Annotated in this window: 52 protein-coding genes (2 of these 52 cut by a window edge); 17 read left to right on the top strand and 35 right to left on the bottom strand. The window is 56.3% G+C overall.

The genetic code is table 11. The features are described from left to right. The 4 genes in view from CXQ82_RS15515 to CXQ82_RS15500 are tightly spaced (at most 59 nt apart) and all read right to left on the bottom strand, a layout consistent with a single transcriptional unit that may run on beyond the window. Positions 1 to 687, bottom strand: the 5' portion of a protein-coding gene (locus CXQ82_RS15515; protein ID WP_101270463.1) for an ABC transporter ATP-binding protein. It extends 411 nt beyond the left edge of the window; 687 of the gene's 1098 nt are visible here — the first part of the coding sequence; the start codon lies at positions 685 to 687; its stop codon lies beyond the left edge, outside the window. A 56-nt stretch (positions 688 to 743) separates the two neighbouring features. Continuing rightward, on the bottom strand, positions 744 to 1577 hold the full coding sequence (locus CXQ82_RS15510; RefSeq protein WP_044310640.1) for a carbohydrate ABC transporter permease: 834 nt from the start codon (positions 1575 to 1577) through the stop codon (positions 744 to 746). A 10-nt stretch (positions 1578 to 1587) separates the two neighbouring features. Beyond that, on the bottom strand, positions 1588 to 2514 hold the full coding sequence (locus CXQ82_RS15505) for a carbohydrate ABC transporter permease (RefSeq protein ID WP_101270461.1): 927 nt from the start codon (positions 2512 to 2514) through the stop codon (positions 1588 to 1590). Positions 2515 to 2573: 59 nt separating this feature from the next. Beyond that, positions 2574 to 3884 carry a sugar ABC transporter substrate-binding protein gene (locus CXQ82_RS15500; RefSeq protein WP_101270459.1) on the bottom strand — a complete coding sequence of 437 codons (1311 nt, stop codon included), beginning with the start codon at positions 3882 to 3884 and terminating at the stop codon, positions 2574 to 2576. Between the two features lie 290 nt (positions 3885 to 4174). Here CXQ82_RS15500 and CXQ82_RS15495 point away from each other — a divergent pair, with 290 nt between their 5' ends. The 3 genes from CXQ82_RS15495 (at position 4175) to CXQ82_RS15485 (ending at position 7187) form a co-directional block, all read left to right on the top strand. Next, the gene (locus CXQ82_RS15495) at positions 4175 to 5125 is read left to right on the top strand and encodes an AraC family transcriptional regulator (RefSeq protein WP_101270457.1); all 951 of its coding nucleotides are present in this window, start codon (positions 4175 to 4177) and stop codon (positions 5123 to 5125) included. 54 nt (positions 5126 to 5179) lie between these two features. Continuing rightward, the gene (locus CXQ82_RS15490; RefSeq protein WP_101270455.1) at positions 5180 to 6082 is read left to right on the top strand and encodes a carbohydrate kinase; all 903 of its coding nucleotides are present in this window, start codon (positions 5180 to 5182) and stop codon (positions 6080 to 6082) included. A 154-nt stretch (positions 6083 to 6236) separates the two neighbouring features. Further along, on the top strand, positions 6237 to 7187 hold the full coding sequence (locus tag CXQ82_RS15485; RefSeq protein ID WP_101270453.1) for a hypothetical protein: 951 nt from the start codon (positions 6237 to 6239) through the stop codon (positions 7185 to 7187). A gap of 73 nt (positions 7188 to 7260) precedes the next feature. Here CXQ82_RS15485 and CXQ82_RS15480 read toward each other — a convergent pair whose 3' ends face one another. From CXQ82_RS15480 to CXQ82_RS15465, 4 genes are all read right to left on the bottom strand, one after another. Further along, positions 7261 to 8331, bottom strand: a complete 1071-nt coding sequence (locus tag CXQ82_RS15480; protein WP_101270451.1) for a UvrD-helicase domain-containing protein — start codon at positions 8329 to 8331, stop codon at positions 7261 to 7263. Beyond that, positions 8324 to 9928 (bottom strand): ATP-dependent endonuclease, encoded by a 1605-nt coding sequence (locus tag CXQ82_RS15475; RefSeq protein ID WP_101270449.1) that lies wholly within the window; start codon positions 9926 to 9928, stop codon positions 8324 to 8326. The genes CXQ82_RS15480 and CXQ82_RS15475 overlap by 8 nt, the downstream gene beginning before the upstream one ends. Before the next feature lie 593 nt (positions 9929 to 10521). Beyond that, positions 10522 to 12417 carry a caspase family protein gene (locus CXQ82_RS15470; protein ID WP_101270447.1) on the bottom strand — a complete coding sequence of 632 codons (1896 nt, stop codon included), beginning with the start codon at positions 12415 to 12417 and terminating at the stop codon, positions 10522 to 10524. After that, positions 12417 to 13037 (bottom strand): hypothetical protein, encoded by a 621-nt coding sequence (locus tag CXQ82_RS15465; protein ID WP_101270445.1) that lies wholly within the window; start codon positions 13035 to 13037, stop codon positions 12417 to 12419. Before CXQ82_RS15465 ends, CXQ82_RS15470 begins: the two co-directional genes overlap by 1 nt. Before the next feature lie 449 nt (positions 13038 to 13486). On the opposite strand from CXQ82_RS15465, the gene CXQ82_RS15460 reads away from it, so the two are divergent. Both CXQ82_RS15460 and CXQ82_RS15455 read left to right on the top strand, forming a co-directional pair. Beyond that, positions 13487 to 14683, top strand: a complete 1197-nt coding sequence (locus CXQ82_RS15460; protein ID WP_256581808.1) for a hypothetical protein — start codon at positions 13487 to 13489, stop codon at positions 14681 to 14683. A gap of 279 nt (positions 14684 to 14962) precedes the next feature. Further along, entirely contained in the window at positions 14963 to 17251 is a 2289-nt protein-coding gene (locus CXQ82_RS15455) for a 3'-5' exonuclease (RefSeq protein ID WP_101270441.1), read from the top strand. A 169-nt stretch (positions 17252 to 17420) separates the two neighbouring features. Here CXQ82_RS15455 and CXQ82_RS15450 read toward each other — a convergent pair whose 3' ends face one another. From CXQ82_RS15450 to CXQ82_RS15435, 4 genes are all read right to left on the bottom strand, one after another. Next, the gene (locus tag CXQ82_RS15450) at positions 17421 to 17753 is read right to left on the bottom strand and encodes a hypothetical protein (protein ID WP_101270439.1); all 333 of its coding nucleotides are present in this window, start codon (positions 17751 to 17753) and stop codon (positions 17421 to 17423) included. A gap of 436 nt (positions 17754 to 18189) precedes the next feature. After that, positions 18190 to 18963, bottom strand: coding sequence for a hypothetical protein (locus CXQ82_RS15445; protein WP_101270437.1), 774 nt, complete (start codon positions 18961 to 18963; stop codon positions 18190 to 18192). Between the two features lie 232 nt (positions 18964 to 19195). Beyond that, the gene (locus tag CXQ82_RS15440; RefSeq protein WP_101273800.1) at positions 19196 to 20092 is read right to left on the bottom strand and encodes a DMT family transporter; all 897 of its coding nucleotides are present in this window, start codon (positions 20090 to 20092) and stop codon (positions 19196 to 19198) included. 567 nt (positions 20093 to 20659) lie between these two features. Further along, on the bottom strand, positions 20660 to 21805 hold the full coding sequence (locus tag CXQ82_RS15435) for an MFS transporter (protein ID WP_101270434.1): 1146 nt from the start codon (positions 21803 to 21805) through the stop codon (positions 20660 to 20662). A 564-nt stretch (positions 21806 to 22369) separates the two neighbouring features. Between CXQ82_RS15435 and CXQ82_RS15430 the strand changes: the two genes are divergently transcribed. After that, positions 22370 to 22921 (top strand): TetR/AcrR family transcriptional regulator, encoded by a 552-nt coding sequence (locus CXQ82_RS15430; RefSeq protein WP_101270432.1) that lies wholly within the window; start codon positions 22370 to 22372, stop codon positions 22919 to 22921. Between the two features lie 409 nt (positions 22922 to 23330). Here the strand turns inward: CXQ82_RS15430 and CXQ82_RS15425 are convergent, their stop codons facing one another. The 6 genes from CXQ82_RS15425 to CXQ82_RS15390 form a co-directional block, all read right to left on the bottom strand. Next, positions 23331 to 23633 (bottom strand): hypothetical protein, encoded by a 303-nt coding sequence (locus tag CXQ82_RS15425; RefSeq protein ID WP_101270430.1) that lies wholly within the window; start codon positions 23631 to 23633, stop codon positions 23331 to 23333. Between the two features lie 153 nt (positions 23634 to 23786). Further along, positions 23787 to 25124, bottom strand: a complete 1338-nt coding sequence (locus tag CXQ82_RS15420; protein WP_101270428.1) for a hypothetical protein — start codon at positions 25122 to 25124, stop codon at positions 23787 to 23789. 123 nt (positions 25125 to 25247) lie between these two features. Further along, positions 25248 to 25652 carry a hypothetical protein gene (locus CXQ82_RS15415; protein WP_101270426.1) on the bottom strand — a complete coding sequence of 135 codons (405 nt, stop codon included), beginning with the start codon at positions 25650 to 25652 and terminating at the stop codon, positions 25248 to 25250. Positions 25653 to 25958: 306 nt separating this feature from the next. Then, complete coding sequence (locus CXQ82_RS15405) at positions 25959 to 26300, bottom strand: hypothetical protein (protein ID WP_101270422.1); 342 nt, start codon at positions 26298 to 26300, stop codon at positions 25959 to 25961. Beyond that, on the bottom strand, positions 26300 to 27034 hold the full coding sequence (locus CXQ82_RS15400; protein ID WP_101270420.1) for a metallophosphoesterase: 735 nt from the start codon (positions 27032 to 27034) through the stop codon (positions 26300 to 26302). The genes CXQ82_RS15405 and CXQ82_RS15400 overlap by 1 nt, the downstream gene beginning before the upstream one ends. Before the next feature lie 583 nt (positions 27035 to 27617). Beyond that, complete coding sequence (locus CXQ82_RS15390) at positions 27618 to 27983, bottom strand: hypothetical protein (RefSeq protein WP_101270416.1); 366 nt, start codon at positions 27981 to 27983, stop codon at positions 27618 to 27620. Positions 27984 to 28387: 404 nt separating this feature from the next. Here CXQ82_RS15390 and CXQ82_RS15385 point away from each other — a divergent pair, with 404 nt between their 5' ends. Continuing rightward, positions 28388 to 28855 carry a helix-turn-helix domain-containing protein gene (locus CXQ82_RS15385; protein ID WP_101270413.1) on the top strand — a complete coding sequence of 156 codons (468 nt, stop codon included), beginning with the start codon at positions 28388 to 28390 and terminating at the stop codon, positions 28853 to 28855. Positions 28856 to 28978: 123 nt separating this feature from the next. Here the strand turns inward: CXQ82_RS15385 and CXQ82_RS15380 are convergent, their stop codons facing one another. The 6 genes from CXQ82_RS15380 to CXQ82_RS15350 form a co-directional block, all read right to left on the bottom strand. Further along, positions 28979 to 29455, bottom strand: coding sequence for a hypothetical protein (locus tag CXQ82_RS15380; protein WP_101270411.1), 477 nt, complete (start codon positions 29453 to 29455; stop codon positions 28979 to 28981). 21 nt (positions 29456 to 29476) lie between these two features. Continuing rightward, positions 29477 to 30451, bottom strand: coding sequence for a hypothetical protein (locus tag CXQ82_RS31260; protein WP_157832163.1), 975 nt, complete (start codon positions 30449 to 30451; stop codon positions 29477 to 29479). A 17-nt stretch (positions 30452 to 30468) separates the two neighbouring features. Then, on the bottom strand, positions 30469 to 30969 hold the full coding sequence (locus tag CXQ82_RS15365) for a hypothetical protein (RefSeq protein ID WP_101270403.1): 501 nt from the start codon (positions 30967 to 30969) through the stop codon (positions 30469 to 30471). Positions 30970 to 31141: 172 nt separating this feature from the next. Further along, positions 31142 to 32053 carry a TniB family NTP-binding protein gene (locus tag CXQ82_RS15360; protein ID WP_101270400.1) on the bottom strand — a complete coding sequence of 304 codons (912 nt, stop codon included), beginning with the start codon at positions 32051 to 32053 and terminating at the stop codon, positions 31142 to 31144. Further along, complete coding sequence (locus CXQ82_RS15355; RefSeq protein ID WP_101270398.1) at positions 32050 to 33699, bottom strand: Mu transposase C-terminal domain-containing protein; 1650 nt, start codon at positions 33697 to 33699, stop codon at positions 32050 to 32052. The genes CXQ82_RS15360 and CXQ82_RS15355 overlap by 4 nt, the downstream gene beginning before the upstream one ends. 1319 nt (positions 33700 to 35018) lie before the next feature. Beyond that, positions 35019 to 35636: a dTMP kinase gene (locus CXQ82_RS15350; RefSeq protein ID WP_101270396.1), complete on the bottom strand. Its 618-nt coding sequence runs from the start codon at positions 35634 to 35636 to the stop codon at positions 35019 to 35021. A gap of 251 nt (positions 35637 to 35887) precedes the next feature. Here CXQ82_RS15350 and CXQ82_RS15345 point away from each other — a divergent pair, with 251 nt between their 5' ends. After that, complete coding sequence (locus tag CXQ82_RS15345; RefSeq protein WP_101270394.1) at positions 35888 to 36757, top strand: oxaloacetate decarboxylase; 870 nt, start codon at positions 35888 to 35890, stop codon at positions 36755 to 36757. Positions 36758 to 37144: 387 nt separating this feature from the next. Further along, entirely contained in the window at positions 37145 to 38467 is a 1323-nt protein-coding gene (locus CXQ82_RS15340) for an OprD family porin (RefSeq protein ID WP_101270392.1), read from the top strand. Between the two features lie 125 nt (positions 38468 to 38592). Here the strand turns inward: CXQ82_RS15340 and CXQ82_RS31770 are convergent, their stop codons facing one another. Both CXQ82_RS31770 and CXQ82_RS15330 read right to left on the bottom strand, forming a co-directional pair. Continuing rightward, positions 38593 to 39948 (bottom strand): PAS domain-containing methyl-accepting chemotaxis protein, encoded by a 1356-nt coding sequence (locus CXQ82_RS31770; protein ID WP_101270390.1) that lies wholly within the window; start codon positions 39946 to 39948, stop codon positions 38593 to 38595. Between the two features lie 113 nt (positions 39949 to 40061). After that, a complete protein-coding gene (locus tag CXQ82_RS15330; RefSeq protein WP_101270388.1) occupies positions 40062 to 40550 on the bottom strand; it encodes a helix-turn-helix domain-containing protein in 489 nt (162 codons plus the stop codon). Between the two features lie 108 nt (positions 40551 to 40658). Here CXQ82_RS15330 and fabF point away from each other — a divergent pair, with 108 nt between their 5' ends. The 3 genes from fabF (at position 40659) to CXQ82_RS15315 (ending at position 44423) form a co-directional block, all read left to right on the top strand. Beyond that, positions 40659 to 41927, top strand: coding sequence for a beta-ketoacyl-ACP synthase II (gene fabF / locus CXQ82_RS15325; RefSeq protein ID WP_101270386.1), 1269 nt, complete (start codon positions 40659 to 40661; stop codon positions 41925 to 41927). A gap of 65 nt (positions 41928 to 41992) precedes the next feature. Continuing rightward, positions 41993 to 42373, top strand: coding sequence for a RidA family protein (locus CXQ82_RS15320; RefSeq protein WP_101270384.1), 381 nt, complete (start codon positions 41993 to 41995; stop codon positions 42371 to 42373). 70 nt (positions 42374 to 42443) lie between these two features. Further along, the gene (locus CXQ82_RS15315; protein ID WP_101270382.1) at positions 42444 to 44423 is read left to right on the top strand and encodes a U32 family peptidase; all 1980 of its coding nucleotides are present in this window, start codon (positions 42444 to 42446) and stop codon (positions 44421 to 44423) included. Here the strand turns inward: CXQ82_RS15315 and CXQ82_RS15310 are convergent. Beyond that, positions 44401 to 45306: a DMT family transporter gene (locus CXQ82_RS15310; RefSeq protein WP_101270380.1), complete on the bottom strand. Its 906-nt coding sequence runs from the start codon at positions 45304 to 45306 to the stop codon at positions 44401 to 44403. The genes CXQ82_RS15315 and CXQ82_RS15310 overlap by 23 nt on opposite strands. Positions 45307 to 45415: 109 nt before the next feature. Here CXQ82_RS15310 and CXQ82_RS15305 point away from each other — a divergent pair, with 109 nt between their 5' ends. Beyond that, positions 45416 to 45856 (top strand): Lrp/AsnC family transcriptional regulator, encoded by a 441-nt coding sequence (locus CXQ82_RS15305; RefSeq protein WP_101270378.1) that lies wholly within the window; start codon positions 45416 to 45418, stop codon positions 45854 to 45856. A 304-nt stretch (positions 45857 to 46160) separates the two neighbouring features. On the opposite strand, the gene xylB is transcribed toward CXQ82_RS15305, so the two are convergent. From xylB to CXQ82_RS15280, 5 genes are read right to left on the bottom strand one after another with little or no spacing between them, the layout of a single operon-like run. Next, positions 46161 to 47621, bottom strand: a complete 1461-nt coding sequence (gene xylB, locus CXQ82_RS15300; protein WP_101270376.1) for a xylulokinase — start codon at positions 47619 to 47621, stop codon at positions 46161 to 46163. Between the two features lie 16 nt (positions 47622 to 47637). Next, positions 47638 to 48630 (bottom strand): LacI family DNA-binding transcriptional regulator, encoded by a 993-nt coding sequence (locus tag CXQ82_RS15295; protein ID WP_101270374.1) that lies wholly within the window; start codon positions 48628 to 48630, stop codon positions 47638 to 47640. Positions 48631 to 48651: 21 nt separating this feature from the next. Then, positions 48652 to 49584, bottom strand: coding sequence for an ABC transporter substrate-binding protein (locus CXQ82_RS15290; protein WP_101270372.1), 933 nt, complete (start codon positions 49582 to 49584; stop codon positions 48652 to 48654). Between the two features lie 34 nt (positions 49585 to 49618). Then, positions 49619 to 50596 carry a hypothetical protein gene (locus CXQ82_RS15285; protein ID WP_101270370.1) on the bottom strand — a complete coding sequence of 326 codons (978 nt, stop codon included), beginning with the start codon at positions 50594 to 50596 and terminating at the stop codon, positions 49619 to 49621. Continuing rightward, the gene (locus CXQ82_RS15280; protein ID WP_101270367.1) at positions 50589 to 52121 is read right to left on the bottom strand and encodes a sugar ABC transporter ATP-binding protein; all 1533 of its coding nucleotides are present in this window, start codon (positions 52119 to 52121) and stop codon (positions 50589 to 50591) included. The genes CXQ82_RS15285 and CXQ82_RS15280 overlap by 8 nt, the downstream gene beginning before the upstream one ends. 315 nt (positions 52122 to 52436) lie before the next feature. On the opposite strand from CXQ82_RS15280, the gene CXQ82_RS15275 reads away from it, so the two are divergent. The 4 genes from CXQ82_RS15275 (at position 52437) to CXQ82_RS15260 (ending at position 56988) form a co-directional block, all read left to right on the top strand. Continuing rightward, positions 52437 to 53780 (top strand): HAMP domain-containing sensor histidine kinase, encoded by a 1344-nt coding sequence (locus CXQ82_RS15275; protein ID WP_101270365.1) that lies wholly within the window; start codon positions 52437 to 52439, stop codon positions 53778 to 53780. Continuing rightward, a complete protein-coding gene (locus CXQ82_RS15270) occupies positions 53765 to 54148 on the top strand; it encodes a response regulator (RefSeq protein ID WP_101270364.1) in 384 nt (127 codons plus the stop codon). The genes CXQ82_RS15275 and CXQ82_RS15270 overlap by 16 nt, the downstream gene beginning before the upstream one ends. Before the next feature lie 9 nt (positions 54149 to 54157). Further along, positions 54158 to 55417, top strand: a complete 1260-nt coding sequence (locus CXQ82_RS15265; RefSeq protein WP_101270362.1) for an EAL domain-containing response regulator — start codon at positions 54158 to 54160, stop codon at positions 55415 to 55417. A 218-nt stretch (positions 55418 to 55635) separates the two neighbouring features. Continuing rightward, entirely contained in the window at positions 55636 to 56988 is a 1353-nt protein-coding gene (locus CXQ82_RS15260) for a sodium:proton antiporter (protein WP_101270360.1), read from the top strand. Here CXQ82_RS15260 and CXQ82_RS31605 read toward each other — a convergent pair. The 3 genes from CXQ82_RS31605 to CXQ82_RS15250 form a co-directional block, all read right to left on the bottom strand. Beyond that, positions 56979 to 57113 (bottom strand): hypothetical protein, encoded by a 135-nt coding sequence (locus CXQ82_RS31605; RefSeq protein WP_256581807.1) that lies wholly within the window; start codon positions 57111 to 57113, stop codon positions 56979 to 56981. The two genes, CXQ82_RS15260 and CXQ82_RS31605, sit on opposite strands and share 10 nt — an antisense overlap. Before the next feature lie 11 nt (positions 57114 to 57124). Continuing rightward, positions 57125 to 57337 (bottom strand): hypothetical protein, encoded by a 213-nt coding sequence (locus CXQ82_RS15255; protein WP_101270358.1) that lies wholly within the window; start codon positions 57335 to 57337, stop codon positions 57125 to 57127. 71 nt (positions 57338 to 57408) lie between these two features. Beyond that, positions 57409 to 57671: the 3' portion of a hypothetical protein gene (locus tag CXQ82_RS15250; protein ID WP_101270357.1), read on the bottom strand. 283 nt of this gene lie beyond the right edge of the window; 263 of the gene's 546 nt are visible here — the last part of the coding sequence; its start codon lies off the right edge, out of view — the gene reads right to left on this strand; its stop codon occupies positions 57409 to 57411.

The raw sequence follows: 57671 nt of genomic DNA, 5'->3' as shown, positions 1-57671 counted from the left end.
GAACAAATTGGCCGGATGATGGTATAGCTCAAGCGGCGAACCGATTTGCTCGATCCGCCCGCCGTTCAACACCACAACCTTGGTCGCCAGTGTCATGGCCTCGACCTGGTCATGAGTCACGTAGATCATCGTCGCCTGGAGTTCCTTGTGCAGCCGCGACAGCTCCAGACGCGTTTGTACGCGCAGTGCCGCATCAAGGTTGGACAGAGGCTCATCAAACAGGAAGATTTTTGGATTGCGGACGATGGCGCGACCAATAGCTACCCGCTGACGCTGGCCACCCGAGAGCTGTTTAGGTTTACGATCCAGCAGCGCGCCGAGCTCAAGAATTCTGGCGGCCTCGGTGACTTTCCTATCCACATCTGGCTTCTTTTCACCGGCCAGATCCAAGGCAAATGACAGGTTCTTTCGTACCGTCATGTGCGGATACAGGGCATAGGTTTGGAACACCATCGCCAGGTCTCGTTTGGCAGGAGTGACCTCGGTGATATCCCGACCGTCGAGCTCGATGGTGCCGCTGGTCACGTCTTCCAGGCCAGCAATCAGGCGCAAAAGGGTTGATTTACCGCACCCGGACGGCCCAACGAACACCACAAATTCCTTGTCTCTGACCTCCAGATCAATGCCTTTGATGATGGACAGTCCCTCGAAACCTTTCTTCAGATTTTTTATTTTCAAAGTGGCCATGCGTAAAGTCCTGTGTGAAGTTTGAGCCTTCGCCGCTTAACGAGCTGTCGCGGTCATCATTTGACGGCCCCGAAGGACAGCCCACGCACCAGTTGCTTTTGGCTGATCCAGCCGAAGATCAAGATCGGGGCACAGGCCAACGTGGAGACGGCTGAAAGCTTGGCCCAGAACAAGCCTTCGGGGCTTGAGTAGGAAGCGATAAGCGCGGTGAGAGGTGCAGCGCTGGAGCTGGTCAAGTTGAGCGACCAAAAGGCCTCGTTCCAGCACAGGATCAGTGAAAGCAACATGGTCGATGCCAGCCCGCCCTTGCTGATAGGCAGCAACACCCGGAGCATTTCCTGTCCCAAGGTCGCCCCGTCCAACCTCGCCGCTTCGAGGATCTCCCTAGGGATGTCTTTGAAGTACGTGTAAACCATCCAGACCACGATCGGCAGGTTGATCAGCGTGTAGATCACGATCAGCGCCAGCCGCGAATCCAGCAGACCTGCCCCCTTGGCAAGCAAGTAGATCGGCATCAGTACGCCAACGGGCGGGAGCATCTTGGTCGACAGCATCCACAGCAGGGTCTGCTTGGTTCGCTTGGTTTCGTAGAACGCCATGGAATAGGCAGCAGGTACCGCGATCAGCATGCACAGCGCCGTGGCAGTGAACGAAATCAGTACCGAGTTCCAAGCGAAGTGGAAGTAATCACTGCGCTCCTGGATGTGCAGATAATTCTCCAAGGTCGGCATGAAGATGAATTGCGGCGGCGTCGCGAAGGCGTCGATCTCGGTTTTGAAGCTGGTCAACACCATCCAGAAAATAGGGAAGAACAGCAGCAAGGCAATGATCCAGGCCAAGCTTCCAAGTACTACGCTTTGCAGGCGCCGGGTTTGTTTGAGTGTCATCATGGCGTCGTCCTCAAGCTTTATCGGTCAGGTTTTTGCCGATCATGCGCACCAGCACGATCGCCGCGATGTTGGCGATCACGACCGCGATGAGCCCGCCGGCGGAGGCCATCCCCACGTCAAACTGCACCAACGCCTGGTTGTAGATCAGATACGCGAGATTGGTCGATGCGAACCCTGGGCCCCCGTTGGTCGTTGTGAAGATTTCGGCAAAAACCGAGAGCAGGAAGATCGTCTCGATCATGACCACCACCGCGATAGGCCTGGCGAGATGCGGCAAAGTCAGATGCCAGAAGATGGCCACGGCCCCTGCCCCATCTAACCTGGCCGCCTCTTTTTGCTCCTGATCCAGCGACTGCATGGCAGTCATCAGCAGCAGAATCGCGAAAGGCAGCCATTGCCAGGAAACGATGACAATGATCGAAAACAACGGATAGTGGGCAAGCCAGTCGATCGGCTGTGCGCCGAAGAGCTTCCACACCGCTGCAAGGATCCCGGAGACCGGATGAAAGATCAGATTCTTGAAAATCAATGACCCTACAGTCGGCATGATGAAAAACGGCGAAATGAGCAGCACCCTAACTATGCCGCGTCCAAAGAACTCGCTCGCCTCCAGTAAGGCGGCGATCAAGACGCCAAAAACTACGCTGATGAGCAGCACGCTGACCACCAACACCAACGTGTTGAGGGCCCCCGGCAGGAAACCGGAATCCGTGACGAAATAGGTAAAGTTTTCCAGCCCGACGAACTCGTTCTCGCCCGGGTTCAGCAAGTTGTACCGGATTACCGAAAAATAGAGGGTCATGGCCAGCGGCACGATCATCCACAGCAACAAGAGTGCAACGGATGGCGAAACCAGAAACCATCCTGGATTAAAAACTCGGCGCGAGCGTGATGAGGTCGAGCCCGTAAGCGGAGCCCGGACGACTGAAGTGTTCATGATTGTCTACCTGTGCGGCGTTGACCGCCGGCGTTAGGCCGGCGGGTGTCGTGGGCCTGCTACTTTTTGGGGTAGCCCGCCCGCTTCATCTCGCGTTCGGTGGTGGACTGCGCGGATGCCAAGGCCTGATCCACAGGCATCTGGCCGGTCAGGGCCGCCGAGAACAGCTTGCCTACAGAGGTGCCGATCGACTGGAACTCAGGGATCACGACGTACTGAATACCCACGTACGGAACTGGCTTGGCTGAAGGCTGGGAGGGATCGGCATGCTTCAGCATCTGCAAGGTAACCTGAGCGAACGGGGCCGCCTTCAGATAAGCATCGCTGTAGGTCGAGAGGCGCGTACCCGGTGGTACGTTAGTAATGCCATCTTTCTCAGTGACCAGCTGGATGTACTCTTTCGAGGTTGCCCAGGTGACGAATGATTTAGCAGCATCCTTGTGCTTGGATGTCGCCGGGATCGCCAATGACCACGCGTACAACCAGGACGAGCCCTTGTCAGTGACTTCGGTCGGCGCGGGCGCAAAGCCGACGCTGTCGACCACCCTGCTCTGCTCCTTGTCCGTGGTGAATGATCCAGCTACGCTGGCATCTACCCAGATCGCGCATTTCCCGCTATTGAACAGCGCAAGCGTTTCATTGAAACCATTGCTTGAGACGCCCGGTGGGCCGTACTTTTTCAGGGTATCTACATAGAACGTGGCGGCCGCCTGCCATTCAGGGCTATTGAGTTCCGGCTGCCATTTCTCATCGAACCAGCGCGCACCGAAAGCGTTGGCCATGGTGCTCAGCAAAGCCATGTTTTCACCCCACCCGGCCTTACCGCGCAGGCACATGCCGTACTGATCCTTGGATGGGTCATTGAGCTTTGCGGCGAACTCACCCAACTGCGACCAAGTGGGCTTTTCAGGCATCGTCAGGCCGGCGGCCTTGAACAGATCTTTGCGGTAGTAGGTGACGGTGCTTTCACCGTAGAAAGGCAATGCGTAGAGGGTATTGTTGACAGAGAGACCTTGGCGAACTGCAGGGAAGATGTCATCGACGTCGTAGCCTGCCGGGAGATCCTTCATCGGCTCCAGCCAGTTCTTGGCGCCCCACAATGGGGTCTCGTAGGTACCGATGGTCAATACGTCGAACTGGCCGCCCTGGGTGGCGATGTCGGTTGTCAGGCGTTGGCGCAGTACGTTCTCTTCGAGTACGACCCAATTGAGTTTGATGTCGGGATACTGCTGCTCGAAGATTTTGGACAGCCGCTGCATGCGGATCATGTCGCCGTTGTTGACCGTCGCGATCGTCAGCGTCTCGGCGGCTTGGCTGGCAAGGGCAAATGACAGACCAGCAGAAAGAATTAGCGCATTCGTAATCTTCATGGGGCTCTCCGCTCCAAGCCGTTTCGACTGGAGCTGTTATTTTTGTTGGTGACCACTGCTGCTCAGATCGTGCCCTGGCACCAGCGGTGTACGAGCCGATTAGATCACCTCCAAAATTGAGTCTCAAACGAATGGCGGACGCTGCATTGATACTTTTTTGACCTTGCAGCCGCCGCGGGCCGGCGATCAAAAAAGTATCGATATGCGGCAATAGCTGGGCTAACGGCTTGCAGAGAAATCGGCGTATGGTTAGGGCATTCGACCCATAAAACAAATAAAAGGGGCACTCGATGCCTGATAACCGCGCAGCTCTGTTTGAGCACCGACCCGCCGATCTTGAGGTCATCCTCCCAGGCCCTGATCAGAGCTTTCGGTGGTACGAGCACGACTATCCCTATGACCTTGCTCGCTGGAATCACCATCCCGAGTACGAGATCCACCTGATCCGACAAGGTAGCGGCAAGCTGTTGGCTGGCGACTACATCGGCCCCTTCACGGCTGGACATGTCGCATTGATCGGCCCTGGCCTGCCGCACGACTGGATGGGAGACGTGGCCCCAGGCGAGCTGATTGCAGGTCGTGATGTGGTTTTGCAGTTTGATGGCGCTGCCCTGCTCAACCTCCGTGGCTCTTTGCCTGAGCTATCAGAACTGAAAACGCTGTTCGAACTGGCCCAGCGTGGGATTGAGTTCGCCGGTGCAACGGCCAGAGACGCCGCTTTGCTGCTTGAAAGCATTGGTGAGGCTCAGGGGCTACACCGCCTGATCCAGTTCCTGGATCTTCTACGCACGCTCGCCAGAGCCCCCAAGCGTGACATCCGGGTATTGGCCAGCGCCTACTACTCGCCGTCACTGGACGCGCGCAGTTCCGAGCGGATCAATCAGGCTTTCGACTATCTGATCAACGAGCTCACGTCTGACCTTCGACTATCGGTTATCGCCGAGCGCGTTGGGATGAGTGAGGCTGGATTCTCACGCTTCTTCAAGCGAATTACGGGCCACGGATTCATCGATCTGATGCGCAAGCTACGTATTCAGCGCGCCTGCCGGCTTCTTGTCCAAACGCAGCTCTCGGTGGCGGAGATCTGCTTTGAGGTCGGCTACGAGAACGTCTCCAACTTCAACCGGCACTTCCGGCACGAAATGGATCAGACCCCCAGCGACTACCGGCGCACGACAGCCATGACACTCTTCAATCGCGATGGTGTTCACCAATCACTACCCGTCGCCCGGGTGCGGTGAGCAAGCGCTTCGATTTCTGCCACGCGTCAACGAATCCAATTAGAGAGAACGAATATGCAATTGCCGACCGTTGTGGTGTTTGGTGAGGCCCTGACCGATGTAGTTCAACACTCGCCCGGGCACTGGCAGGGTTATCCAGGTGGCGCACCTTGGAACGTGGCTCGGGCCATGAGCCGTCTGGGCGTACCTACGGCGTTCGCCGGTTCGATCAGTACAGATTCACTGGGCGACGAGCTTGCCGAGCAATCAAAGGCGGCGGGCTTGGACATGAGATTTCTTCAGCGTGTTGACGCCGATCCCTTGGTGGCGATCGTGCCCTCCAGCCACCCTCCCCGTTATTTCTTCGCGGGCGAAGCCGACCTGCATTTCGATGTGCAGCAACTCCCCGAGGGCTGGCTGGACAGCGTTGAGCTTTGCCATTTCAGCTGTATCAGCCTTGCCCGTCAGCCATTGGGTGATCGACTGGTTAAGGTGGCCAGGATGGTCAAGAAGAACGGAAAGATCGTCAGCTATGACCCCAATTGGCGGAACCTGATGGACAGCCGCTACCGCGAGGTGACGTTCCCCGCCATGGTGGGGCTTGCCGACATCATCAAGCTTTCCGATGAAGATCTGCGCCAGATCTATCCTGGGGTGGGTGAGGAAGAAGCGCTTGAGGAGCTGCGGGACATGAACGCCGCTGCGCAGATCCTGTTTACCCGCGGAGCTCAAGGCATGGTCTTTTATGCAGACAATGCCAAGGTTGAACAGGCTGCGATTGCCGTCCAGGTCGCAGACACGGTGGGTGCCGGCGACGCGAGCATGGCCGGATGGTTGGCCTCATCGTTCTTGGGTATTCAGGAATCCCGAGGTCGTCTGCAGTTTTCGGCAGCCTGCGCGTCGGTATCTTGCATGCATTCCGGGGCTTACGCGCCTAGTCGTGAAGAGGTGACAGCATTGTTGTCCGCTGGTGTGTGAGGAACTAGCCGTCCTTCGCTGAGGGGCAACTACCCGGCCGCGCCCTGCCGAGTTCATTAGACCATGGTCACGTATCAAGACTCTGGCTCGCTCACGAGGCAATGGCCGATACTATCGACCTCTTTTCAGACAGCTCAAAAGGACTTGGTGAACTATGTCATTGGATGTGGCCTACAGCATTGAGGCTGACGATTTTGTCGACCCTGATCGCGCCTACGATCTGTACTGGTCAGGTGTGATTACTAACAAGCGCGCATTCGTATGTCCGGCTGCTGACTGCTCCGCCCAAGTTACCTGCGCGAATCTGGACAAAGACGTCCAGAACATGAGGGTCGTCCCGCACTTCAAGGTCTACGGAGCTCATAGTGAAGCGTGTGGTATTGCAAACGGCGCCCCCGTAGAATTGGATCTCGAGCCCGCTGAGCTGGATGGGCAGGAACGGAGAACAGTTGACCAATCCATTGTCGACGTCTTCAAGCTCGAGCGACCTGCTTCCTACTATGACGAACACGCGGTTGAGCCTGGCGCGGACGTCCATATAGCGAAAAAGCGTGCGAGAAGCACCCGCCCCTACACCCCGAAGCTAGGGGAATCAGGCATAGTCGGGCCCATTTACTCGGTTCGATCTGTAGTCAGCAGATACATCCGATACCGATCCGATGAGACCCTTGAGTTCCGGCGGTTGAACATTGCCGGGCAGGACGTGCCTTACGCCAGCATCTTCAAATGCATCTGGGAGCAGGATCTGGACGACCTGCCTGACCACCCCATCATTTACTACGGCTGGGCGTATGTTGACCGCACGAAAGCCAATAATGGCTACCGAATCAAATTCAAAAAGAATTTCAAGCGAGGAGACGACAGCCTGATCACCTCATGCTTCGTCTCCGACGCGTTCATAGAAAACTACAAGCTCAAAAACCTGATGGCAGTGCGGCTTTCCAAGATCGCCGAGAAAGACAAGCCGACAGCGTTCGTGTTTCTCTACGGCCAGCCCGCAATCCGGACGTCGAATGAACGTGACTACGCAAACTTCGATCTGAAGAATCTCGACATGATCGATGTGAACTACGACTGCCCCCTACCACCTAGATACGATAAGTAGACAGTCTCACACTGCGGTAAGGGACGGCTCTGTAACGTTCTGCAAAGCCTGGCGAACCCCGGCTCGTTAGGTTTCAAGGCGATGGAGCCCATACGGGCAGCGTGGATGTACCAACCTTATCGATAACGATGGCCAGACTTTGTCGAGCTCGCGTCGACGCGACATAGAACGCCGCAGCAGCCGTGGCCTCTAAAGCTGTGCCCTTCTTGATAAAGCTTTCGATATTGGCAGTGGGTGCGAGCAATACTCGATCAAACGTCGCACCCTTCACCCCTTTGAAGTTCTGAAAGTCCAGATTGAGGTGCTTCGCAGAGCTGACCGAATGCCTTAGGCACTGCGGTCTAAATTGACCGACGTACTCATCGACATGCTGAGTATGGAGAAGGAACACGCCATCGTGCCCCGTCTCATCGAGGTTCTCCGAGGTGGTGCCAGGGAAGCCCCACGTGGCGTCGAAGATGGTATCGGAAAACGTCGCAATCTCGGCTCTGCATCTGTAGGTGATGGTCGCATAGGCAATGGTGAGTAACCCCTTAGCCTCTTTCTCTCTAAACCATTCAAGCGATGCGGCATATCCAAATTTCTTGTTCTTTTTGCCACGGGGGTTTGTAGACAAAACCGCCTGCCTGACATCTCCGACCATTCGCACGTCAATTTTAGAGCCGAGCAGTACCTCCAGAATTTCCCAGTCGAAGCTCGCAAGATCCTGGACTTCGTCGATCAAAATCTCGTCGTAAATACACTCAAGCCTGCGCAAAAGCGCAGGGGTCGCCTCCATGAGTTCAAAGGCAAGCTTGCCGAGTTCGCATGCGTACACCCGATTTCCGGAGTCCATAAACCTGCTTCGGCCCAGAGCGCGCTCGAATGGTCTGCCCTCGAAATCAAAGCCCTTGACCCTCTCCTTAGGGAATTTGAACCGTAGAAAGGGCTGGGCAAAATGACGAAGCAGAAAGGTGTACCAACCCATGACCTCCAATGTGCTGCTATCGCCCGCCTGGCTTGCTAAGCGCGAGCGGATTTCCTGCTGGTTCGTTTGTGTGAAAGTAAGCACCGCGATTTTACGATCAGTCGCTCTTCCGCAGTAATCGACAAGGCCCTGCGTCTTTCGTCCTCCAGCTACTGCGAGCGTCAAATGGTTAGGCATTCTGGATGAACTCCGCCGCTTCCTTCATGTAATTCGGGGCGGTTAGGGCTTTCGGGGACTCAGCGATGAGCAAAGCTCCCTCAGTCTTTTCTCGTGTCATCCAGGTCACAAGGTCGGCTTTTGGCGTGATCCCAAGCACATCCCGTAGATGAGGTTCACCGTTCGCTGTGATCAATTGCGGTTCGAGGGTGCGGCCATCAGTCACTTCGCCGATGAAGAGTTCTCGCTTCTTGCCGTCCAGCCACTTCGCGACTGGAACCCGAAGATCCGCCGGCTTAATGCCGTCGTTATCCCGCATCACAGCGACAGGCTTATCAACGGCAGCACAAAGCTCCAGACAGCGGGCCAGCGCAAGTCCCCGCATACTGATGACATCGACCCCGGCGGCCATGGGTGTTAACCGGTGAGCGTCGTTGAACACCCTTTCAAAAATGATTTCGTCAGACGGCCCTTCCACCAAGACAACCTTTTTAGCCAAAACGAGACGGAGCGTGTCGTAACCTGGCAGGCGCTGGAAGTACCGTACGGTGCCGGGATCAAGGGCAGTGATCTTCGAGGCATGATTCCGATTCAGCAGGTGCAGGGAATTGAGACCAAGCCGATTCAGCACGTATGTACTGTGCGTGGAAACAAACAACTGTTGGTCGTCAGATGCAAGCTTTTCTACACGGTCAAGAAGCGTCGACAGGCTGGTATGAGAGAGATGATTCTCTGGCTCTTCGATCATGACGATCTTCACTTTCGCTGAGTGACGCTTCATCGCGAGCGATATCTTGATCGCAGCTTGTTGACCCTGTCCTGCCATCGAGAAGGGAACGTTGTCTACGTGAGGCGTAATGACACTTTCCCAGGACGTGCGCGACGTCTGATCCATAGCCAATGCCATGGGCTCCGCCAACAAAGATGCACCCAATGTCGAGAACCTTGTATTCACTGTCGCCAGAGCACCCTCAGTCATCGACGCTTTCACCGTACGAAAGCCCAACGAGATCTCAGCTTTCTCGATGGTCTCCAAGTGATCGCTCAGAATCTGACGCAGGTGGTAGTCCACACCTGCTGAGGATTTGACTGTCCTAGAGTCGATTGTTGCGACGGACAGCACCCGCGGGCGCTTCGTTAGCTCCCGGTCAGCGAACGATCGCCATTCGCACGTGTAGTACTCAACGGGCAGCAGGGCATTGGGTGCCTTTAGCCAGTCATCCAGCATGTCCTGATACTCTTCGTTGGGGTAGATCCTCAAGAAGACGCCCGGGCATGCATGAGTTGGGACGGCTGTGTTCACGGCACCACATAGCACCTGCAATTCATCGTCATCGCGAAGGTATAGTTCGATCAGGATTTCGGGCAGTGCGGGTTTCTTGCCGGCGGTGCGTTGCGCTACAAACTCCTGAACGAGCTCAGTGTTGAACCAATGCGGGTTCAATTCTTCGAGAACGCTGCGGCCGCCGATCCGGCCGTTCAGGGCCAGCGAAACCGCCTCCATCAAGGTAGATTTACCCGCATCGTTTCCGCCCACCAAAATGTTCATTTTAGGGTTGGGGAGAAGGTTGAAGTCCTTGTAGATGCGGTACCCACGGATGTGAATTCTGGTGATCATGATCGTCATTCCCTTGGCGAAAAAGCAGTGGTGACTCGGTGTTGGATCTAATTTACCTCGATGCTATAGGCGAACTGCGAGGCATGGCGAAATAGGTTTAGCATGCGTAATGCTACAGACAGTTACGCGGGGCTCTTTCGCTAGGCATGGATTTCTGCGTCGACCCACTCGCCTGTCTGCAGCCTGCTGAAACCTTCACACGCTTCGGAATTGAGCTCCCCGCTCTTCATCAGGGGTGTCATGCGACGTAAGTAGCATGCTGGACTGGTACATGAACGCCTGAACTGATGGCGTTGCACCTTTCAGGATCACGGCGGTAGAGAACGCAACCACTGCGAAGACTGAAAACACCAATGATGCTCCAACAGCAATCTTTACTCCTATAGCAGTTTTCATGTTGATCTCGAAGGACATTGAGGAAGCACTGATTATCCCATGCACCGATCGTAAGAATGAGAGCTGTTGGAGTAATGGACTGTTTCTTCAGCACTATCAAACCATCTGTGGCTGGAGCGCTCGGATGAGACTCAAGATCTGACTGAGTCTGGCTAAGCTCCGAAATTGAATTGTCGCCACGGCCCCCGCTTACAGCCTCAATGGCTGAGGAGGAACCAGGGCACACGATCCGGAAAAATTAGCGAAGCGCAAAGCGCGCCGATTCTCGTTGTAGCATGGCGCAGCGATGTGTCGTTTTCCATTTGCGGGATGCACGCAGTCTTCCAACGCTCCACAACATCTGCCACCGCCCAAACCTTGTGGCCGATCTGGAAAACATGGTTTATCCCATTAGGAACGAATGGCTGGCTGAACTCTAGATAGCTTTGCGGGATGAAGATATTGAGGTGCACGTGATCGAGACTCAACAGGTTGTAATCCAATTCCTCTTCCAGCGAATGTCGCTCACTTATTAGAAAGACAAGCGCTAGTGTCTCAGAAGGCGAGTTACAAAAGGGTTTCAATGCAGCCGAGTCTTTATCAGCGCGTGCCTTGAGATACGCGCAGACGTTCTTCGCCGGCAGCAAGGGCCTGGCAAGCCGGCCTTCATGCTCCACGAGAGCGCTGATTAGCGTGCTCACGACCAGCTCGCCAAAGCCATTCAGGTCATCGGTATTGATGGCTGTAAGGAACGAGGCCCAGTACGGAGCTTCGTCTTCGCTCATGCCAGCACACACACTGGCGTAGTGCTCCATAAGAAAAACGCTGAGTTGCTCCAGTGCCTCCTTGAGTGGAGCGTCACTGATGCCGAGCTCCCGAGCCAGATGCACCGCTGCGCCGGCCCAACCCAATATCCGCGATATGCGCTGCGGAAGGTAGAACAGATCTGGAATGCCATGACGGCACAACGAGCTGGGGCTCTCTTGAAGTCTTTGGACGATGTCGCGGAGCAGATGCTCAACCTCCCCTACGATCTCGTGCGCGAGCCCCACTATGCAGTCGCGCGAGGTGTTGTCCTTGTCCGATGTACCAAGGAGCAGAGCTATGCAAGCAGCGCTTAGCTCCACCCGTGAGAAGCTATTAGCGTGACGCCCTGTGCTCTTCTCCAATGATTGCCAGATCCCGCCAATGAACGCCCCAACTGAGTTGGGTATGTCGGCCAATCGGTCTACAAACTTCGTGAGGACATGAAAAAGCTTCTCCGGAGTGAGCTCGTGCTCCGGGGCGAACATGAGCGCGTAGAGCTCGGCAGATTGACTGCTGATGGCCTGTCCAGCTTGGGATGCGGGTGATATCCCGGTGAGCCCTAGCAAAGAGGATGTTGGATTGTCAGTAGCATGCGGATTGCCAAACAGCGGCATATGACCGTAGAGGTTGACGCCCCATACGGACGGCATTTGCCCTCCTTGGGTCTGCTCTGCCACATATTGCGCTGCGGGTCGGCCGATATCCACCAGATCAAGCATTCTCGCCCGAGAACCCGTGTCGATCTCTCCAGCCAGCACTTTCAGCAATGCTAGAGTGCCATACCCACCACGACTGGTCTCACCCGCGTACTGATCAGCCGCAGACGATACAAAAAATGAAACTCCGAATGTCTTGGCTTTACCAATCACTTCGGGTTTTAGCAGGATGCCCAAATTGGAAACCATACCGCCTGCATTGCAGGCATCGATGATGACGTTACAGTGCGCTGCTTTGAGCTCGTTGAAAAACTCGAACAAACGACTGAGCGCAAACCCAGTGGTTGAAAGCCGATCGGCTCGAGTATCGCTCAGGCAAAGAAAGTAACTTTCATTGGCCTCTCCGCCGTGGCCTGCAAAAAAGAGCGTGAAACTCTCGATTTCATCGTACCTGTCTTGAATATCAAGCAGCGTAGCTTCCAGCTGATGCCGGGCCGGAGAGTCAAGCAAATAGGCGTCCGCCGGGTTGATATTGCTCAATGGCCCCGTGGAAAGCGCCGTACGGATAGCAAGCGCGTCGCGCTCGGCTCCAGACAGCTTATTGAGAGACTGATAATCGTCACAACCTATGCACAGCAAAACCTTGGACATCACTGCTCCCTGCTACGAAATTTGGATTTTCGCGTGGCTTCCTCTGATAACGCTTGGGCTGTTTTAAGCTTCGTGACCTCATCTACCCTCGCCAGCAGTTCAGGTTCGTGGAGCGAAGGATCAGAATGGAGACGATTGGCGAGGCTGGGGTGCATGCGAAACTCTGGAAGCGATATTTGCCCATCCCGATCCACCGAGTATTCGACTTGCTCAATGGCTTTGAGCATCTGCTCGCCCAAGCTCCCTACGGATCCTTCAATGACGTTGCCGCTCTCTTCGCACGTATCTGAAATCATCTGGTAAAACGCTTTGGAAAAGCTGTCCGCCATGCCGTTGGAAATCTCATTTACCGTGCGCTCAATGACGTCAAGCCGGCCTTCCATGATGTCCTCGAACCGCAACCTTGTTTCGTGCTCAATGGTCTGAATCTGGTCTACGCGATCTGGTGCGTAGCTGTGATGTGACTGCCACGATCCTCCGTGACTGAAGCGCTGGACTTCATCGCCACCACCCAGTTGTTTGCGCGTCTGATCCAGCCTTTCCCCTGTTGCTTTCATGAACGCTCTCATGACGAGCTCCGCCTGAGCATCAAACGGGAAAGGATGAGCTTTACCCTTCATGTCTCACTCCTAATTGATCAACCCAGGCCCGCTTTGCCAGATTATTTCGTACGGTCGCAAGAGATCCGCCGCGGCCTCTACCTCAGCCCAGTGCGACTGCTTGCTCGCCACTTCCACAAGCTCCTAAGATATTTTGGTACGGGATGGCCATAGTATGGCATCTATCGCCGAAGCGTCGTCCTTACTCCATAGGCCTGCACCGCCGGACTTTTGCAGGTGGATGACATGCGCCACACCGACAACCGATGGAATCCATGCCCAGGCTACTGACTGCAGTGGCAAAATGTTTAGGAGAAGCATTTGTGGAGACCCTCGCTGGTACGCCAGAAGAAACGCATCACGTCCGGCGATTGAACAGCCCTTAGCAACTTCACGAACTCTTTGTACCATTCAGCCGCTTTATGCAGACACCCATACATTCACTACCACTTCTCTGATCAGGATTTTCTGTGGCAACTCGTAATCGGTACGCTCGCTTTTTCAACAAAAAAACAAATGCGGCGGTACAAAGCCAGGCTTCCCTCCCAGCGCATTCCTCTTCGACGCTAACAAAAAGCGTGTCGTACTCAAGCCTGGCAGCCAACCTTTCCCAGGTGCTCATGTTGGCAGTCGTAGTGGTCGGCTACGTCTACACCGTTAGGCCAGTCTTCCAGAAAGAAGTCATTTCCGAAGATCTTGCCCGTCTACAAATTGATCAGCGCAAGCTTCAACAACAGATGGAGAAGCAAACAGATTCGCTGTTGGCCGGGGAAGCCAAAAACCGAGCGCTGGCTGACGAGAGGTCTTCCATTGAGGGCCAGATTCTTGCCCTAAACCAGAAAATTGCGGCGTCTGAAAAATCCGAGCGTGATGCCAAGACACGGGCTCAGAAAGCTGCTGCGGAGGCGATGACAGCGGAGTCCACTTTGGCCAGGCTTCAGAGTCAGCACTACAACCTGAAGCTTTCAAGCCTGTTAGGACAGCAGGAGTTGCCGAGCAGTCTGGGGCTCATGCTGCAACGAACCTGGCAGTCACTTTCGGTGGATATCTTCGATGAGAAGGCGCCAGACGCTGTCGCTCAAAAATTGAAATCTACCCAAGTACAGCCCCTTGACCTCGCCAATAGCACACTTAAGCAATTGGAGGCTTCAGCGGCTAAGCATTCTCGCGACCCTGGCGGCTCATCTGACGCACTTCTTGCACAAAATTATAAAAAGGGCATCACAGAACATGCCGCAGAATTGACCTGCCCTTCTCCACCATATGAGCAGTGGCAGGTCGCATTTCAATCAGCTTTAAGTCAGACGTCTCAACCCATAAAAACGTGCATCGATGAGGCCTTCAAACAACGGGCAATTCAAGAAGGTTGGAATCCCTCACAAGTCGAAAGCCTTCGAAAGTCGGACTTTTGGAAGCAACAGGAAGGCAGTTACCGAGTGTCCTGCGAGGTTTCACATGTCTACACCGTCAAGATTGCGTTTGATGATGCTTGGAAGGCCGCAGATGAACCCTGTGAGCAGCGGCGTATATCCGTCAACGATATCGTCATGGGCTCGCCTGTGGTGAAGAAGCTCAAAGCGTTGAGTATCCATTTACCCCCAACCCCTGACGAGCTCACCCGAAAGGTCAACGCACGGGCCGCTACAGCGACTGAAGGCGGCAGGTGATACGAGTGAGATCACGACTGGGCGTACTATTGCCCAGGCGCCCAAAGTGACTCTCGGGGAGCGACGGCCGAGTTGCGCTCAACCTTTCGCATATGCCCCTGCCCCCGCTTCCTCTGCTTTACCTCGACCATATCAGCGAAGGGTCACGCCCCAACGTCGCACCTGAGCTGCGCAGTTGAATACTCTCGATAAGAATCATTGCAATGTGCCATTATTGCGCCTTGCAGCTCTCCTGTAAGTCATCAGTGGGGCTACCCTAGCGCTTACTCAAGGAAGGATATGTTCGAAGTCATCATTCCTCGCTCATTTAGAAAAATGCTGCGAGACCTAAGCAAAGCTGATCGGAAAGGCAAGAATGCAGCAGAGCGCGCTGAGGCTGCCTGCACACAAGCAACTCTTCACGGCGAAATCCGGCATGAGCGAACCCATCACGGCGAATCGCGGCTTGACTGTGAAAAATACGATCTCGGTGATGGCTACCGTCTAGTCCTTCAGCGGAACACTGTAAACTCCAAAGATTACCTAATCATGCTTTTCGTTGGTTCTCATGCAGAATCAGATACTTGGCTGGCTATGCACCGGGGTTATAAATGGGTGCGTAAGGACTCTGACGGAAAAATCGATTTCATCCAGGTTTCGAGTGCCGAAGAGCCACGTATGCCTCCCGTCATCAACCTATCGATCGACACCCCCGAGCACGTCTTAGACGAGCCGCTGCTGGCAGAATTCGGGGTAGACGATTTCAAAGGTTCCAGATTAGGAGTTGAAACTATTCAGCTACTCCTAGGGATCACGAAAGCTGATTGGGGAGAGTCTTCAGATAGCATACTCACGAAAATCGAGGATCAGGCTGATGTAGAGTCTGCGTTACTTGCGCTCGATTTACTGACTATGGCCGACCACAATGACGTCGAAGGTGCACGGCAGAGGTTGCGTTTCGACGCCCGTCAGGCTCATGAAGCAACTGAGTCGGAGCTCCTAGAGGCAGTCAGTTCGCCAGTTAACGCTGAAACCTTTTACACGTGGAAAGAAGAAGAAGGGATGCCTGACCCTTCTAATCGTGAAGAGTGGATGCTTTACCTCCACCCTGAACAAAGGAAGATCGCTCACGCTGACTTTGCTGGCCCGTCGCGCTTACGGGGTGTTTCCGGCAGTGGAAAGACTTGCGTGCTGGTGCACCGTGCTCAGTTTTTGGCCAAGAAATATCAAGAGCCCGTGCTGGTCGTGACCCTAACTGAAAGCATGCGCAAACTCCTGACATCTCTCGTTGCTGCATTATGCGGCCCAGAGCGGGCGCTGATTCACATTACGACGATCCAGCGGTACGCCCGTGAGGTTGTGCAGGAGCTAAGCCCAGCGTCTACGCGTAGGCCGGTTGAATCCTATGCCGATGATGCAATGTTTGCAGCGGTCAAGGCAGTACCTGAATTCGCCGATGGAACCCACGGCCTCGGACGACTCCCTCATGATATTAAACACTTCCTCAGGGAGGAACTGAGCTACATCCGAACTCGCCTGCTACCGTCACAATATTCGACCTACACAACTTCATCGTTCCGGCGCGTTGGCCGAGGCAAAGCTTTGGGCGAAACAGCCCGTAAGCAGGTAATGCAAGGCCTTGAAGCTTACGAGCTTTACATTACTCAGTGCGGGTCTCCAGATTTCGAGGGAATTGTCCAAGAAGCAGTGGTTTTAATGGACGCGGTTGGGGACAAGAGCAAAACGCGGTGGAGGTCTGTGTTGGCTGACGAGGTTCAAGATCTGAGCCAGAACGAAATCCAAATGCTCTCGCTGATCAGAACTCCTGCTGGTGAACCGCTCAAGACGGCACCTGATGGCCTGTTCCTTGTGGGTGATGGCGCGCAAACCATCTACAAGAGAGGTTTTTCGCTGAAGACACTGGGCATTAATCTCTATCGCGCTAGCGTATTCAAGAAAAACTATCGGAACACCAAAGAGATCCTCCAGGCTGCCTATGCCTTAATCATCAACTACGAGTTTTCTGACATTGATGAAGACTCGCAGCAAAAGCCGCTCGCACCCGACTTTGCAATTCGTCGAGGAGAGAGGCCAGGCCTCGTTCGATGTAAATCAAAAGCCGATGAGCTCGAATATGTCATGTCAGCGATAGCAAAGATCAAAGAAATTCACGGCGAGACGTCACTGAACGATGTTTGCTTAATCTCTAGGTCCAAAGGATTCCGAAACGAAGCAATTCGAGCCATGCGGGCTGCTGGAATACCATGCATTGATGTTAAGGAAAACTTCTCTATCGACTCACCTGGAGTCCGGGTCTCTACCGTGGAAAGCGCGAAAGGTTTTGAATTTGGTATTGTATTCCTCGCCAATGTTGCTGAGCTCATATCAATTCGCCCCCAACAACCGACTGACTCTGGAGACGTCGCAAAACTGTATGTCGCAATGACCCGAGCAAGGGATCTACTGCATGTCAGTTATGTTTCCAACAATGAATGGTCGCCAGTCGAAGCCCTACATACCATCGCACCTTGGTGTGAAGTGCTCAAATTTGAAGATGGTACGGTGTCGACGTTGGCCGAACACGCTTGAAGCCACTGGAGTTAAGGCATCTGTAAAACAGGCCTTTTTAGGCCTGTTGGACTGCCTGGAGGCCGCGCAGTACATGCCGTGATGATTCGTATGGATGCTAAAAATCAGATTTTCAATGAGTTGTTATGGCCCGAAATTGAGTCCAATCCAACACTGTTGGCCCGTCCTCTCACATAGACTTGACCGACACCACTTCGATATATCGGTATTTCTTTCTGGCGACCTTCACTGCTTCTTGCTCTGCCAATAGCTTGCTGAGCGTGTCGGCTTCGTGGATCAGCTCAAATGTTTTGCCTTCAAACTCATTGCCGACACGGAGGGTTACCTGCAGCCGGGGTGTGAAAGCCTTCGCGGCATTCTTCTTTGCCGCAGGCGGTGATGGCTTCACGAATCCCACTTCGGGAACCGGCTCCTGCTCGGGTGGCACAGCCACATTTGGTAAAGGCTCAGTGTCGCCAAAAAGCGCTCTGCGCATCTCTGCTTCAGTTAGATCTGGATTCATGCGATATCTCGAGGGACGGTCTGGTCAGGTCGGTCGAGTTTACTAGGGTTGCTAACCGCTGTTATCCCCCGATTTTCCAAAGGGCTTTGGTGGATGCGTAATTGCATGGACTTGACCATCCATTTGCATTCGACCTGACCAGTTGTTTGCATCGGATCTAACCAGCGTACTGGGTGCGCCTTGACCGGCAGGAATCGACCCATAGCGGACACTCACGGATGACAGCCCTTGGCCGACTGCGGCCCTTCTTGCACAGGGTCATGCAAACCTCCATCGACGGAGATATCAGAAAGACCTGCCCTGGCAAAGCAATAAATGCGTAAAACTAGGTTATTGGTGGACTTGGCCGAATCCCAAAGGATGTAGCTCAAAATAGAGGCAACCAAAGCTGCGCTGAAGCAAGCGGCGATCTTTGCCCGAGTATGTGTTCAGCTTGTCAGCCAACATCACTGAAAGCCCAACCTACAATTACCCCGACAATCAGTACCGCGAGCAATTTAATGCGATCACGAAGCTTACGCCGCTGCTTGTTAACGCGTTCCTGAGGGAGCTCGACGTGGTTGTCGAAGCCGGTGTGCAAGACCGCGTCGTTTTCCAGAATCAACGCGTAACGGTTTTGCGCTGCATAAATGCCCGCCAGCTTCTTTTCGCCGCTGTGTGCGGCATAGGGAGCATGTTCTTTATAGTCAGCCAGGCGCCGCAGGCCAGGATTGAATGAAAAACCCTGCCACTCGGGCTTGTGCGAGCCCAGCTTGTAGAAGGCGATGCCCTGCAAAACCTCCCGGGCATTGAGGAATAAGTAGGGGCTGTGCACCCGAAGATCATGGTTGTAGCTGCGCAGCCAGACTTGCAATGCCTGACGGTCGTTTTCCAGCAGAGTCATGGATTCTTCGACAAAACTTGGGCGGTAAAAATCCCAGTCGTCCTCGCAGTGGAACACCCATGACGTTTCGATCAGTGCATAAGCGGCATCCACCGAGCGCATTTGTCCGAGTTTCGGGTTGTTGATGATGAAGCGGGTGAATGGGCGCCAGTGCTCGGGGATGCAAGCTTCAACCTGGGCCTCCCCGGAGTCTTCGGTGATCAGCACGGTGCGAATCGGTGCGGAGTTGAACTGGTCAAACGTTTCAAGCGTGCGCGTCAGCAGATCGAACCGTCCGCAACTGGTGACCACCAGCGTTATATCGCTACTTTCGCTAAACTGCATCATGTGTACTCAATAATTGAAATTTCAAAAGCGATTACAGCCCCAACCGAGACATCAAGCGAATCCGGTTCAGGGTATGGCAATACTCTTCTACGGCGGGCAAGCCAAAGGCGAGCGGTGCGCGTGTCATCGCGTCTGCCTCCGGTAAGCATGAGAGGCTGCTTTGCGACTCGCGGCTCTATGTGAACTCTAAGGTTCGTTTGGTCGGGTTGCTCGCCCTGCTTGCCTCCGATCGCTAGCCATCTGCGCGCCGTCCGGCAGGACGGTTTGTCCCTCCTTCCGTACGCGTGATTCTGAGCTCCGTGACTGCAATGCCCAGAATGATTAGCGCCGCCCCTGCGAGTCTTTCAGGGGGTAAACGATCTCCAGCGAGAAAATAACCAAAAGCCCCACTAAACACAGGTTCGCAAATAAGTATCAGGGCGACCTTTTCAGGGGAAAGCACAGCCTGAGCTCGATTTTGAATGGCGTAAGCCAAGGCAGTAGCGAACAGCGCTAGCGAAAGGATGGTAACTGTCGTAGGGAGCGCCCTGGGAATAGAAAACTGGTTACCAGCCAAGCTCCATATCAAAGAAAGCGAGCCAACCAGCCCTAGCTGGATTGAAGTTGATGCCATGGAATTGGCAGGTGTTGCGAACGTTGAGACAATAACGATGTGTAATGCGAAGCATGCAGCACACCCCAAAATCAATAGATCACCGTAGTGCAGCGCGAATCCGTCAAGGCTCAGTAAAGCGAGCCCAAATACGGCAATCACTGTTCCTGCTGCCTGTTTAGGACTTGGGCGTCCTCTTCCTATGAGATAAACAAACAATGGAGTGAAAACTGTGCACAAGCCGGTGATGAACCCGGCATTGGAGGGGGTTGTGAGGGCTGTCCCTGAGGTCTGCAATGAGAACGCAGCAAAGAGGACTATTCCAGCAAATACTGCACTCACCCAGTCACGCGGTTTCAGATGTCGAAATGAGCGGATTGAAAATGGAAGAAGCGCTAGAGCCGCTAAGGTGAACATCCATGCGTTCAGCGTGGATGGAGCCATGATTGCCAACGTTTCGTGCTTAGCTACAAAGCTCCAGCCCCAGACAGCGGTGACCAGTAAAAGCGCGATAGACCATAGGGTTCGGTATGGCATAGCTGTCCCCAAGGAAGACATTTATACCGAATGCCTTACCAAGAACGTTATGTCAGCGGTACCCAGAGAGACCTACGATAATTTAGTTAGAAAGCATTGGCAACCATGAACGCCATGACTGGCGAGCTAACTCGGAGCCTAAAATCTCTACGAAGGGGATCAACAAGCATCGCCTTGCCAATGAGCATTTGCAGATCCTTTTTGTAGACTTACCGTTCACACGTTACCGAGGCGTAGCGAGATCCCCCGCCTATCCTTTCAAGCGTATTTGCCTGAGCAGTGCGAGGTGATTTCGGCAGACGCTTACGGTGCGTAGACATCCATATAGCTTGTAGCGAAGTGGTATAGAACAAGTGAAGGCGCCGAGTACGCCGGTGAGGAAGATGCTCGCTGGATATTTCTTCTACAAGGATTGAGTGCTACTTCTACGCTGGGCGCTTATGGAGTGGGAAAGTCTCAATGCGAGAGAATCTCCGCCCCCTCCAGCGCGGCAGCAGGGTAATCTAGGGAGATGAAAGGTGATCGCCACCTGAGCCCCGAGATGACGACCACCTGCCAGGCCCAGCGCTATTTGTATGATGCGAACTTGGCGCTGCAGAGGACGAGGATCAGTAACGCAGAGGTGAACAGCAAAGAGAAGCTTAGGGACGTAGCATGAGCGATAAATCCAATTGCAGCCGGGCCCATCAGTATGCCTAGGTAGCCGATCGCATTGATGATTGCCAGAGCTTGAGCGACGGGCATAACAGTCTGATGCCCGGCCTTGGAGCAAAATATCGGAACGAGATTCGAGATCCCTAATCCGACGAGTACGAACCCCAAAACCGAAACTATCCAATGGTCGATGCCCACCGCCAACGCCATGCCTCCCATCGCCAATACACTTCCTGCCAGTAGCACTGCTCGCGATCCGAGCTTGCTTACGATCCAATCGCCTGACAGTCTCCCTACTGCCATGGTCACGGAAAACGCGGCGTAACCGATGCCCGCAATATTAGGCTCCATGTCCCGATTCGAAGTGAGATAGACGGCACTCCAATCGAGCATTGAACCTTCAACCAGAAAAGCGATGAAGCACAGCGCCCCCAGCAGCAACACCAGCTTGGTTGGCTTCTTTTTGGCCGGCGCTCCCTCCAGCTCCGCGAACGGGAGCATGTGACGACCAAAAGACAAGAGCGCCGCGCCCAATCCAAGAGCCAAAATAACGATTGACTGGACGGGATTGAGGCCAAGCCAAAGCAGCAAGCTTATCGTGCCCGCGCTGAAAATATTTCCGACGCTGAACAGCCCATGAAAGCCAGACATCATCTGCTTGCCGTGGTGGCGCTCAACAAGCGAGCCTTGAAGGTTCATGTTTACATCGGCTGTAGCGATGGCGGCCCCAAACAGAAGCAGAAAAGCCAAGAGCATCCAATATGAAGTGGCTGTTGCCAGGCCAACCAAGCCAATAGCGGTAAAAGCGCTTACAAGATAGACAGTACTTCTGCAGCCAACTCGGTTTGCTAAACGGGCCACAAACGGCATCATGCACATTGCTCCCGTCCCAAGGCCCAGAAGCAGCAGACCAAGTTCCGCCTCACCTATCTGCGCCCTTTCCTTAGCAAATGGAACCAAAGGTGCCCATGCGCCCATGCCACATCCGGCCAGGAAGAATGCATATCTGGAAGCAGGTAGCGTATTAGAGGTAAAAAAAGCTTGTTCCGTACTATTCATCTAATAAAGCCTGTTGTTAGCAAACGCACACCGTGCCTGTAACATATGTCGCAGACCGATAATAAGAATTTTGCTGACGCATCCGATCTTGAGAGCTATGCCCATTTCTCAGGGATGTAGCGCTCGACAGTGAAGACGCCCGGTGAGTAGCCGAATTTTTCTCCGGAATCTTAGCCGATACGAGTCAGCGCGCAGCCTCCCTGTGCCAAGAGAGATCACCTGTCCCCACGACCAGTAGCATTGATGGGTTCTGACCTAGCAAGGTCTTCATCTTGCGCTGTGGCGTTGAACTGAGCGCATAGTGCCTTCGTCTTCTACCTCAAACTAATAAGAGATTCGTCGAAATTTGCGTCATACAAAAAACCATCAACAACACCGGTCAATTTGTTCATCCGAAAATTTCCTATGCAGCAGCTATTAGGCTCGGTCTCATGCTGAGCACTAGAAACCGTACAGATGTACGGTTTCTATCCTACTGTGAGCGCTAATCAAGGTCAATGAAATCGTACAGTTGTACGATTTTACGTCCTATGCTAATGTCAGCTGGCTGAGATAGGAGCATGCATGACGAACGAGAAACGGAAGACTTGGCGGCAAGACCCTCATCGTAGGGAGCATATCCTCAACGCAACCCTAGACTGCATCGAGCTGCACGGGGTTGCATGCACAACGTACCGAAAAATTTCCGAACTGTCGGGCGTGCCTCTCGGTTCACTTACACACTATTTTCCGAGCATGCAGGAGCTGCTGCTAGAGGCATTTCAGCTGTTGGCTCAATGCGTATCTACTCGATTTGCAGCAGCAATTCGAAAAGCAAAGACTAAAGAAGACGCTTGCCATGCGATAGTGGATGTAATCTTTGAAAGATCCACATTCGGCACTAGAACGATCCAACTGACTTGCGAACTCTATATTTTTGCGGGCCGTAACCCTGTCATGAAGAATGTTATGAGAGACTGGATGCTCGAAATCAGAGTTTCACTCGAACTCTATTTCTCCCCTTTGTCAGCAGTCGCGCTAGACGCTTTGATTGAAGGAATCATCCTTCATCGATCAGTAATCCCCATTGCTCGTGAAGACGCTTATAAAATGATAGTTAGGCTATCCGAGTTGTAACATTTAGTGGTGGTGGACGGAAAAAGAAGGCGTTATCTAGCCCGGATATCTATGCCTATACGGAATAGGGTAGCTGTAGTCACATCGGTCTTCAATGATGAGACGAACATGATGGCCTCCGGGTGCCATGCCTATACATGGGCACCTGCTGAGACCGATGGTATTTCAATCAGAACGGAAACCAAGTCGAATGGCCGCTTTTGGCCGATTACTGCCGGTCAAGACGCGTCCAGTGAGCTGGGCAGATCCGAGGCAATTAACTGGGCAAGTCGAATGCAAATGGCTGGTCAGTTGCGATGCAAACGGGTGGGCAAGTGGAATGCAATTCTCCAGGTGGACTCATACTGTCCGTATAGCCGAGGTGGATAAGGTAAGCAGCCGCGGGAGGCCGGTGCGATCCATGCCTAGGTCAGTGCCAGCAGACGACGGGATCCATAGCACCGTTCTCGTGCGAACGATGCGCGACAACATAGACACCGTCAGCTGCGATGACGAGCTCGTAATCCTCTACCCAGGCACGGTCTTCGATGACGCCGGTCTGAATAGGAGATCCGTCGCGCAAGCCGCCGCTTAGATCGCAAAACAGCATACCCGTCACCCTTCCCCGTCGCTCCAAGGCACACAGCAGGTACCCTGCAATCCCTTCAGGATCGACAGCTGATCGTGCTTTTGCAATGGCGTCGGGTAGCTTGTTGAACCAGAATTCGCTCATTTGAATAGGCTTGTGTCTAGGTGTTCGGCTTAGAGCGCGAAGCGCTCACTCATAGCAGGAGTTGAGTGTCTGATCGTAGACTCCATACGTTTGACGCGAGGCCGGCAAGTTTGATTCTCATCCTGCGCAACCTCTCACCTTGCCGGGGCGAAGTCACCGGGAGCGCTTGGGCTGGTGCATACCGACGAGCCTCACCCCTTTTTCCAATAAATCGTCGAGAATTTCGTCGCGGGACTGCCTCGACTGACTCGCCAAATCAACCAAGGCTGCACAGGCTTTTGATGCAATCGTTCGTGCCTGAACGCGCTGCGCGGTGGGTATTTTGTTCATGCCCCCACGGCCATGAATGAACGCGCTCCTAACGTTGAAAAGCACGTCATAGACGTCAGCAGCACCGGCATCATTCAGGGCCGCGGCTAAACGCCTAGCGACCCTCTTGGTGGCACTTATTTTTGGGAAATTGCGACGGTTGTTGAAATCATGGTCATCTTGCAACCCCAGGGCCGCCTCGACGGTGGTCAAGTGGGCCATGAACTCGTCGATGCCATCCGACAGAAATCCTCGAACCAGAAAATGCATGACCGGAGTTTCGAACAGCTCAGAGTCCAAGGCAGACTGGAAGGCTTGCCAGTGGGCATCTCCTAGGCCCGCAAGGAATTCGGTGGCGGCATCAGTAAGCCTTAGCTCTACCGGTCTCTGAATCTCCTCAGGCTCTCCCCATTGATCCTGGTAAATATACGGTTCCCAAGACAGGCTGTCTGGGCTTCGCGGGATTGATGGCGCGACAAATAAGTCATCGTCTAGCTGATAAATCCAAGGGATCCGAAAACCTCGCCAATCGACCTCGGGCATCATCGCCCACTCCTCCCACCGCGCGAGCAGCAAGAAAAAAAGCGCTTTCTCTACAGCAGCTGGGAAACGGCTTTTATGAGGATCAATCTCACCGAAGTCTCTACTCATCATCATCGAGAAGGCAGGCACAGCTCGATCACCAGCATCCTTTCCCGTCGCTACAATCTCTTCAACTATGAGCCAGTGAAATTGAGAGAAACCCTCGAAATTGAGATCCTGATTGGGATAGTACCTGGCGAGTCGCGACCTATCGAAGAGCACCTCTAGCTCCGCAGCAGTGAGCACCGCGACCCTAGCATTTCCGAAAGTCATTGGTGGAATCTGCTCAGCCAAGTCGAGCGGGCACAGGTAACGACGTCGTATCGTCTTCTGGGTGAACGCAGCTTCAAGCATGCTCGAGGCGAGGGTTGGGTCAAACGAGCTGGACTGCCTTGACGATGGAGACAAGCACGCCAGGCCCAACGATTTCAGCGCATGATCCAAGGCGAATGTGAGCCCGAACGTTCCCTTACCTTGCTGATACTTGGCCGCACACGCCTTTCGCAACTCATCGAAGGCGGGTTCCTTCCATAGCCCGTCAGGCCCAAGCTGCTGGAGCTCCCATAGCCTCTTTAAAGCATCGAGAATATCCGTATTCATATTGACCTCACTGGGACGTCTTCCTTTGAGTATCGCTTTCTTATCCTTTAAAGCAGGAGCTCTATGGGGGCCACACGGGCATCTCGTCCTTCGATTCTTAAACGCCGCATGAAGGCAATTGAGTTAAGGTGCCCAAGATCTAGAGGGAACCTGATTCAGAAGCTCGATCGAGACAGACTTTCTGAAGCCCTGGCCCACGAGCACAAAAATCGTGTCACTGGTTTCAAAGATGCCCCGGCCATCGTAGCTGGTCGCGTAGCCGGTCTTGATGCGCTCGTTGTTCTCATAATCTCCGGAACTGTGAAGCAGCACACTATGGGTGAACAAGACAATGGGTAACCGTCCTATGGCAGCCAACTGGTCGGCATCCACATCGAGTACATCAATAATGACCCAAGCAACCGCAGCACAGTATGCTTTACCCGTTTCTGCGACACGTGTCTTGATAAGCTCGGCTTCCGCTTCGGACGCCCCAGACAGAGGCTCGCCGTCGAGCGCGATGGCCTCCGCAATATGTAGTCGATGCATCAATCCTCCAATCCCTGTGGTACCTCGTGCGTATAGAGGTGTCCAAAATACTGTTCCACGGCGCCGGCCGGCTGGACGAGCACATAGCAGCTGCCCGTGAACGTATGGGCAAGCAAATACCCATGCTCCCTAGTCAGTTGCATGATGGCTGAGGTCTGTATCAGACCACCCTCCAGAAAGCGCTCACTCGAATCCCCGTGAATCTCACCAGCCAGGCACGCCCCGTGAGGGAACGCGCGCCATAGAAATCCACTGATCCTAAATTTGAAGCTCAGCGATGCAGCTTGAACAAGTTCGGTAGGAACCTCAATGCTGGATGTCATTAGCATGTCCCTCGGCGCCCAGCTCACTCACGATCAGAAAGTGCTGATCCCCGCCTGGAGTACGCATCAGCTTATATCCCGACCGGGCTTTCACAAGTTCCAGCGGTGGGGTGGCAACGGTCATGCCGTCGAGACTAGCCCCGGCTTTATCCCCATACACGATCGCTGCATATCGCTGCCCTACCCTTGCCGCATCGTATAGATAAGCATCAACGGTCACACCCCAATCCATGGCTTGAGCTCGGATGACGGCACTAGGAATCTCCTGGCTCTGACGCTCGACGGCTTCCTTCTCCGCGACACGCTTATGGGAAAAATTGGTCATCAAATCGAAATCTCAAAAAACGGGTCAAAGCCAGTCTGCTCGTTGGGATAACCCCGGGGATTGGAGACCACTCTGCAGCCTGCCAGCTCGACGTCCACAGCTTGGTGCGTATGGCCAAAGACCCACAAATCCGCCTTCTCGATGAGTCTGGGCCAGTCGTTGGTGTAAGCCGCATTCAGATGCCCGTCATGCTTCGTTCCCACAACTACAGGTGATGGGGCGTGGTGAGTGACGACGATCGTTTTGCCTTCAAAAGGCTGGGCAAGCTGCTGGGCCAGCCAGGCCTTGGCGGCATGGTTGCGAGTGACGAGGTCATCGGGTCTCAGGCGTCGGTATCCCGCATCAGCCCGGATGTAGTTGAAGTCGTTCATCCACTCCCAAGCCATCCTGCTCGCAGCCACCTGGTCGCCCGTTGCGGAAAAGTCCGTCCACGCTGCGGTGCCCAAGATGCGAGTGCCGTTGATGATGATGCTTTGGTTCTCGAGCAGATGGACATGGGGCTCAGCGGCGTCTCGCATTTTTTGAAGAGTTCGATCGAAGTGGCCGTCATAAAATTCGTGGTTGCCGCTGATGTACACGGTTGGGCAACTGAACGTTTCATTTGCCCACTTCACGCCACGGGCCTTCTTGTCGATGTCACCCGCAAGAATGACCAAGTCGACGTCGGGATCGAGCGCCGGCGGATCAAAGCGGTGAAATTCGTTATGCAGGTCTGAGTAAATTCGTAGCTTCATCGCTCGGTCACTTATGAATTTGCTGTGTTTCAAGGTGGTTTAGAGATTGCTCGGTGTGAGTATTCGCACACCTGTTTGACCACCTCGCCGGCACCGTTATGAGCTTTGCTGTTTCCGAATACGTTTGATCGTTCATGTGGCCTGTAACGTCTTTACTTGCGGGATTCGTGTCCCAAATGCCTAGTGGCGTACGCCAGAAAATCGTGGGCTCATTCCGTCCGGCGCCCACTCGCAAACAACGTATGAGCTGCCATTGCTTGTTTCGAAGACGTGGTATCCGTGGCTCTCGAACCTTCGACGTAGCGAGGACGTCCGAACGGTCGCTCCATCTCGAAAACGCCCGCGTTGTTCCTGGTAAACCACACCTACCAAGCAGTTGATTTCGTGATCCACGCTCGCGCAGCACATGTAAGCGGTGGCCGAAAATTCAAACTGCACGGCTATAGCACGCTCGACACTCGCGGGAATCGAGGTCGGCTTGACCTCCGCGGCGGTCTGCAAGCTGTTCAAGGATTTATAGTCTGCAGGCATAGCAATTCACTCGATCTGTCCCAGCGTGATGTCCTGTGTTGATGACCTGTGTTCAATGCACTTCGAAAAAAGGCCTGATAGCACCGTTTTCGAAGTAATGGTGGGCCACCACAAACAATCCGCCCGTGTCCGCCTCCACCACCAGGTAACCGTTGCGGTGAAACCGCCTTACAACTGGCGGCGTATGAGCTGGCAGACCCGGAGGCAGGAGGCTTATGCGGTTACAGAAGATCAACCCGGTCATCCGCGGAGGTCGATACAGCGCGCATAAAAAAAAACCCACCACGTCGTCATCTGGTATCGCCGCTTTCGCCTTTTGAATCACCGTTGGTAGCCTGTTGAAGCTGAGGTCTCTTATCGTCGACCCGAAGGTTTTGACCATGAAAGCCGAAGGGTCTGGCAATGCTGTGTGGCTCACAGGTGGTTCCTCGCTTAAATCCAGGCCTCTCGGCACATCACGCTGTTCTGTTCGCTGCACACCGATTCCGGAGACCACCGCTATCGACTTCGCGCTTTGAGCCCTTCATCCGGTTCCGAGGCCGCCTCTGCAGCTGATTACCAACATCCGACGTCACCTCGGCTGACCTAGGCTCTGCAGCTCGCCCAGGGGTAGAGGATAAAAATCACAATCGACGGTTTAGGGCTAAATTGATATCTGGTAGAGAGATGTCGCCCTGAGCTGCTGCCCTCACACGCCTGCCTGTACCCATGTCGAGGCAGGTCGAGCCACGCGCCAACGCCGTAACTGTACGACTACTATATACGGTAGAGTGTTACGGCACAACATGGCTACATCCTCGGTTTTGAGGAATGCCTGTGTCGATGAAGGTACCTTTAGCCGCGATCCTTCGCGCGCTGCGAGCTCACAAAGGGTTGACCCAAGAGTCAATCCCCGAGGGGAGCAATCGTCAGTACCTGAGTCAGCTTGAGCACGGCAAGTCGAGCCCCACATTGGACAAGCTGCAGGACTTGTCGGAAGCCTACGGGGCGTCTCCCCTATTGCTAGTCGGCGCAGCCACGCTGATCCAGGAAGGCATAACTGTTGATGCGCTCGTGGAGAGATTCGCAGACCAGATGCGCGAACTGGATGCCGCCGGCACACTCGCGGCAGCGCGGGCAGAGTTGGATGACAATGGGCTACGCAGCAGGCCAGCCGGCCGAGTGATTGATCGAGATTTGAAGACCGCTATTCAGGAGTGCAAAGCCCAGGGCTTAACCCAGGCGCAGGCGTCTCAGAATCTGGATGTGAACAAGATGACGGTCAGTCGTTACTGGCGTGAGCCAGAATGATTATTTCGGGTTGACGGATCACTAGCCCTGCGCTAGGTGATCCCTCCAAGAAGGGATGTCGGTAATGGCACTATCTAAAAGTACAAGACTTCTGGCACGTGACAAATGCTATGAAAGACACAATCAACTGAATAGCCGTGGGGCCGAATCCAACTTGTCAAGGACGCCTGCACTATTGCTCCCAGCCGCTACCATAAAATATCGGTTGTAACGAGACACAGTATCGTTGATGAGCAAGTCAAAGACAGGCCTGGGGATATGCCGTACTAGTGCCTGGCTTCCATAGACGGAAACGGGGTAGTCAAAGAAGAGCTCCATAAATGCGTCGATCAAATCAGCGGTTCGGTGCGTTTCGGTGAGACCATGTGCATTGATCCACACAAGTTTGGTGACGAATGAGGGCACCGGGCCGGGAAGCATGAGCCGTAGTGCGCCCTCCTTGCTCCTGAGCCGCTCAGCCGCGTGAAACCACGCGAGTATTCGCCTCGAAGGGAATGAAACGAACATCCCTAGATTTGCTTGTGCACCAAAAACAGCACCATTTTCGCTGACCGCAAGCGGCAAAGAGAAGCGTACTTGAGTCACGAACTGGAACAGCATATTTCCTCCAAATGATAACTATCAGTGCCTGCCACCAAACCCAGCAACAAATTCTGCTAGATAAGGGCTGCGGATTTTGGTTGAAAGCTCAGCCAGTTGGGCAAAAAGTGATCTCCCATGCTCAGGAATAAAGACGTTAGCGGATCGACCTAGCCCGGCGGTGCTATTAAAAAAATAATAACGTTGGTCAAAAAACTTGAGGTACTGCTCAGCTTCTGAGCGTTGACTGTCCTCCAAAACATCCAAAACCAAGCCCGTCAGCAGTATCGCCAACTGCCTGCGGGTAACCGGGTTTGTTAAGGGGCCCAAATGCAGATTGTATCGAAAGAGTTGAACCTCAGCCCCAACGGACTTCTTGGGAAACAGAGAGGCAATTATGCCATGTCGAGGATAAAGAAATATTTGTATTATCGTCCGAATCAACCGCCACTCAGAGTCAAATCCACTATCTAAGGCTCTAGCCTCAACGCTGGAAATAAAGGACTGTATCGACAGTAATGCATCTATCACTTGCGGGGTCAGATTAGGATGGGGGAATGCCAAAAAACTTGACTGTGAATGGTAGTCAGAAAAAAGCCTCACCGCCATATTAAGTTTATAATTGTGTTTTCCTGGCGTGTCGACCAATGAAACAAGGTGCACAGGGCAAACAGTTTGTGTGACTGAGCACCACTCAGTAAGCATTGTAGGAAGCTTGAATGATCGAATATGATCACAAAAGCACTCATAGCAAAAGGCTCCACGATAATAGCGTGGTATCAGCCAAGTGCTTTTCGGGGCGAAGAACGAAACGTCAGAATCTACCAGGCCCAACTGCTTCAGAGCGCACCTGCTGAACTCGCTGGAAAAATTAAAGTCGGGATCAAAATCATCGTTTTGCATGCAGCGTTGATACATCCCCAAAAGCTGGTGGATGGATAAATCACTGTAGATGGAAACGGCTCCTTGGCGGTACAACCAAGATGAAAACAGCTCGTTCTGGACTGGTACACTCATATGAAATGCCTGCGTCCTTATTTCCATTGGCGCATGTAAAGAGGATGGCAGAGATGCAACATGGTGGAAGCCAGATTACCTCCTGTTCTTTTATAGAGCTCCCCTAATGCTGAGCTAGAAACATTGTTTAATCCAATTGAGGCGGCGAAGCTCTTAAAGTGAGCAATATACTGACCAAGGTCTGCGAAGCTACGCAAATGATATTCGTCACGCCCCTGAACCCCCTTAATATCACTATGCTGGATACTGCGATCGTGATCCCATCTAGACAATGTCTGAGAAATGATAAAGCTCATGCCCGGCAGTGCCGAGGCAATTTTACTAAGGTGCCCTATAGTCATTTTTCTCATTGGAATAGTCACAGCAAAATCATCGATATCCTCAACAAGCAGTCTCATAATCGACTGCAGTTCAATGAGAGGATATATAAAGGCTGGAATCGGTGCCCGGTGTGAGATACCCTCACCGCCCAGCCCCAAGTGATGGTAAAACGTCTCAAGCAAGTTGAGGTCACTCATCGCTGGTCTTGATACGAATTTAAGACATGCTGACCCCATATCTTCCCCAAGACATTCCATTAATGTCGAAAGGCCTGATCCTGGCTCAGCGTTAATTATAATTATGGTCGGCTGAGCCAAGGCCAGCTGAGCTGATATCGCATCATGGATATCTTGCTGGCATGGGGTCAAACTACTTCTTCGATTTATCTGCATTGCGATCTACCTTGGGAATATGCAAGTTAAATCCGAACCGCATCGCAATATCACGCAAACGAGGGAACTGCTCCGGCGCGATGCGCTCTGCTCCTGAGTCAATAGCATCCATGGCTAGACATTTCATGATCTTGACGACGTTATCCATGATCCCTAACGACTCGGTATGGATTAACGTTCTAAGCTCCGGGGATGCGAGGTCGGATTTGAGCTTAAGCGGGAGATGAGCCTCATAGGTTGCTATGAAATTAACAAAATCCTGCCCCATCTCCCAATCTTTGACAACAAACTGCACAAAACGACGGTCGATGATTCGATCCAGCATAACGATGTCGCGTGCCTCCGTATTGCCAAAGGCGATTACACACAATTTCAGAGTACCCGACAGATTACGCATCAGCGAAAGAAGCGTACGTTTTTGAGCATATGGCTGTAGAAGGGCATCATTCAGCTCATCAAGGACGATGGCACATACGTTGTTAACCCTTATGTAATTTAGTATTAAGTCTTCCTTCCTGGCTGTGTTGCGGCCACCGACCTCAATGCCAAAGGCCTCACAGATCCGATCAAGGAGTTTATGGCGACTCGTATTTTCGGACAGCTCAACAAAGACCATTTTTTTATCGGAGTTCGCGCTTAGAAACTTCAGGCGATGCCACGCGGCCGTTTTTCCGTCCCCCCCTTCTCCGTGTATAAATATGCAAGATGCTTGAATCTGGTTCCTTGTATACAACATATGGCCTATACATTCGAACATCAAAGCAAACTTTGGAGTATCGATCCAAAAGTCATGCCTGCAAATTTCGATACGTTGAGTTGCAGAGAGATCAAGCTTATAGCGATGCTCTAGCAAAACGTGATCGTAATCTGAAGATGCGTCCATAGTCATTTTTTGAACCTGTCAATTATTAGCGTAGGTTGCATAATCTCCGGAACGCCCCGACTGCTTTGGATGATACGCGGCGCGCCAATTACTGGCTGGATCGCCGGGGGGGTGGGTAGCCGCTCTGTCTGCGCCGTGATATCTTTAGGTGGTCTCGGCTTTTTGTTAGGCTGAGTCTCCACTTCAATTGCTAGTTCGCGCTGTCGCCTCTGGGCTTCCAGAGCATGCTCATCATCAATGAGCCCCGCTGGCGCGCGGTGGCCGACATGCCTGGCACTAGACAAAGCCTTATGGCTGCAATAAGACTCCCAGTTGTTGGAGAGGCGGTTTTTAGTGTAGGTGCACGGAACATGTAGAAATCTTCCAGGAACCAATACCCATATCGAGCTCAGGTCGCCGGACTGATACCGTATCTCAACATTTCTTGCGCCGATGTAAGGATCTAGTTCGGGACTGTGATATCTTCTGCCTGAAAAATTTATTCCATATATCTGAATTGTATGATTATAAGATGGAGCCAAAAACTCAATTTCGAAGCGTTCCCTCTGATCTTGCAGGATCACTCTTTCATGGTCTAGAGCCCCCTGCGAATCGTAAGAATTCCACGCCTGACGCGGAGTACTCCCCAGACCTTCATGATGCGTCCCGTGGTAAATAATCGCTTGATCAAACAGGTATTTAGCGCATTGCGCAATATCATACTTAGCATCAAGTTCTGGGGTTAACCCCGCCCGCTGAATCACATTGCTGCCTGTATTTCCTGGCAGAAAATGTATTTCGTTCATAAATGTGCCTATAACGCGTTCGATCAAGCCACCGTACCACTTCTTGCCGATTGGGCGATGATCCCAATCCATCCCCCATCTTTTGCACATTGCAATGAACCTAGGGCTAGTGAACTCAGCAGCATTGTCTGTGTAAATTAGGAAGGGTATCCCGTAATATGGGTAAACTCTGGAGTCAAGCCCCCAGGACTCTAAAAAAGTACATTTATCCAGAACTGCAAAAGCCAACGCACTTGCAACTGTTCTTAAACTAGGGGGGCGGAGGCTCAGATGCAGACCAAGTATCACCCTGGTAAGGGCGCACATTATTATCGTCAACCAAGGACGGCCTACCAATACATCACGATCAAATTCGTCGACCAACATGATGTCGACCATAGTGTGATCCATCTGCACTTGCTGAAGCACACGTTCCATGATCTTTTTCTTAGGTTTAGCTATATACTTATTATCACCAGCCTCCTTTCCATATTTTTTGTAGTATTTAACTTTTTCGGGCTTTGCAGCTACAAATTTCCTACACTGATACTTACTGGGCGGCAACTCATCTTCAGGAACTAGCCCTTGAGCGTACTTCCAGACTTTAGCTGATGATGCACTCGGCCCGTTGTATTTCTCCTGAAACGAAAGTTCAAGAGCACTTAGCTGCCCGGGCGTTAGCTTATGGCTGCCCGGCTTCGTTCCCCTCTTCTTTCTCGCCAAGTCAAGATAGCTATTAGATTCTGAGAAGGATTTATACAGATTGTAGAATTGACTTTTTTTTACTTCCAATAGCTCCATCGCTTTAGCTTGACCTATCATGCCATCCCTAACTTGCTTGAAAATGGCATCTCGCTTCCGGGCAAGACGCAACTCTGCATCACTCACATCTAGAGCTTCATACGGTACTGCGGATTGAGTAACGGTAACGTTTGCGGGTTTCCAGGGTGCTGGGATCCTCAGGGGTGACACCTTAACTCGAATCGGCTTGGAGGTATGGATTGATACGGCCGTGCGAATTTCTTTGCTCACCTTTCTCGCCACCTATTATGTCGAAGCAATAGCAAATACCACTGGGTATGGTATCGATCCCTACATGCGTACTGGTAACAGTAATAGTTAACTTCACCAAAATGGTGAGTCGGCTTTGTAGGATCTAGGCGCGGCTCTCCTTATCAGAAACACTCCACTGAAACAACAGCTGCGGAAAATTCTATTCATGATCATTTGGCATCATCGTGCATGGTTGGCGTTAATGGGTGAGCGAGTTCTGGAGGTGCTGTTAATATCTGGCGTCAGTTACTAATGACTGAAGGTAGCTCAGCGTCCCGATGGCCACAACAATTTTTTTCACACCCTAAACCGCCAACAAACTGACAGCATGATTAACTGATTAATTGATAGGAAAAGAGCGCAATTAATCTAACCTTTCTTGCGATTTATTTTGCAAGTCAAAACAGTCAGTTGCGAGACAGGAAATTGTTTAATCACAAATTGAATTCTACAATAAGTGCGTTAATCGAAGTTTAAAGCCTAGTGATTTTAGTTATAGCCACAAACGAAGTTCGATGTTTTTTGTTCTGTCACGTCGCGCCTCTGATGCGCCCGAGTAGAATTCGCAGTCCCTGCTGCGAGACCATATCCTCGATTCTAAGCTTATGACACCTGTCGATCGACGCGCTCATAAATACTGACAGCGCTTCCCCAACGCTCGCCTGTTAAGGCTTCTCGATGCAGGTAGGCGCCCAGAAACGCGATCGCGTTGAGTGCTATACGATAACGAAGGAAGGAGGTTGCCATAGCCGGGCCTAATAATGCGCACATGCTTCTTTACAGGTTCACGCCTCATGGGAGCAGATCCCATATGGTAGAAGCCGGGTAGTCGTGGTGATACGGTGTGATGCAGTTTGCTCCGGTTGCCCCAGCCTCTGGGCGATCGCTGTCATTAAGACGGTATGAGGCTTGTGCACTTGTGAGAAGCAGGCACCTTTGAACGCATTCGCCCTTCTGGAAAGCGCGAGTGGTAGATGAACGTTGCACGGTACACAGCCGGGTCGCGAGTTATCGTACAACTGCCTATGCTTGCGCCCGTTACGTGCAGTCTTTGAGTGGAAAACAGCTGTAATTGCAGCACTTAATTGGAATCGAGAAATCTGTTTTCCAGCCAAGGACTGCCGAGACTGATTTTAGTCAATAGAATCAATCTCCTACGGAAATCCTATTAACTGGTGACCGTCACAAACCACCTGCACTGTTGCGTCCTCAAGCGTTCCCTCATTGCGGCATAAAAACCAACCCTGATCGGCAGCCGCTCGCTCGAACGCTTCAGTACACGCCACATGCTGCTCCACTGCATGGATCACTGTACTGCTCAGCCCACGACGTCGTGCCGCGGCCCTCATCCACGAAATATCCGGCGCAGTCACCACGCCAACATGCAGGTCTGGCACTCGCACGTTTCGATCCAGGTTCATCTGCAGAATCTCTGCAAACGGGATTGCCCGCCGAAACGCTGCATCAGATGGGTACCAGCGATCGATCAAGATAATGCTGCCGGGTGGCTGTTCCGGCAGCACGTGTTGGGAGATCCAGGCGCGGCTATCAGCAAAGCGCTCACACACCCGCAACTCCAATTCGCGGATGGAATTTCTCACGAACTGATTAACCAGAGCCATTGTTTGCTCTCTATAGGGATCGCGTTTGCTCTCGCTCAGTCGGATGACCTTTTTATCGTCGGCCCTCAGTACTTTCGTAACGGCCTCCAACAGTGTGGTTTTGCCGACGCCTTTGGGCCCATCCAGAGAAACAAACAGCGTGCGAGTCATTGTTCGCATCATGAGCAGAGAGTGATGAGTACTCTAACCTGATTGTTGATTGACCCGCCTGAATTCCAGGCTTGCCGGTATGGCTCGACACGGCGGCTTAGAGCGGCTGCACAAATAAAGTGCACGAGTATGTGATAAACGCATACCCCATTCTCAAACGTCATAATCCCCGGCCCGCCTGCGTGGTAATCTCGCTCGACCACGAATAGACATAGATCGTCACATGACGATGACCAGAGCCAGGAAAGAACATGCCGAAAAAATCTCACTCAGCGCTGCGCCGTAATTTCCGTGAATTGCTTGCAACACCCGCATGCGTTGAAACCGCTTCCGTATTTGACCCGATGTCGGCGCGTATTGCCGCCGACCTGGGGTTTGAGGTTGGCATCCTGGGGGGCTCCGTTGCCTCGTTGCAGGTACTGGCTGCACCTGACTTTGCATTGATCACGCTGAGTGAGTTCGTTGAGCAGGCCACCCGCATTGGGCGTGTCGCCCAGTTGCCGTTTATTGCCGACGCCGACCACGGCTACGGCAATGCCCTCAACGTGATGCGCACTGTGGAAGAGCTTGAGCGCGCCGGTGTTGCGGCACTGACCATTGAAGACACCCTGCTGCCCGCGCAATTCGGGCGCAAATCCACTGATCTGATTTCTATCGGCGAAGGCATCGGCAAAGTGCGGGCGGCCCTAGAGGCCCGTGTCGACCCTGAGCTGTCGATCATCGCGCGCACCAACGCCGGCGTGCTGCCCACCGAAGCGGTGATCGAGCGCACCCTGGCCTATCAAAAAGCCGGTGCCGACGGGATTTGCATGGTCGGTGTCAGCGACTTCGAACACCTGGAAAAGATCGCCGAAAACCTCAGCGTACCGCTGATGCTGGTGACCTACGGCAACCCCAAACTCAATGATAGCCAGCGCCTGGCCAGCCTGGGCGTGCGTGTGGTCGTTGCTGGCCACGGCGCTTACTTTGCCGCGATCAAGGCCACCTACGATAGCCTGCGCGCCCAGCGCCAATTGACCCACAGCACGTCGAACCTCAGCGCCACCGAACTGACGCATACCTATACGTTGCCGGAAAGCTATGTCGCTTGGGCTGAAGAGTTCATGGACGTAAAAGAGTAATACCTTGGCAATACCCGAGGGCAATCAACCCGGCTGCCCTCCTCCTTGTTAGTTAAACTAACCCGCGAACTAAAAACCCCGCCAACGAAAAAATCCGCCGCAGAGTCTGCGGCGGCAACCAAAGGATTTTGTCGAAGCAGAGCGGCTAAGACAGACCCAACGTTACACCCCTCGCCGATTAAACAGTGTGAAGTTTAATTAATCGAGTTTCATCCTCTGCCTGGCTGCAGGCCGCGTGAACTGTGCTTAGAATCAGCCTCGGCAAACATGTCGAACACAATAAAAACGTGTAACGCCTCACCTGAAAAACCCTGCCATACAACTTTATGCAGCATCCAATATGTGCGGTATTTCTGTGCGCGTTAATTATTCCGGGGAAGTAACAACATGATCAAACAGTGCAGCCTGTTAGCGCTGGCGGTGTGCGCCAGTATCAGCCAAATCGCGTTTGCCGACGCCGTTACAGACCAAGCCGACTCCAAGGGTTTTATCGAGGGCAGCAGCGTCACCGGGTTGTTGCGCAACTACTACATGAACCGCAACCGCGAAGGTGGCCGGGCCGATAACATCGACTGGACCCAAGGCGCGATGCTCAACTACGCCTCGGGCTTCACCCAGGGCACCATCGGCTTCGGCGTGGATGCCTACGCCTACGGCGGGCTGAAACTCGACGCCACCCATGCGGATGCCGGCACCGGTAACCTGCCGACCGACCGGCACGGCGACCCGGAGGATGCCTACGGCTCCGTCGGCGCGGCGGTAAAAATCAAGGTCTCCAAGACTCAGCTGAAATTCGGTGACATGCAGCCCACCGCGCCCGTCTTCGCCACCGGCGGCACCCGCCTGTTGCCGCAGACTGCCACCGGCTTTGACCTGACCAGCAGCGAAATCGCCGGCCTGGACCTGGAAGCCGGGCACTTCACCAGCACCAACAGTGGCATGACCAGTAACCATGACCACGATATCTACGCCACCTACGCGAATATCCCAGCCAACAGCGCAAGTTTTGTCGGCGGCAAATACACCTTCACGCCGTCCCTGAGTGCGACGCTGTACGCCGGCGAACTGGAAGACATCTGGCGCCAGTACTACACCAACCTCAACTACGTGATCCCACTGGGGCATGACCAATCGCTGGCCCTGGACGGCAACCTGTACCGCACCCTCGACACCGGCAGCGCCAAGGCCGGTGCGATCAACAACACCACGTATTCGGTGGCGGCGGCGTACTCGTTCCTGCAGGCCCATACGCTGACGCTGTCGTTCCAGAAAGTGCACGGCGACACGCCCTTTGACTACATCGGCACCGGCAATAACGGCGCGGGCGAAGGCGGCGACTCGGTGTTACTGGCCAACTCGGTGCAGTGGGGCGACTTCAACGGCCCGGGCGAACAGTCCTGGGGCATTCGCTATGACCTCAACCTGGCCAGCTATGGCGTGCCGGGGCTGAGCTTTATGACCCGCTACATCAACGGGTCGGACATCAATGGCACGCACACCCCGGACCACAGCGCCTACAGCGGCGACTACGGTGCCGATGGCGCCCACCATGAAACCGATGTGGAGGCCAAGTACGTGATCCAGAGCGGCCCGGCAAAGAACCTCTCGCTGCGCGTGCGCGATGCCATCGTGGCGTCGAATGCCGACCAGCGTGACGGTGACTTGAACGAGCTGCGGCTGATCGTCGACTACCCGTTCACCCTGCTATAAACCGCCCCCCCCCTGTGGCGAGGGAGCTTGCTCCCGTTGGGTCGCGCAGCGGCCCCAAAAGAGGGGACTGCTACGCAGTCCTACGGGAGCAAGCTCCCTCGCCACAGGTGCAGTGTCTACAAGGGTTACCCAACCCAGCCTATGGCGGCTTTAGGGATCACTTCCGATTCATCCAGCTTCGACGCAAACATGCTCACCGCCTGCACTGCATCGCTGGTACTGGTGCGAATCTGCAGGATCACCGACCCGGCCTGGTCGGCCAGGTTCACGCCACGTTGCGCGCCTTCCTGGGTGGCATTCATGCTGGTCACCGCGTCGCGGGTTTCCGACAGGATCAAGCCGATCATCTCGGCGATTTCCGTGGTGGAACGGCTGGTACGCCCGGCCAATTGCCGCACTTCATCGGCCACCACCGCAAAACCACGGCCTTGATCGCCCGCCCGCGCGGCTTCGATAGCGGCGTTGAGTGCCAGCAGGTTGGTCTGGTCGGCGATCCCGCGAATGGTATTGACGATGGCAGTGATCTGCTCGGAACGGTCGCCCAGTTGCCCGACCAGCCGTGCGGAAGCGCCAATGTTGTCGGCAATGCGGCGCATCTCGCTGGCAGTCTCCTGGATAACCTGGGTGCCATGCTCGGCGAAGCGCTCGGTTTCGGATGATATGTGATAGGCCCGCGAAGCGCCGCGGGAGTCCTCTTCGAACTTCTCGACGCGCTCGGTGATATCGCTGGCAAACTTGACGATCTTGATCAACTTGCCGTCGCCGTCGTACACCGGGTTGTAGCTGGCTTCCAGCCACACCACACGGCCATGTTTGCCCAGGCGCTTGAATTGCCCGGTGAAGAATTCACCGTTATTCAGGCGGCGCCAGAAGTCGGCGTATTCGTTGCTGTTGACCAACACCGGTTCGCAGAACACCTGGTGATGTTTGCCTTTGATCTCCGCCAGTGAATAGCCCATCACGTTCAAGAAGTTCGGGTTGGCATCCAGCACCTGGCCACGCAAGTCGAATTCGATCACCGCCATTGCTCGGTCCAGTGCGACCAGCTTGCTGCGAGTGGCAGCCTCTTGTTCGACCTTCTCGGTGACGTCCAGCGCGTACTTGACCACTTTCAACACCTGGCCACGTTCATCGAGCACGGGGTTGTAGCTGGCTTCAAGCCAAATGGTCTTGCCGTTGGCGTCCACGCGCTTGAAGGTGCCCGAGACAAATTTGCCGGCTTTGAGCTCGCTCCAGAACTGGCTGTAGGCCGGGCTGTTGGTCAACGCGGGCAAGCAAAAGTCACGGTGGGTTTTACCCGCCAGCTGTTCGCTGCGGTATCCCAGGGTGTTCAGGAAGTTGTCGTTGGCACGCAGCACCTTGCCGTTCAGGTCGAATTCGACCACGGCCATCGAGCGCTCCAGTGCGGCTATCAGTCCTTTGTACTCGGTGACTTCGGCCGTCCTGGCCGTCAATTCTGTCTTGAGTGTCTTATTGAACATGGACGTACCCTCAGCCTTGCGGAGAACCCTGTATCTCTTATCGCTATCGGCTGTTGAATACGCGACTTTACGCGTTAAAAATGATTATTTTCTGGCGTCAATTAGTCGATCATTCAGGGCTTCAAATCGTGCGACGCGAAGCGTTCGCGCATGCCCTCGCTGGCCGCCGGGCCCGCCTGTATCAGGCACGCATCCCACGGCACGACTTGCCCTTCGGCGTTTGCCATCACCGGTTGCAGCGCGCGGCCGGTGTCACGCTCCACCACCTCGACACTGGCGCCCTCCTCGGCGTAATGCCGATTGCCCCACGCCACCAATGCCATCAGGACCATGCGGAAATCCTCGCCCTTGGCCGTGGGTACGTATTCATGGCGCGGCGGGCGTTCGCTGTAGGCCCTGCGCTCGAGCATCCCCGCCTCCACCAACGCCGTGAGGCGGCGTGTGAGCATGTTCGGCGCAATCCCCAGGCTGCGCGAGAACTCGTCGAAGCGGCGCAAACCGTGCAGCGCGTCGCGCATGATCAGGATGCTCCACCACTCCCCTACCCGCTCAAGGCTGCGGGCGATGGGGCATTCGTCGCTGATGAGGGACTTGCGTTGCATGAAGGTTCCTATACGCCGGTGCAAAGTTGTGGGGTGCCATGTTACTTTCATGATGATAGTGACGTCCACTGAGTCTGTATCCCTCAACGCAAGCGGAGTCGATTGATCATGAGTAAACGTATCGTGGTAACAGGCATGGGCGCGCTGACGCCCTTGGGCGCCAACGTGGCATCTACCTGGCAGCGCTTGTTGAACGGGCAGTCGGGCATCCGCCGCCTGCCGGAAGACCTGATCGGCGACTTGGCCGTGAGCGTCGGCGGCCAAGTGCAAAGCGCGCTGCAAGACCCACAGGCTGGCTTTGACCCGGACCTGCTGCTGGCCGCCAAGGAGCAGCGCAAAATGGACCGGTTTATCCTGTTCGCCCTGGCTGCAGCGGATGAAGCCTTGAAACAAGCCGGCTGGGCGCCAAAAACCCTCGAAGAGCAGGAGCGCACCGCCACCATCATCGCCTCCGGCGTCGGCGGTTTCCCGGCCATTGCCGACGCGGTGCGCACCACCGACAGCAAAGGCCCGCGACGCCTGTCGCCGTTCACCATCCCGTCATTCCTGAGCAACATGGCCGCCGGGCATGTGTCGATCAACTACGGTTTGAAAGGCCCGCTGGGCGCGCCGGTGACCGCGTGTGCGGCAGGCGTGCAGGCGATTGGCGATGCCGCGCGGATGATCCGTGCCGGCGAGGTCGATGTGGCGGTGTGCGGCGGTGCCGAAGCGGCGATTCACCGGGTCAGCCTGGCCGGGTTTGCGGCGGCGCGCGCCTTGTCCAGCGACTTCAACGACAGCCCCGAACGCGCCTCGCGGCCGTTCGACCAGGCCCGCGATGGTTTTGTCATGGGCGAAGGCGCCGGTATCCTGGTCATCGAAGAACTCGAACACGCCTTGGCTCGCGGTGCACAACCGATTGCCGAGCTGGTGGGCTATGGCACCAGTGCCGACGCCTACCACATGACGGCCGGCCCGGAAGACGGCGACGGTGCGCGCCGGGCGATGCAGCAAGCGTTACGTCAGGCTGGTATCGAGGCCTCACAGGTGCAGTACCTGAATGCCCATGCCACCTCGACTCCGGTGGGTGACAAAGGTGAATTGGCCGCCATCAAAACCGTGTTCGGCGCCAGTGGCAGCCCGGCGATCAGTTCGACCAAGTCCGCCACCGGCCACTTGCTCGGCGCAGCGGGTGGCATCGAGGCGATCTTCACCGTGCTTGCCCTGCGCGATCAGATCGCGCCGGTGACGCTCAACCTGGAACACCCGGACGCCCTCGCCGAGGGTCTCGACCTGCTGCGCGGCACGGCGCGGCCCATGGCGATTGAATACGCGCTGTCCAACGGCTTCGGCTTTGGCGGCGTGAATGCCAGCGTGCTCTTCCGCCGCTGGCAGTAGTTTGCCCCTGGGGTAATTTTCGGGGACCATGGGCGCCTTTCTGTTATTGCCAACCAGAGGCGCCCATGGCCAACCACGACCTGCACTACACCCCCGACCCGGATGCCGATTCGATTTCCTCCGACGTGATCGGTTTCAACGGCATCCTCGTCTCCACCCAGATCCCGACCCGCGCCGACGGCAGCCTGGAACTGGGCGATATCACCGCGCAAAGCGAATGTACCCTGCAAGCACTGAAAGTCGCCCTGGAAAAGGCCGGCAGCTCCATGGACCGGGTCATGCACCTGACCATTTATCTGACCGACATGGCCGACCGCGCCGCCTTCAACGAGGTCTACAAACGCTTCTTTGCCAAGCCCTGGCCCGTGCGCGCTGCACTTGGCGTGGCTGCGCTGGCGGTAGAAGGCATGCGCGTGGAAGTCACCGCAATGGCCGCCCAAGCCTGAAGTGATGCCGGTCAGGCATTTCACAGCTACAATGCGCGCCTCAACCGTGACAAGCCTGACTAAAAAAACTATGTCCTTGCCCAAGCACCACCTGGAATTGCTCAGCCCTGCCCGCGATGTGGCCATCGCGCGCGAGGCGATCCTGCATGGCGCCGATGCCATCTACATCGGCGGCCCAAGTTTCGGCGCGCGCCATAACGCGTGCAACGACGTGAGCGACATTGCTCAACTGGTCGAATTCGCGCGCCGTTACCACGCGCGGGTGTTCACCACCATCAACACCATCTTGCATGACAACGAACTGGAACCTGCGCGCAAGCTGATCCATCAGCTCTACGACGCAGGTGTCGACGCGTTGATCGTGCAAGACCTGGGCGTGATGGAGTTGGATATCCCGCCGATCGAGCTGCACGCCAGCACTCAGACCGATATCCGCACCCTGGCCCGCGCCAAGTTCCTCGACCAGGCCGGTTTCTCACAGCTGGTGCTGGCCCGTGAGCTGAACCTGCAAGAGATCCGCGCGATTGCCGACGAGACCGATGCTGCCATCGAGTTCTTCATCCACGGCGCCCTGTGCGTGGCGTTCTCCGGGCAGTGCAATATCTCCCACGCGCAGAACGGCCGCAGCGCCAACCGTGGCGATTGCTCCCAGGCCTGCCGTCTGCCGTACACCTTGAAGGATGACCAGGGCCGCGTCGTGGCCTTTGAAAAGCACCTGCTGTCGATGAAAGACAACAACCAGAGCGCCAACATCCGCGCCCTGGTCGAAGCCGGCGTGCGTTCGTTCAAGATCGAGGGCCGCTACAAGGACATGGGCTATGTGAAAAACATCACCGCCTATTACCGCCAGCGCCTCGACGACGTGCTCGAAGACCGCCCGGACCTGGCGCGCGCCTCGAGCGGGCGCACCGCGCATTTCTTCCTGCCCGACCCGGAAAAAACCTTTCACCGTGGCAGCACCGATTATTTCGTCACTGACCGTAAGATCGACATCGGCGCCTTCGACACGCCGACATTCACCGGCCTGCCGGTAGGTGTGGTGGAAAAAGCCGGCAAGCGCGACCTGCAAGTCATCACCCATGAGCCGCTGTCCAACGGCGATGGCCTGAATGTGCTGATCAAGCGCGAAGTGGTGGGTTTCCGCGCCAACATCGCCGAAGCCAAGGGCGAGTTCGAGGAAGACGGCCAGAAGCGTTACCGCTACCGCGTCGAGCCGAATGAAATGCCCGCCGGCCTGCACCAGCTGCGCCCGAACCATCCGCTGAACCGCAACCTCGACCATAACTGGCAACAGGCGCTGCTCAAAACGTCCTCCGAGCGCCGTATCGGGCTGACCTGGGTTGCCCGTCTGCGTGAAGAACAGTTGGAAGTCACTGCGACCAGCGAAGAAGGCATCAGCGCCAGCGTTACCCTGCCCGGCCCGTTCGGCGTGGCCAACAAGCCGGAACAGGCGCTGGACACCCTGCGCGACCTGCTCGGCCAATTGGGTACTACCGAATACCACGCGACAAACATCGAACTGGACGCGCCGCAGGCGTTTTTTATCCCCAACTCGCAGCTCAAGGCCTTGCGCCGCGAAGTGATCGAAGCCCTGACCGCCGCCCGCGTGGCCCAGCACCCACGTGGTGGGCGCAAGGCCGAAACCTCACCGCCGCCGGTGTACCCGGACGCGCACCTGTCGTTCCTGGCCAACGTGTACAACCAAAAGGCCCGCGACTTCTACCACCGCCACGGCGTCAAGCTGATCGACGCAGCCTTCGAAGCCCATGAAGAAACCGGCGAAGTGCCGGTGATGATCACCAAGCATTGCCTGCGCTTCTCGTTCAACCTGTGCCCAAAACAGGCCAAGGGTGTGACGGGGGTCAAAACCAAGGTGGCGCCGATGCAACTGATCCATGGCGATGAAGTGCTGACCTTGAAGTTCGACTGCAAGCCCTGCGAGATGCATGTGGTGGGCAAGATCAAGGGGCATATCCTTGGCCTGCCGCAGCCGGGCAGTACCGTGGAGCATTTCAACCCGGAAAACATCATCTTTCAGGGTACGCACTAGCCCTTGGGGAGCGGGGCCACCACCAGCCCCGCTGCAACCCCGCTGCCGCCAGCAGGATGGCCGCCACACCCAGCCATTGCAGCCAACCCAGGCGATGCCCGAACGCAATCCAGTCGACAAAAATCGCCGCAATCGGGTAGATAAACGACAGTGCCCCGGTAATCGCCGTTGGCAGTTTCTGTATTGCGCCATACAGCAAGACGTACATCAAACCGGTGTGTACCACCCCAAGCGTCACCAGTGCCGCCCAGGCATTGGCTGACACCGGCAGGCTGTTCCAGGGCACCAGTGGCGCGAGCAGCACTGCGCCGGTTGTCACCTGGATCAACGCCATCAAGTGCGGCGGCACGTCCTTCAAGCGCTTGATGATCAGCGCGGCAATCGCATACAAAAATGCCGCACCCAACGCCAACGCAATCCCTGCCAGGTAATCCCCACTGCTGGCCGACTGGTCGCCATGAGCGGTGACAATCGCCAGCATCCCCAGGAACGCCACGCTCAACCACGCGAGCTTCTGTAGGGTGATTTTCTCGCCGAGAAACAACGCGGCCAGCATCACCAGCATGAACGGCTGCACGTTGTACACCGCCGTACTGATGGCAATCGAAGCCCGCGAATAGGACTCAAACAGCAGCAGCCAGTTGCCCACGATGGCCACGCCGCTGAGCATCGCCAGCCCGAGCTTAGCCCAACTGAGCAGGTCCAGCCGCAGGTAACCGAGCAGCGCGCACACCAGCAGCAGCGTCAGCGCACCGATCACACAGCGCCAGAACACCACTTCGATCACCGATACGCCCGACACCAGCACAAACCAGCCGATGGTGCCCGAGATCAGCATCGCGGCAACCATTTCCCACGACCCGCGACGGATGGATGTGTCCATGTTTCATGCTCCTCAAGTGAGGCTCAAGTATGGCAATCTGATGGGCAGCGGCTCCAGCGCCTAAAATAGGCCAGCAGGCCAAATGACCTTTATTAATTAGGCAGCCAGCATGATTGACACTATCGACCAGCAACTGATTAGCGCCTTGATGGATGACTCGCGATTATCGCTCAAGGCCCTGGCGGCTATCACCGGGTTGTCTTCGCCGAGTGTGGGTGAGCGCCTGCGCCGCCTCGAAGAGCGTGGTGTACTCACCCACTACACCGTTGATATCGACCCCAGCCACTTCGGCTACCTGCTGCAGGCCATCGTGCGCATCCGCCCCTTGCCGGGCAAATTGCAGGAGGTGGAGCGCCAGATCCAGGCGATCCCCGAGTTCACCGAATGCGACAAGGTCACCGGCGAAGACTGCTTTATCGCCCGTCTGCACGTGCGCACCATGGATCAGCTGGATACCCTGCTCGACCGGATCAACGTCTATGCCGAAACCAACACCGCGATTGTCAAGAAAACCCCGGTAAAACGGCGCCTGCCGCCTCTGGCCGGCTAGAGCCTTATTGAAGGCCCAGCACGGCTTATGTGGCGAGCGGGCTTGCCCGCGTTGGGACGCGAAGCGGCCCCAGTCAAGGCGCTGCGGTGTGCCAGGTAGGTTGAGGCGCCTGGCTTGGGGCCGCTTCGCAGCCCAACGCGGGCAAGCCCGCTCGCCACGAAAGGTGCGTCGGGCGCACAGCAGTCCCTGGAACGCGCGATACCGCACTTCCAGCACCTGCTGAAGGCCCAGCACGGCTTATGTGGCGAGCGGGCTTGCCCGCGTTGGGACGCGAAGCGGCCCCAGTCAAGGCGTGTCGGCTATATTAGCCGTGCAGTGCTTTCGCGGCGCACAGCAGTCCCTGGAACTTGCCATACCGCGCTTCCAGCATCGGCTGTTGTAGCCCATCTGGCAGGTACCGCGCCTTCACTGGCAGGCCTGCCGCCGAATCCACGCTTATCGCCATGAACCCCAGCTTTGCCGCGCCTATACACGCGCTCAACTCGCTGCCCTGCAAGGTGAAGATTTCCCGTTGCAGGATATTCGCCAGCAACTGCGCCCAATATTCACTGCGCGCGCCGCCGCCCACCAGGGCACATGAACTGACATCCGCACCGGTGGATTGCACCGCGCGCAACGCGTCGAGCAGGCCGAAACCCACGCCTTCCATCACTGCGTAACCGAGCATGGCCGGGGTGCAATCATGGCCCAGGCCCATAAAGCCGCCGCGCAGCAACGGGTCGTTGTGCGGCGTGCGTTCGCCGGCGAGGTACGGCAGGAACAACGGCGCATCCAACGGTACTGGCTGACTGATCGGCCACTGCGCCTGGACGTGATCCAACAATGTTTGTTCGTCCGGCATGCCGGTCAGCCGGGTGACCCAACGCAGGCAACTGGCGCCGGCCAGCATGGCGCCCATGGTGTACCAGCGATTGGGCAGCGCGTGGCAGAAGCTGTGCACCGCGCTGGTCGGGTTGCCGGCTGCGTGGTCGGTGATCGCGACAATCGCCGCGCTGGTGCCCAGGGTAATAAAACCGTCTCCGGCGTTGATCGCGCCGATGCCCACCGCCGCCACCGGGTTATCGCCGCCGCCGCCGGCAATCACCACCCCAGGCGACAAGCCCAGGCGCGCCGCAATGCTTGCACTCAGCATCGCGCTTGCCGCGCCGCCCTCCACCAGGCGCGGCATTTGCCCGGGCGCAAGCCCGGTGGCGTGCAGCATAGGGCTGAACCATTCGCGCTGCGCCACATCCAGCCACAACGTGCCGGCCGCGTCGGACATCTCGCTGATGCGCTCACCACTCAGGCGTAAGCGCAGGTAGTCCTTGGGTGACAGTACACAGTCAATCGCCGCGAACACCTCGGGCTCGTGGCGTTGCAACCACAGCAGTTTCGGCGCGGTCAGCCCGGCCATCGGCAAGCTGCCGGTGACCTCGGCAAAGCCGACCCCGAGGGTTTGCGCCTCGGCCATGGCGCGCGAGTCGTCCCACAGGATCGCCGGGTACAACACCTGGTCGTCGTCACCCAGCACCACCGCGCCGTGCATCTGCCCCGACAGGCCGATACACGCCACACGGGCATAGGCCGCGTGGCCGCGCAACTGGTCGAGTGCCTGCAGGCAGGCTTGCCACCAGTCCTGCGGCGCCTGCTCCGACCAGCCGCTGTGGCGCCGGGATACGCTCAAGCGCACACCGGCATGGGCCAATATTTGGCCGTCTGCATCCATCAGGATGGCCTTGAGTTCCGAGGTGCCGAGGTCGATGCCGAGGGATACAGGATTGCTCATACGCGGGTCATTCCAATCAGAGACAGCCACATGAATTACGCAGTTGCAAGGTCGGCGCCAGGCGCACACTACGGGCGGGCGCGGTTGGCAACGCCATGCGTTGCAGCAACAGTTCCACCGCTTGCGCGCCCAGCGCCTGCACTGGCTGCGCGATCAACGTCAGGCGTGGGACAAAAAAATCCGCCCAGTCAAAATCGTCGAAGCCCACCAGGGCCATCTGCCCCGGTACGTCGAGTTGCGCGTCACGCAAGGCGTGCATCGCGCCAAGGGTCATCAGGTTATTACCGGCCATGATCGCCGTCGGCGGCGCAGCCAGGCCCAGCAATTGCACAGTGGCCTGCCGCGCCGGCTCGGTGTTGGAGCCGCCGTTGACCACCAGTTGCGGGTCAAACGCCAACCCCGCCGCTTGCAACGCCGCGCGGTAGCCGGCAACGCGCTCGTCGGTGGTACTGAACCCCGTGCGCCCGGCGATAAAGCCGATACGCCGATGCCCGTGGCCGATCAGGTGTTCAATCAGGGCCTGGGTGGCCTGGGCGTTTTCCACTCCGACCTGATCGAACTGCTCACTCATCATCCGATCAACCAGCACCGCAGGCATCTCGTTGGCCTGCAGATATTCCAGGGCCATCGAGCCATTCGACGGTGCCAGCACAATGCCGTCGACGCGCCGGTGGTGCAGCGCCGTGACCACCCGCAGCTCCTGCTCCGGGTCATCGTGGGTGTCGACAAACAACATCATGTAGCCGTGCTTGGCGCACGCGGTTTCAATCGCGTGCACCGTTTCGCTGAAGTAATGGTTGGACAACGCCGAGATCGCCACGCCAATCGTGTTGGTACTGGAGCGGGCCAGCGAGCGCGCCAGGGTGTTGGGGATATACCCCAACTCCTGGATCGCGCGCTGTACCGCCTGCACCGTGGCCGGGCTGACCTTGCGTGTGCCGTTCAACACATGTGACACGGTCGACGACGACACCCCCGCCCTGCTTGCCACGTCATCCATGGTGACCACGGCGCGTTTCCTCTCACTGAATCAATGTTTACTCGACCAGCCGCTGTAGGTACCGACGTTATCGCGGGTGATCAGTTTTGGCGTGAGCAGGGTAACCGCTTCGGCCGGGGCTTTGTCATTGAGGATGTCATTGCCGACGTTCACGGCAGTCTGGGCCATGGCCCACGGGTCCTGGCTGGACGAGGCCTGGATCTGCGTATCGGTTTTCAGGGCATTCTCGATATCCGGCGCGCCGTCCACCGAGGTAATGATGATGCCGCTGCGCTTGAGCTGCTTGGCCGCCAGGTCACTGCCGATGGCTTGCGGGTCGTTGATCGCAAACAGGCCGTCGATTTTCGGGAAGCGTGTGAGGTAACCCTGCATCACGTTCAAGCCGCCTTCGCGCGAGCCTTTGCCATCCTGGTCGTCGGACAGCACCTTGATCTCCGGTGCACCGGCCAAGGCGGCCTTGCAGCCTTTGACGCGATCGGTCACGGCGGTGACTTGCGGGCCGTTCTGGATAATCACATTGCCTTTGCCCGAGAGCTTGTCCACCAGGTATTGGCAGGCGAGTTTGCCGGCTTCGACGTTGTCGGTCTGCACGGTGGCATTCACGCCCTTGGCTTCCACGTCCACAGCGACCACGACAATCCCCGCATCCCGGGCTTTTTTGATCGCCGAGGCCATCGCCGATGGGTCGACGGCATTGATCAGGATCAGGTCGACCTTGGACGAAATAAAGTTATCGATCTGCGAAAACTGCTTGCTCAAGTCATAGTCGGCCGACACCGACGTGACCTTGACGTTGGGGTTCAACTCCTTGGCCCGGGCAGTTGCGCCATCGGCCAGGGTCACGAAATACGGGTTGCCCAGCGAGCCCATGCTGATGCCGAGGGCTTTGAGCTCACGGGCTTCGACGGCTTGGGACATCAGGGCAGCCAAGGCAATAACGGGAAAGATGCGTTTGAAGTTCATGCCGGTCTCTCTTGTGATTGTTGTTGGAGTGAAATCAGGTCCGTGCACCGGACTGGCGATAGCGATCCAGCGCGACCGCGCCAATGATCACAATGCCCTTGATGATGTATTGCCAGATATCCGACACCCCCAGCAGCACCAGGCCATTGGTGAGTACCGCAATAATCAGCGCGCCGATCAGCGTGCCGCCGATGGTGCCGACACCGCCGGTAAAGCTGGTGCCGCCGAGGATCACAGCGGCAATCGCGTCCAGCTCGTAGGATTGCCCGAGTTGCAGGCCATTGGCGGCGAACAGGCGCGAAGCACTCATCACCGCGCCCAGCCCGGCCAACGCGCCGGACATCGCGTAGACAAACAGCAGCACCTTCCACACCTTGATCCCCGACAGCCGCGCGGCCTCCGGGTTGCCGCCCACCGAGTAAATCTGCACGCCCATCACCGTGCGCCGCAGGATGAACCACGACAACCCCACCACCGCCACGGCGATCACCACCAGCCAGGGCACGCCGAGGATCGAGTCATTGCCGATAAAGGCAAACGGCAGGTCGGGGTTGAACACGGTTTTGTCGTCGGCCAACAGGCGTGCCAGACCGCGCATGGCGGTCAGCGCGCCGAGGGTGACGATAAACGGCGGCAGGCGCATAAAGGCGATCAAGCCGCCGTTGACCAGGCCCAGTAACAGGCCAAAGCCGATCCCGGCGGCGATCCCGAACATGCCGAATTGTGGCGACATCGAGGCCTGCAAGGCCACCACTGCCGACGCCGCCAGAATCGCGCCCACCGACAAGTCGATGCCGGCCGTGAGGATCACAAAGGTCATGCCCGCCGCCAATACCACATTCACCGAGGCTTGCTGGGTGATGATCGACAGGTTCTGTACGGTCAAAAAGTTTTCACTCGCCAGGGCAAAGCCCACCAGCAGCAATATCAGCACCGGCAGCATGCCGACTGTGCGCATCAGCTCTCGCGCGCGTTCAGCCTTGCCGGTTGTCGCAATCATCGAATCAGCCATGGTTAACCACCTGATCGCCACCGGTGGCGAGGTCAATAATACGTTCCTGGGAAATGACGTGGCCCGAGGCCCCGCCGACTTCGGCCACCAACTGGCCTTCGCGCATGATCAACACGCGGTCGCATGTACCAATGATTTCCGGCAGCTCGCTGGAGATCACTACAATGCCCACGCCGGCCTGGGCCAGTTGATTGATGATGCGGTAGATTTCGGACTTGGAGCCGATGTCCACGCCGCGTGTCGGTTCGTCGAGGATCAACACATGCGGCTTGACCTCCAGCAGCCGCGCCAGCAGCACCTTCTGTTGATTGCCACCGGATAGCGCACCGACATTGACCTTGCCCGACGCCACCCGAATCGACAGTGACTTGATTGCGTCATTCGCGCGTTGCGCGGCATGGCTGCGGTCCAGCACGCCACCGGCATGCGCGTCCGGTACGCAGGCGCAGACGTTGATGTTGTCCGCCACGCTCATGTCAAGGAACAGCCCCTGGGCCTTGCGGTCTTCGGTGAGGTACACCACGCCCGCCCGAATCGCATCCGCCGGGGTGCGCAGTTGGGTGACCGTCTTGCCCACCACTTCGAGGGTGCCGCTGGTGCGTGGGTCGGCGGCGAAGATCAGCCGTGCCAGCTCGGTGCGCCCTGCCCCCACCAGCCCGGCAATGCCCAACACTTCACCGGCGTGCAGGTCGAAACTGCAGTTGCGCACGCGTTTGCCGTCGGCCATGTCGCGCACGCGCATCACTACGTTGCCGGGGTTGTACGCGGCGTGTTCCTTCTTGTAGAAGCCGGACAGGTCGCGGCCCACCATCATTTTCACCAGCACTTCGGCCGACAGCGCGTCGCGGGTCAGTTCGCCGATGTATTGGCCGTCGCGCAGCACCGAGACGCGGTCCGACAGCTCGTAGATCTCCGCCATGCGATGGCTGATATAGATGATCGCCAGGCCCTGGCTGCGCAGTTGCTTGATCAGCGTGAACAGCCGGTCGGTCTCACGCGACGATAACGGCGTGGTCGGTTCGTCCATCACCAGGATCTTGGCGTGGGCATGCAATGCGCGGGCGATCTCCACCAGTTGGCGTTCGGCAATCGACAGGCTGCTGACCGTGGTCCCAGGCGTGAACTCGGCGCCCAGGCGTTGCAGCACCTCCACGCAACCGGCCTGCATGCCCTTGCGGTCGATGGTCCAGCCGCGGCGCAGTTCGCGGCCCAGGTAGATGTTTTCGGCCACGCTCAGGTTCGGGCACAGGCTCAGTTCCTGATAGATCACGGCGATGCCGAGGGCTTTGGCGGTGGCAGGGTTGTAGGTAGCGATGGGTTGGCCGCCGATGCGGATTTCACCGCCTGGATCGGCCTGGTAGGCGCCGGAGAGGATTTTCATCAAGGTGGATTTGCCGGCACCGTTCTCCCCCATCAAGGCGTGGATTTCGCCGGGGTAGACCTTCAGGCCGACAGATTTGAGCACGCGCAGACCGTTGAAGGTTTTGCTGATGCCCTGCATCTCAAGCAAGGGTTCAAGGCTCATGGATGAGCTCCTGGATTTATTATTTTTGTAATCGAGTGCCGCCGACTCTAATGCAGATATATTTGCTTACGCAAGCGCTTGCGCCTACCAATAATCGATTAGTGAAACGTTTCATCAACGAAGAATCGTGATTTGCACCTAAATGAGTGCCAACCCCTTCAAAAGAGTGTGTGGTGCCATCCAAACGCCATAATCTCTGCTATTGTCCAACTACCTCATCTCCTCCTCATCGCTTCCGAGCGATCTTCTGTGAGCATGCTCTGCGCCATCGCCTCAAGACGACGGCGGGCCTGAACGTCACGGAACGCCCAAGCGATGGACACACCCTTACCGCCCCCGACTCAATCGCGCGCTGAAAAAATCGTCGAGTTCAAGCGCCAGAAAACCCTGCTCAAGACCGGTGCACTGCAGGACGCGATTTTCAACAGCGCCTACTTCTCCAGCATCGCCACCGACGAAAAAGGCGTGATCCAGATATTCAACGTCGGCGCCGAACGAATGCTCGGCTATGCCGCCGCCGATGTGGTCAACCGCATCACGCCCGCCGACATCTCCGACCCCGTTGAGCTGATCACCCGCGCCGCCGCCCTCAGCCTGGAACTCGACACCCCCATCACCCCGGGCTTCGAAGCCCTGGTGTTCAAGGCCTCACGTGGCATCGAAGACATTTACGAGCTGACCTATATCCGCAAGGACGGCAGCCGGTTGTCGGCGATGGTCTCGGTGACGGCCTTGCGCAACCGCAACGACACCATCATCGGCTACCTGCTGATCGGCACCGACAACACTGCGCGCAAACAGGAAGAAGCCGAGCGCAAGGGCTTTGAACGCGCATTGGAAGAAAAGAACCTGGAGCTGGAACACGCCAACCATATGAAGTCGGAGTTCCTGGCCACCATGTCCCATGAACTGCGCACGCCGCTGAATGCGGTGATCGGGTTTTCCGAGGCGCTCAAGGACGGCCTGGTGGGCGATATGAGCGAGGTGCAGCGCGAATATATCGGCGACATCTTCACCAGCGGCCAGCACCTGCTGTCACTGATCAACGACATTCTCGACTTGTCCAAGGTCGAGGCCGGGATGATGGACCTGGAGCTGGAGGCCGTAGAGCTGGCAGGCCTGTTGGCCAACAGCCTGCTGATCGTGCGCGAAAAGGCCGCGCTGCAGCGTATCCAACTGAAGCTCGACAGCCAGGGCGACTTCGGCTGCCTGGAGCTGGACCTGCGCAAGACCAAGCAGATCGTCTACAACCTGCTGGCCAATGCGGTGAAGTTCAGCGAGCACGGCAGCTCGGTGACCCTGGCCGTGCGCGAGGTCAGCCGCGACCAGGTTGGCCTGGTTCCCGGCGACTGGCCGGTGCACAGCTTTGCCCTGCCGCCCAGCGCGCACCAGCAGTTCCTCGAATTGAGCGTCAGCGACACCGGCATCGGCATTGCCCCGGACGACATGGGCAAGCTGTTCAAGGCCTTCAGCCAGATCGACAGCAGCCTGGCGCGCAAATTCGAAGGCACCGGGCTGGGCCTGGCGATGGTCAAGCAACTCACCGACCTGCACGGTGGCAGTGTCGCGGTGGCCAGTCGTGAAGACCTTGGCGCACGGTTTTTGGTGTGGCTGCCGCTGCATCGGGCGACGGAGGTTGCCACATGGCCGAAATCCTGATTGTCGAAGACAACGAGGCGAATATGCGCCTGGCCCGCCTGCTGCTGATGAATGCCGGGCATAGCGTGCTGTGGGCTGCCGACGCTGAATGCGGGCTGACCCTGGCGCGCGAAAAACAACCGGCGCTGATCCTGATGGACATTCAATTGCCTGGCATGGACGGCCTGGCGGCAACCCGGCTGCTCAAACGAGACCCCCACACCGCGCATATCCCCGTGATCGCGCTGACCGCCATGGCCATGAAGGAAGACCGCGAAAAAACCCGCCTGGCCGGTTGTGATGCCTATGTGATCAAACCCCTGCGCTACAAGGAGCTGTACGAGGTTATCGACACCCTGCTGAACCCTTCCATTACACCGCCCACATGAGTCCTCTCCATGGCCAGCTCACCCGCAACGCTGTTGATCGTTGATGACGAACCCCAGGTTCGCAAGTTGTTGGAAACCCTGCTGCGCCATGAGGGCTACCAGACCCTGAGCGCAAGCAACGGTGAAGAAGCCTTGCGGTTGGTCGCGCAGCAGCCACCGGACCTGGTGCTGCTGGACATCATGATGCCCGGCATGGACGGCTATGAAGTCGCCAGCCAGCTCAAGGGCAACCCCGCCACGGCGAATATCCCGATCATCATGCTTTCGGCCTTGAGCGAACCCAGCGCGCGGGTCAGTGGCCTGGAAACCGGCGCCGAGGAATTTATCAGCAAGCCGATCGAACGCGTCGAACTCTGGCTGCGGGTACGTAACCTGCTGCGGCTCAAGGCCCATGGTGACCAGTTGCACAAGCACAGCCAGATGCTCGAACAGCAGTTGCAACAACGCAGCGACGAACACGCGCGACTGGACGTGCAGGACCTGACCCGCCTCGAGCTGGAAAAAGCCCTGCGCCTGGCGGTCGAGCGGGATGAATTCGCCCTGCATTACCAACCCAAGGTCGAGTTGGCCGGCGGCGCCGTGTGTGCCCTGGAAGCGCTGCTGCGCTGGGACCGCCCCGGTTATGGCGCGATATCGCCGGCAGTGTTTGTGCCGGTGCTGGAAAGCCTGGGGCTGATCGTGCCGGTGGGACGCTGGGTGATCGATCGCGTGTGTCAGCAGATCGCTGCATGGCAATGCAGTGCTATCGGTGCGATTGAAGTCTCGGTGAATGTCTCCGGCCATCAACTGATCGAGGGTGACCTGATCGCCGATATCGCGCAGAGCCTGGCACACCATGGCGTTGACCCGCATTGGTTGGAGGTGGAACTGACCGAAAGCTCACTGATGGAAAACACCGAGCACACCATCACCGGTCTGCAACGCTTGCGTGCCATGGGCGTGAAAATCTCCATCGACGATTTCGGCACCGGCTATTCCAGCCTGGCGTACTTGCGGCGCTTTCCCATCGACACGCTGAAGATCGATATCGCGTTTATCCGCGAAGTCACCAGCAACCCGCAGGACGCAGCGATCACCCGCACCATCATCGAACTGGCCCATAGCCTGGACCTGCGCGTGGTCGCCGAGGGCGTCGAAACCCAGGCGCAGCTGGCGTTCCTGAAAACGGCCGGCTGCGACCAGATCCAGGGCTACCTGTTCAGCCGGCCATTGCCGATGGCCGAGCTTGAGCGGTTGCTGCTGGAAAAAAGCGGTTTAGTCGGGCCGTGACAACTCGATGCCGGCAGATGAACTGTTGTGGCGAGCGGGCTAGTGTGGCGAGCGGGCTTGCCCGCGTTGGAGTGCGCAGCGCTCCCGCTTTTTTTGGGGCCGCTACGCAGCCCAACGCGGACAAGCCCGCTCGCCACCGGGAATGAGTAAGTTGTGATTGAACCTGTGCCCGGCCGTGGTCCTCCAACGTCGATAGACCACGGCCCGGGGCACGTTCGATGACATTTATCCTATGGTTGGCCGTACTGGGTGCAGTGTTGCTGACCCTCGCCCTCACCTCCTCCTACCTGCGCTGGATGCCGGTAACCACCTCGGCGGTGTGCCTGTTGCTGGGCATCGGCATAGGCCCGTTGGGCGTGGACCTGTTGCATCTGGATATCAAAGGCTCCGCGCGCTGGATGGAGCACCTCACCGAAGTGGCGGTGCTGTTTTCGCTGTTCGTCAGTGGGCTCAAGCTGCGTCTGCCCCTCAAGCACCGCACTTGGCGCATTGCGTTCGGCATGGCGGGACCAGTCATGCTGCTGACCATCCTCGGTATCTGCGGCGTGCTGCATTACCTGTTCGAGTTGTCCTGGGGCGTGTCGCTATTGGTCGGTGCCATTCTGGCGCCGACCGACCCGGTGCTGGCCGGGCTGGTTCAGGTCAACAACGCCCAGGACTATGACGCGCTGCGGTTCGGCCTGTCCGGTGAAGCGGGCCTGAACGACGGCACGGCGTTTCCCTTTGTGATTTTTGCGCTGTTGTTTATGCAGCACGGCGGGTTTGACGGTGACTGGTTCAGCGGCTGGGTGTTCAAGCATCTACTCTGGGCGGTGCCTGCCGGGTTGTTGACAGGTTACTGGATGGGCCGGGGCATCGGCCGCATGACCCTGTGGCTGCGCATCACCAACAGTGACAGCACCCTGTCACCGAACGACTACCTGACGCTTGCCCTGATCGCCCTCGCCTACGTGGCTGCCGAGGCTGTTGGCGGCTATGGCTTTCTGTCGGTGTTCGCCGCCGGGCTCGGCCTGCGCCAGGCGGAGTTCCGGTCCACCGGCAATTCACAGACCCCCGCAGAGCACCTGGCACTGCCGGTGGTGGGCCACCTGGAAGTCGAGCCGGAGCACGCCCTGCAGGGCGATGTGAGCGAACTTCAAGACACCCAGATCGCCGCGGGCGTGATGATGGGCGACATGCTCTCGTTCGGCAGCCTGGTGGAGCGCTCAATGGAAGTGTTTCTGGTAACGGTGCTGGGGGTGGTGCTGGCCAGCCACTGGGATTGGCGCGCGCTGCCGGTGGCGGCGTTGCTGTTCTGGGTGATCCGCCCACTCAGCGTGTTTGCCATGCCTTGGGGACGCCTGATCGATCGTCAGCAGCGCGGGCTGATCAGTTGGTTCGGGATTCGTGGGATCGGCAGCATCTACTACCTGTTCTACGCGCTCAACCATGGGCTGATTGGCACCAGCAGCGCAGTGGCGGTGAACCTGACGCTTTCGGTGATCGCCTTGAGCATCGTCGTTCATGGCCTCAGTACCCAGCCGATGCTGGTGTGGTATGAACGACGTGCCAAGGTGAATATTCAGTCCTGATCCTCGGTATTGCCTACATCCGCCGCCTCATCCAGATCATTGAGTGGCACTGTTGCATCGTCCATCAACGATCCTGGGTCTTCATTGCCGGGATCGTTGAGTTCTTCTTCCAGTTCTTTGGACATGACCGTCTCCTCTAACCGCCTTGGGTGTCGATATCGGCATCGGTTTCAGGCTTGGGCTCGCGCTCGGGCTTGAAGTCCGGACTGTAGTCGTTTTCGCGCGCCTTGGGGTCGGTGGCGGGCTTCGGGTCTTTCGGCGCATCGGCCGCCGTGCCGGGCGCCGGCTCGCCGCCATCGATGGCGGGGTCGTTACGGTCACTGACTTGGGGATCTTTATCTGTGCTCATGGGTCACCTCTTTCGAAAACGCAACCTGCGTTCAAGTAAGGTCGCGCGCTCGGGGGTGAAGTTCCAATTGCTTAAGAACCGGGGTTATCCACCTGAATGTAAAACGCATAGGCGCCCAGCAGCACCCAGAACACCATGAACAACCAGGGCGCGCGCATTGAGAACAGCAGCGACTTGCGATAGCCCTTGTGGGAGGACTCCATCTCGGCAAACAACGGCGATTCATCGTAGGCCATGCCCATCACCGGCTCGCTACGCAGCAGTTCGCTCTGCTTATAGTGCCAATGGTCGATGATTTCGTACGCGGCGCGAATACCCGGCCAGGCGTTCAACG

Source organism: Pseudomonas sp. S09G 359 (assembly GCF_002843605.1).
Lineage (GTDB): Bacteria > Pseudomonadota > Gammaproteobacteria > Pseudomonadales > Pseudomonadaceae > Aquipseudomonas.
This window is presented reverse-complemented; position numbering and strand designations above follow the sequence as displayed.

Bases quoted from the DNA above. Each gene is read 5' to 3' on its own strand.
- CXQ82_RS15405 (WP_101270422.1), bottom strand. From the start codon at position 26,300: ATGACCAATTTTTCCCATAAGCGTGTCGCGGAGAAGGAAGCCGTCGAG.
- CXQ82_RS15285 (WP_101270370.1), bottom strand. From the start codon at position 50,596: ATGGCTGATTCGATGATTGCGACAACCGGCAAGGCTGAACGCGCGCGA.
- CXQ82_RS15385 (WP_101270413.1), top strand. From the start codon at position 28,388: ATGAAGGTACCTTTAGCCGCGATCCTTCGCGCGCTGCGAGCTCACAAA.
- CXQ82_RS31770 (WP_101270390.1), bottom strand. From the start codon at position 39,948: ATGTTCAATAAGACACTCAAGACAGAATTGACGGCCAGGACGGCCGAA.
- CXQ82_RS15415 (WP_101270426.1), bottom strand. From the start codon at position 25,652: ATGCATCGACTACATATTGCGGAGGCCATCGCGCTCGACGGCGAGCCT.
- CXQ82_RS15440 (WP_101273800.1), bottom strand. From the start codon at position 20,092: ATGCCATACCGAACCCTATGGTCTATCGCGCTTTTACTGGTCACCGCT.
- CXQ82_RS15455 (WP_101270441.1), top strand. From the start codon at position 14,963: ATGTTCGAAGTCATCATTCCTCGCTCATTTAGAAAAATGCTGCGAGAC.
- CXQ82_RS15485 (WP_101270453.1), top strand. From the start codon at position 6,237: ATGTCATTGGATGTGGCCTACAGCATTGAGGCTGACGATTTTGTCGAC.
- CXQ82_RS31605 (WP_256581807.1), bottom strand. From the start codon at position 57,113: ATGTCCAAAGAACTGGAAGAAGAACTCAACGATCCCGGCAATGAAGAC.
- CXQ82_RS15505 (WP_101270461.1), bottom strand. From the start codon at position 2,514: ATGAACACTTCAGTCGTCCGGGCTCCGCTTACGGGCTCGACCTCATCA.
- CXQ82_RS15320 (WP_101270384.1), top strand. From the start codon at position 41,993: ATGGCCAACCACGACCTGCACTACACCCCCGACCCGGATGCCGATTCG.
- CXQ82_RS15450 (WP_101270439.1), bottom strand. From the start codon at position 17,753: ATGAATCCAGATCTAACTGAAGCAGAGATGCGCAGAGCGCTTTTTGGC.
- CXQ82_RS15305 (WP_101270378.1), top strand. From the start codon at position 45,416: ATGATTGACACTATCGACCAGCAACTGATTAGCGCCTTGATGGATGAC.
- CXQ82_RS15475 (WP_101270449.1), bottom strand. From the start codon at position 9,928: ATGATCACCAGAATTCACATCCGTGGGTACCGCATCTACAAGGACTTC.
- CXQ82_RS15510 (WP_044310640.1), bottom strand. From the start codon at position 1,577: ATGATGACACTCAAACAAACCCGGCGCCTGCAAAGCGTAGTACTTGGA.
- CXQ82_RS15445 (WP_101270437.1), bottom strand. From the start codon at position 18,963: ATGATGCAGTTTAGCGAAAGTAGCGATATAACGCTGGTGGTCACCAGT.
- CXQ82_RS15280 (WP_101270367.1), bottom strand. From the start codon at position 52,121: ATGAGCCTTGAACCCTTGCTTGAGATGCAGGGCATCAGCAAAACCTTC.
- CXQ82_RS15500 (WP_101270459.1), bottom strand. From the start codon at position 3,884: ATGAAGATTACGAATGCGCTAATTCTTTCTGCTGGTCTGTCATTTGCC.
- CXQ82_RS15270 (WP_101270364.1), top strand. From the start codon at position 53,765: ATGGCCGAAATCCTGATTGTCGAAGACAACGAGGCGAATATGCGCCTG.
- CXQ82_RS15430 (WP_101270432.1), top strand. From the start codon at position 22,370: ATGACGAACGAGAAACGGAAGACTTGGCGGCAAGACCCTCATCGTAGG.
- CXQ82_RS15265 (WP_101270362.1), top strand. From the start codon at position 54,158: ATGGCCAGCTCACCCGCAACGCTGTTGATCGTTGATGACGAACCCCAG.
- CXQ82_RS15490 (WP_101270455.1), top strand. From the start codon at position 5,180: ATGCAATTGCCGACCGTTGTGGTGTTTGGTGAGGCCCTGACCGATGTA.
- fabF (WP_101270386.1), top strand. From the start codon at position 40,659: ATGAGTAAACGTATCGTGGTAACAGGCATGGGCGCGCTGACGCCCTTG.
- CXQ82_RS15330 (WP_101270388.1), bottom strand. From the start codon at position 40,550: ATGCAACGCAAGTCCCTCATCAGCGACGAATGCCCCATCGCCCGCAGC.
- xylB (WP_101270376.1), bottom strand. From the start codon at position 47,621: ATGAGCAATCCTGTATCCCTCGGCATCGACCTCGGCACCTCGGAACTC.
- CXQ82_RS15425 (WP_101270430.1), bottom strand. From the start codon at position 23,633: ATGAGCGAATTCTGGTTCAACAAGCTACCCGACGCCATTGCAAAAGCA.
- CXQ82_RS15290 (WP_101270372.1), bottom strand. From the start codon at position 49,584: ATGAACTTCAAACGCATCTTTCCCGTTATTGCCTTGGCTGCCCTGATG.
- CXQ82_RS15275 (WP_101270365.1), top strand. From the start codon at position 52,437: ATGGACACACCCTTACCGCCCCCGACTCAATCGCGCGCTGAAAAAATC.
- CXQ82_RS15380 (WP_101270411.1), bottom strand. From the start codon at position 29,455: ATGCTGTTCCAGTTCGTGACTCAAGTACGCTTCTCTTTGCCGCTTGCG.
- CXQ82_RS15350 (WP_101270396.1), bottom strand. From the start codon at position 35,636: ATGACTCGCACGCTGTTTGTTTCTCTGGATGGGCCCAAAGGCGTCGGC.
- CXQ82_RS15360 (WP_101270400.1), bottom strand. From the start codon at position 32,053: ATGACTATGGACGCATCTTCAGATTACGATCACGTTTTGCTAGAGCAT.
- CXQ82_RS15255 (WP_101270358.1), bottom strand. From the start codon at position 57,337: ATGAGCACAGATAAAGATCCCCAAGTCAGTGACCGTAACGACCCCGCC.
- CXQ82_RS15315 (WP_101270382.1), top strand. From the start codon at position 42,444: ATGTCCTTGCCCAAGCACCACCTGGAATTGCTCAGCCCTGCCCGCGAT.
- CXQ82_RS15420 (WP_101270428.1), bottom strand. From the start codon at position 25,124: ATGAATACGGATATTCTCGATGCTTTAAAGAGGCTATGGGAGCTCCAG.
- CXQ82_RS15340 (WP_101270392.1), top strand. From the start codon at position 37,145: ATGATCAAACAGTGCAGCCTGTTAGCGCTGGCGGTGTGCGCCAGTATC.
- CXQ82_RS15365 (WP_101270403.1), bottom strand. From the start codon at position 30,969: ATGAGTGACCTCAACTTGCTTGAGACGTTTTACCATCACTTGGGGCTG.
- CXQ82_RS15480 (WP_101270451.1), bottom strand. From the start codon at position 8,331: ATGCCTAACCATTTGACGCTCGCAGTAGCTGGAGGACGAAAGACGCAG.
- CXQ82_RS15495 (WP_101270457.1), top strand. From the start codon at position 4,175: ATGCCTGATAACCGCGCAGCTCTGTTTGAGCACCGACCCGCCGATCTT.
- CXQ82_RS15435 (WP_101270434.1), bottom strand. From the start codon at position 21,805: ATGAATAGTACGGAACAAGCTTTTTTTACCTCTAATACGCTACCTGCT.
- CXQ82_RS15400 (WP_101270420.1), bottom strand. From the start codon at position 27,034: ATGAAGCTACGAATTTACTCAGACCTGCATAACGAATTTCACCGCTTT.
- CXQ82_RS15260 (WP_101270360.1), top strand. From the start codon at position 55,636: ATGACATTTATCCTATGGTTGGCCGTACTGGGTGCAGTGTTGCTGACC.
- CXQ82_RS31260 (WP_157832163.1), bottom strand. From the start codon at position 30,451: ATGAGTGTACCAGTCCAGAACGAGCTGTTTTCATCTTGGTTGTACCGC.
- CXQ82_RS15470 (WP_101270447.1), bottom strand. From the start codon at position 12,417: ATGTCCAAGGTTTTGCTGTGCATAGGTTGTGACGATTATCAGTCTCTC.
- CXQ82_RS15345 (WP_101270394.1), top strand. From the start codon at position 35,888: ATGCCGAAAAAATCTCACTCAGCGCTGCGCCGTAATTTCCGTGAATTG.
- CXQ82_RS15465 (WP_101270445.1), bottom strand. From the start codon at position 13,037: ATGAAGGGTAAAGCTCATCCTTTCCCGTTTGATGCTCAGGCGGAGCTC.
- CXQ82_RS15310 (WP_101270380.1), bottom strand. From the start codon at position 45,306: ATGGACACATCCATCCGTCGCGGGTCGTGGGAAATGGTTGCCGCGATG.